51 protein-coding genes and 1 pseudogene (2 of these 52 only partly in view) are annotated in these 57,671 nt (G+C 70.0%); 23 read left to right on the top strand and 29 right to left on the bottom strand.

The window, feature by feature from the left end; all coding sequences use genetic code 11:
- The 5 genes from EES41_RS19750 to EES41_RS19770 form a co-directional block, all read right to left on the bottom strand.
- Positions 1–656, bottom strand: the 5' portion of a protein-coding gene (locus EES41_RS19750) for a sensor histidine kinase (RefSeq protein ID WP_123079709.1). Its footprint begins 637 nt before the window's first position; 656 of the gene's 1,293 nt are visible here — the first part of the coding sequence; its start codon is at positions 654–656; its stop codon lies off the left edge, out of view.
- A gap of 136 nt (positions 657–792) precedes the next feature.
- Positions 793–1,464 carry a response regulator transcription factor gene (locus EES41_RS19755; protein WP_123079710.1) on the bottom strand — a complete coding sequence of 224 codons (672 nt, stop codon included), beginning with the start codon at positions 1,462–1,464 and terminating at the stop codon, positions 793–795.
- Positions 1,461–2,792, bottom strand: a complete 1,332-nt coding sequence (locus tag EES41_RS19760) for a sensor histidine kinase (protein WP_254211507.1) — start codon at positions 2,790–2,792, stop codon at positions 1,461–1,463. The genes EES41_RS19755 and EES41_RS19760 overlap by 4 nt, the downstream gene beginning before the upstream one ends.
- A gap of 28 nt (positions 2,793–2,820) precedes the next feature.
- Positions 2,821–4,026 (bottom strand): acyltransferase, encoded by a 1,206-nt coding sequence (locus EES41_RS19765; protein ID WP_123079712.1) that lies wholly within the window; start codon positions 4,024–4,026, stop codon positions 2,821–2,823.
- Positions 4,019–4,972, bottom strand: coding sequence for an alpha/beta hydrolase (locus tag EES41_RS19770; RefSeq protein WP_123079713.1), 954 nt, complete (start codon positions 4,970–4,972; stop codon positions 4,019–4,021). Before EES41_RS19770 ends, EES41_RS19765 begins: the two co-directional genes overlap by 8 nt.
- Before the next feature lie 180 nt (positions 4,973–5,152).
- Here EES41_RS19770 and EES41_RS19775 point away from each other — a divergent pair, with 180 nt between their 5' ends.
- Positions 5,153–5,650, top strand: a complete 498-nt coding sequence (locus EES41_RS19775) for an HIT family protein (RefSeq protein WP_123082578.1) — start codon at positions 5,153–5,155, stop codon at positions 5,648–5,650.
- Positions 5,651–5,658: 8 nt separating this feature from the next.
- Here the strand turns inward: EES41_RS19775 and EES41_RS19780 are convergent, their stop codons facing one another.
- The 3 genes from EES41_RS19780 to EES41_RS19790 form a co-directional block, all read right to left on the bottom strand.
- Positions 5,659–6,057, bottom strand: coding sequence for a nuclear transport factor 2 family protein (locus tag EES41_RS19780; protein ID WP_073797879.1), 399 nt, complete (start codon positions 6,055–6,057; stop codon positions 5,659–5,661).
- Positions 6,058–6,666: 609 nt separating this feature from the next.
- Positions 6,667–7,137 (bottom strand): MarR family winged helix-turn-helix transcriptional regulator, encoded by a 471-nt coding sequence (locus tag EES41_RS19785; RefSeq protein WP_123079714.1) that lies wholly within the window; start codon positions 7,135–7,137, stop codon positions 6,667–6,669.
- Entirely contained in the window at positions 7,130–7,765 is a 636-nt protein-coding gene (locus EES41_RS19790) for a DJ-1/PfpI family protein (protein WP_123079715.1), read from the bottom strand. The genes EES41_RS19785 and EES41_RS19790 overlap by 8 nt, the downstream gene beginning before the upstream one ends.
- Positions 7,766–7,963: 198 nt before the next feature.
- Between EES41_RS19790 and EES41_RS19795 the strand changes: the two genes are divergently transcribed.
- The 3 genes from EES41_RS19795 to EES41_RS19805 all read left to right on the top strand — a co-directional run bounded on the left by EES41_RS19795 (position 7,964) and on the right by EES41_RS19805 (position 10,906).
- Positions 7,964–9,316, top strand: coding sequence for an aspartate aminotransferase family protein (locus EES41_RS19795; RefSeq protein WP_073797881.1), 1,353 nt, complete (start codon positions 7,964–7,966; stop codon positions 9,314–9,316).
- Positions 9,317–9,413: 97 nt separating this feature from the next.
- Complete coding sequence (locus tag EES41_RS19800; RefSeq protein WP_123079716.1) at positions 9,414–10,082, top strand: GntR family transcriptional regulator; 669 nt, start codon at positions 9,414–9,416, stop codon at positions 10,080–10,082.
- A gap of 173 nt (positions 10,083–10,255) precedes the next feature.
- A complete protein-coding gene (locus EES41_RS19805; RefSeq protein WP_073774224.1) occupies positions 10,256–10,906 on the top strand; it encodes a hypothetical protein in 651 nt (216 codons plus the stop codon).
- 60 nt (positions 10,907–10,966) lie between these two features.
- Here EES41_RS19805 and EES41_RS19810 read toward each other — a convergent pair whose 3' ends face one another.
- Complete coding sequence (locus EES41_RS19810) at positions 10,967–11,713, bottom strand: SLATT domain-containing protein (RefSeq protein WP_174261705.1); 747 nt, start codon at positions 11,711–11,713, stop codon at positions 10,967–10,969.
- 271 nt (positions 11,714–11,984) lie between these two features.
- On the opposite strand from EES41_RS19810, the gene EES41_RS19815 reads away from it, so the two are divergent.
- The 7 genes from EES41_RS19815 to EES41_RS19845 all read left to right on the top strand — a co-directional run bounded on the left by EES41_RS19815 (position 11,985) and on the right by EES41_RS19845 (position 18,319).
- Positions 11,985–12,329, top strand: coding sequence for a YbaB/EbfC family nucleoid-associated protein (locus EES41_RS19815; protein WP_008742462.1), 345 nt, complete (start codon positions 11,985–11,987; stop codon positions 12,327–12,329).
- A 94-nt stretch (positions 12,330–12,423) separates the two neighbouring features.
- Entirely contained in the window at positions 12,424–13,023 is a 600-nt protein-coding gene (gene recR / locus EES41_RS19820; protein ID WP_123079718.1) for a recombination mediator RecR, read from the top strand.
- A complete protein-coding gene (locus EES41_RS19825; RefSeq protein ID WP_123079719.1) occupies positions 13,016–13,684 on the top strand; it encodes a DUF5063 domain-containing protein in 669 nt (222 codons plus the stop codon). The genes recR and EES41_RS19825 overlap by 8 nt, the downstream gene beginning before the upstream one ends.
- Before the next feature lie 124 nt (positions 13,685–13,808).
- The gene (locus EES41_RS19830) at positions 13,809–15,083 is read left to right on the top strand and encodes an aspartate kinase (protein WP_123079720.1); all 1,275 of its coding nucleotides are present in this window, start codon (positions 13,809–13,811) and stop codon (positions 15,081–15,083) included.
- Entirely contained in the window at positions 15,080–16,153 is a 1,074-nt protein-coding gene (locus EES41_RS19835; protein WP_123079721.1) for an aspartate-semialdehyde dehydrogenase, read from the top strand. The genes EES41_RS19830 and EES41_RS19835 overlap by 4 nt, the downstream gene beginning before the upstream one ends.
- Positions 16,154–16,460: 307 nt before the next feature.
- The gene (locus tag EES41_RS19840; protein ID WP_123082579.1) at positions 16,461–17,177 is read left to right on the top strand and encodes a SigE family RNA polymerase sigma factor; all 717 of its coding nucleotides are present in this window, start codon (positions 16,461–16,463) and stop codon (positions 17,175–17,177) included.
- Positions 17,174–18,319, top strand: a complete 1,146-nt coding sequence (locus EES41_RS19845; RefSeq protein WP_123079722.1) for a hypothetical protein — start codon at positions 17,174–17,176, stop codon at positions 18,317–18,319. Before EES41_RS19840 ends, EES41_RS19845 begins: the two co-directional genes overlap by 4 nt.
- Before the next feature lie 36 nt (positions 18,320–18,355).
- Here the strand turns inward: EES41_RS19845 and EES41_RS19850 are convergent, their stop codons facing one another.
- The 5 genes from EES41_RS19850 to EES41_RS19870 form a co-directional block, all read right to left on the bottom strand.
- Positions 18,356–19,150: an SURF1 family protein gene (locus EES41_RS19850; protein WP_123079723.1), complete on the bottom strand. Its 795-nt coding sequence runs from the start codon at positions 19,148–19,150 to the stop codon at positions 18,356–18,358.
- Between the two features lie 77 nt (positions 19,151–19,227).
- On the bottom strand, positions 19,228–21,033 hold the full coding sequence (locus EES41_RS19855) for a prolyl oligopeptidase family serine peptidase (RefSeq protein ID WP_123079724.1): 1,806 nt from the start codon (positions 21,031–21,033) through the stop codon (positions 19,228–19,230).
- Positions 21,034–21,147: 114 nt separating this feature from the next.
- On the bottom strand, positions 21,148–22,284 hold the full coding sequence (locus EES41_RS19860) for an acyltransferase (RefSeq protein ID WP_123079725.1): 1,137 nt from the start codon (positions 22,282–22,284) through the stop codon (positions 21,148–21,150).
- Positions 22,284–24,197: a PIG-L family deacetylase gene (locus EES41_RS19865; protein ID WP_254211508.1), complete on the bottom strand. Its 1,914-nt coding sequence runs from the start codon at positions 24,195–24,197 to the stop codon at positions 22,284–22,286. Before EES41_RS19865 ends, EES41_RS19860 begins: the two co-directional genes overlap by 1 nt.
- A gap of 165 nt (positions 24,198–24,362) precedes the next feature.
- Positions 24,363–26,051 (bottom strand): stealth family protein, encoded by a 1,689-nt coding sequence (locus EES41_RS19870; protein ID WP_174261828.1) that lies wholly within the window; start codon positions 26,049–26,051, stop codon positions 24,363–24,365.
- Positions 26,052–26,608: 557 nt separating this feature from the next.
- On the opposite strand from EES41_RS19870, the gene EES41_RS42165 reads away from it, so the two are divergent.
- The 5 genes from EES41_RS42165 to EES41_RS19895 all read left to right on the top strand — a co-directional run bounded on the left by EES41_RS42165 (position 26,609) and on the right by EES41_RS19895 (position 33,198).
- Positions 26,609–27,760, top strand: a complete 1,152-nt coding sequence (locus EES41_RS42165) for a hypothetical protein (protein ID WP_174261706.1) — start codon at positions 26,609–26,611, stop codon at positions 27,758–27,760.
- A 92-nt stretch (positions 27,761–27,852) separates the two neighbouring features.
- Positions 27,853–30,714: a stealth conserved region 3 domain-containing protein gene (locus EES41_RS19880; RefSeq protein ID WP_164495890.1), complete on the top strand. Its 2,862-nt coding sequence runs from the start codon at positions 27,853–27,855 to the stop codon at positions 30,712–30,714.
- A gap of 37 nt (positions 30,715–30,751) precedes the next feature.
- Positions 30,752–32,053: a cytosine deaminase gene (gene codA / locus EES41_RS19885; protein ID WP_284681855.1), complete on the top strand. Its 1,302-nt coding sequence runs from the start codon at positions 30,752–30,754 to the stop codon at positions 32,051–32,053.
- Between the two features lie 33 nt (positions 32,054–32,086).
- A complete protein-coding gene (locus EES41_RS19890; protein WP_123079729.1) occupies positions 32,087–32,665 on the top strand; it encodes a DUF5956 family protein in 579 nt (192 codons plus the stop codon).
- 104 nt (positions 32,666–32,769) lie between these two features.
- A complete protein-coding gene (locus EES41_RS19895; RefSeq protein WP_123079730.1) occupies positions 32,770–33,198 on the top strand; it encodes a hypothetical protein in 429 nt (142 codons plus the stop codon).
- 397 nt (positions 33,199–33,595) lie between these two features.
- Here EES41_RS19895 and EES41_RS19900 read toward each other — a convergent pair whose 3' ends face one another.
- Complete coding sequence (locus EES41_RS19900; RefSeq protein ID WP_123079731.1) at positions 33,596–34,276, bottom strand: hypothetical protein; 681 nt, start codon at positions 34,274–34,276, stop codon at positions 33,596–33,598.
- On the bottom strand, positions 34,273–34,833 hold the full coding sequence (locus EES41_RS19905; RefSeq protein ID WP_123079732.1) for a hypothetical protein: 561 nt from the start codon (positions 34,831–34,833) through the stop codon (positions 34,273–34,275). The genes EES41_RS19900 and EES41_RS19905 overlap by 4 nt, the downstream gene beginning before the upstream one ends.
- 400 nt (positions 34,834–35,233) lie before the next feature.
- On the opposite strand from EES41_RS19905, the gene EES41_RS19910 reads away from it, so the two are divergent.
- The 4 genes from EES41_RS19910 to EES41_RS19925 all read left to right on the top strand — a co-directional run bounded on the left by EES41_RS19910 (position 35,234) and on the right by EES41_RS19925 (position 42,557).
- Positions 35,234–36,709 (top strand): ATP-binding protein, encoded by a 1,476-nt coding sequence (locus EES41_RS19910; RefSeq protein ID WP_123079733.1) that lies wholly within the window; start codon positions 35,234–35,236, stop codon positions 36,707–36,709.
- 70 nt (positions 36,710–36,779) lie between these two features.
- Positions 36,780–39,551 (top strand): Z1 domain-containing protein, encoded by a 2,772-nt coding sequence (locus tag EES41_RS19915; RefSeq protein ID WP_123079734.1) that lies wholly within the window; start codon positions 36,780–36,782, stop codon positions 39,549–39,551.
- Positions 39,548–40,558, top strand: a complete 1,011-nt coding sequence (locus EES41_RS19920; RefSeq protein WP_123079735.1) for a PD-(D/E)XK motif protein — start codon at positions 39,548–39,550, stop codon at positions 40,556–40,558. The genes EES41_RS19915 and EES41_RS19920 overlap by 4 nt, the downstream gene beginning before the upstream one ends.
- The gene (locus tag EES41_RS19925) at positions 40,551–42,557 is read left to right on the top strand and encodes an AIPR family protein (RefSeq protein WP_123079736.1); all 2,007 of its coding nucleotides are present in this window, start codon (positions 40,551–40,553) and stop codon (positions 42,555–42,557) included. Before EES41_RS19920 ends, EES41_RS19925 begins: the two co-directional genes overlap by 8 nt.
- Positions 42,558–42,726: 169 nt before the next feature.
- Here the strand turns inward: EES41_RS19925 and dcm are convergent, their stop codons facing one another.
- From dcm to EES41_RS19940, 3 genes and pseudogenes are all read right to left on the bottom strand, one after another.
- Positions 42,727–44,676 (bottom strand): DNA (cytosine-5-)-methyltransferase, encoded by a 1,950-nt coding sequence (gene dcm, locus EES41_RS19930; protein ID WP_254211509.1) that lies wholly within the window; start codon positions 44,674–44,676, stop codon positions 42,727–42,729.
- A gap of 496 nt (positions 44,677–45,172) precedes the next feature.
- Positions 45,173–45,376, bottom strand: a pseudogene (locus tag EES41_RS43065) (creatininase family protein); the annotation flags it as partial.
- An 86-nt stretch (positions 45,377–45,462) separates the two neighbouring features.
- Positions 45,463–46,092 carry a hypothetical protein gene (locus tag EES41_RS19940; protein WP_123079739.1) on the bottom strand — a complete coding sequence of 210 codons (630 nt, stop codon included), beginning with the start codon at positions 46,090–46,092 and terminating at the stop codon, positions 45,463–45,465.
- 516 nt (positions 46,093–46,608) lie between these two features.
- Here EES41_RS19940 and aspS point away from each other — a divergent pair.
- The gene (gene aspS, locus EES41_RS19945; RefSeq protein WP_123079740.1) at positions 46,609–47,925 is read left to right on the top strand and encodes an aspartate--tRNA(Asn) ligase; all 1,317 of its coding nucleotides are present in this window, start codon (positions 46,609–46,611) and stop codon (positions 47,923–47,925) included.
- A 59-nt stretch (positions 47,926–47,984) separates the two neighbouring features.
- Here the strand turns inward: aspS and EES41_RS19950 are convergent, their stop codons facing one another.
- From EES41_RS19950 to EES41_RS19975, 7 genes are all read right to left on the bottom strand, one after another.
- Complete coding sequence (locus tag EES41_RS19950; RefSeq protein WP_164495644.1) at positions 47,985–48,767, bottom strand: hypothetical protein; 783 nt, start codon at positions 48,765–48,767, stop codon at positions 47,985–47,987.
- Between the two features lie 14 nt (positions 48,768–48,781).
- Complete coding sequence (locus EES41_RS43070) at positions 48,782–49,090, bottom strand: hypothetical protein (RefSeq protein ID WP_254211510.1); 309 nt, start codon at positions 49,088–49,090, stop codon at positions 48,782–48,784.
- Positions 49,091–49,187: 97 nt separating this feature from the next.
- Positions 49,188–49,661: a radical SAM protein gene (locus tag EES41_RS43075; protein WP_254211511.1), complete on the bottom strand. Its 474-nt coding sequence runs from the start codon at positions 49,659–49,661 to the stop codon at positions 49,188–49,190.
- Entirely contained in the window at positions 49,658–50,959 is a 1,302-nt protein-coding gene (locus EES41_RS19960) for a radical SAM protein (protein ID WP_254211512.1), read from the bottom strand. Before EES41_RS19960 ends, EES41_RS43075 begins: the two co-directional genes overlap by 4 nt.
- Before the next feature lie 4 nt (positions 50,960–50,963).
- Positions 50,964–51,323, bottom strand: a complete 360-nt coding sequence (locus tag EES41_RS19965; RefSeq protein ID WP_123079742.1) for a hypothetical protein — start codon at positions 51,321–51,323, stop codon at positions 50,964–50,966.
- A 168-nt stretch (positions 51,324–51,491) separates the two neighbouring features.
- Positions 51,492–51,764, bottom strand: coding sequence for a hypothetical protein (locus EES41_RS19970; protein WP_123079743.1), 273 nt, complete (start codon positions 51,762–51,764; stop codon positions 51,492–51,494).
- Positions 51,761–51,976 carry a hypothetical protein gene (locus EES41_RS19975; RefSeq protein WP_123079744.1) on the bottom strand — a complete coding sequence of 72 codons (216 nt, stop codon included), beginning with the start codon at positions 51,974–51,976 and terminating at the stop codon, positions 51,761–51,763. Before EES41_RS19975 ends, EES41_RS19970 begins: the two co-directional genes overlap by 4 nt.
- A 540-nt stretch (positions 51,977–52,516) precedes the next feature.
- Between EES41_RS19975 and EES41_RS19980 the strand changes: the two genes are divergently transcribed.
- The gene (locus tag EES41_RS19980) at positions 52,517–53,536 is read left to right on the top strand and encodes a DNA-binding protein (RefSeq protein WP_254211513.1); all 1,020 of its coding nucleotides are present in this window, start codon (positions 52,517–52,519) and stop codon (positions 53,534–53,536) included.
- A gap of 15 nt (positions 53,537–53,551) precedes the next feature.
- Here the strand turns inward: EES41_RS19980 and EES41_RS19985 are convergent, their stop codons facing one another.
- Positions 53,552–54,562 carry an NAD-dependent epimerase/dehydratase family protein gene (locus tag EES41_RS19985; protein WP_216827310.1) on the bottom strand — a complete coding sequence of 337 codons (1,011 nt, stop codon included), beginning with the start codon at positions 54,560–54,562 and terminating at the stop codon, positions 53,552–53,554.
- 170 nt (positions 54,563–54,732) lie between these two features.
- Here EES41_RS19985 and serS point away from each other — a divergent pair, with 170 nt between their 5' ends.
- Entirely contained in the window at positions 54,733–56,025 is a 1,293-nt protein-coding gene (gene serS / locus EES41_RS19995; RefSeq protein WP_123079746.1) for a serine--tRNA ligase, read from the top strand.
- Between the two features lie 433 nt (positions 56,026–56,458).
- On the opposite strand, the gene EES41_RS20000 is transcribed toward serS, so the two are convergent.
- Together EES41_RS20000 and EES41_RS20005 are read right to left on the bottom strand one after the other, a co-directional pair.
- On the bottom strand, positions 56,459–57,250 hold the full coding sequence (locus EES41_RS20000) for a DUF2637 domain-containing protein (protein ID WP_123079747.1): 792 nt from the start codon (positions 57,248–57,250) through the stop codon (positions 56,459–56,461).
- A 92-nt stretch (positions 57,251–57,342) separates the two neighbouring features.
- Positions 57,343–57,671, bottom strand: partial view of an ATP-binding protein gene (locus EES41_RS20005; RefSeq protein WP_254211514.1) — the end only. 370 nt of this gene lie beyond the right edge of the window; 329 of the gene's 699 nt are visible here — the last part of the coding sequence; its start codon lies off the right edge, out of view; its stop codon occupies positions 57,343–57,345.

The following is a 57,671-nucleotide window of genomic DNA, read 5'->3' on the forward strand; positions in this document are numbered from 1 at the left end:
GTCGTGCGCTCCTCCAGCAGCGTCCGCCGGTCGCGCTCGACGGCCGTCACCTCCTGCTGCGCGGAGACCTCCGCCTTCGCGTGCCGCCGGATCTGGATGCTGCTCGCGATGGCCACGGCGATCGCCGAGACCACGAACATCGGCCCGAAGCTGGAGTTGTACCGGCTGCCGATCAGCAGCGAGAAGGAGACGCCGAACACCGTGGTGAGCGACCACATCCACCCCGCCACCCGAGGCCCGGTCCGCAGCGTCACCAGGATCAGGACCGCGATGTACGAGAAGAAGGCGCCCGGAGTCCACGGCCAGGTCAGCGACGGGCCGGCCAGCACGCCCAGCAGCAGCGTCATCGCCACCGCCGCCCACCACGCGGCGATCGGCCGGACCAGGGTCATCAGGACCGGAACGGCCGCCACCAGCCCCGTCAGGATCCGGCCCAGATCACCGAGGAAGGTGTACTGAGTGGTCGCCGTCGCCATGAAGGCGATGGCGGCCATCGCGACCACCACGGCATGCGGGGCCCATCCCGCCTTCCGGCGTATCCCCTTGGGGAGCAGCCGCAGGAGCGGCCCCCGGGCCACCGTCTGCGGCAGCGGACGGAAGGCGAAGGCGCCGTCGATGAGGTCACGGCGCAGGGTCTTCAGCAACCCCGAAGCCATTCTGAATTCCGGTGTCCGGGCTGTCCCCCCGGTGGTCGTCTCGCTCACATACAGAACCGTAGGTCGGCCGCCCCGTCGTCCGCGTCGCCGCTGATGGTGATTTCCGCGGATCCCCCTCAAGTACTACGAGGTCCGCTCAGTACCCCGTCGGACGGACCAGACCCGTCTCGTACGCGAACACCGCCGCCTGGGTGCGGTCCCGCAGGCCCAGCTTCACCAGGATCCGGCCCACATGCGTCTTCACCGTCTGCTCGGCCACGATCAGATGCCCCGCGATCTCCGCGTTGGACAGGCCCTGGGCGATCAGCGACAGCACCTCCGTCTCCCGCTCGGTCAGCTCCCCGAGCTTCGCCTTCGACGGCCCCCGCGGCGCCCCCATCCGGGAGAACTCGGTGATGAGCCGCTTGGTGATGTTCGGCGACAGCAGTGCCTCGCCGGCCGCCACCACCCGCACCGCCTCCGCGAGCTGGTCGGCCGACGCGTCCTTGAGCAGGAACCCGGAGGCCCCGGCGCGCAGCGCCTCGTAGACGTACTCGTCGAGGTCGAAGGTGGTGAGCACCAGCACCTTCACGGCGCCGGCCGGGTCGCCGGTGATGACGGCGGTCGCCTCGATGCCGCCCATGCCGGGCATGCGGATGTCCATCAGGACCACGTCCGGGGCGAGCTCGGCGACCTTCGCCACCGCGTCGGCCCCGTCCACGGCCTGGCCGACCACCTCGATGTCGGGCTGGGCGTTGAGGAGCACGGTGAAGCCCTGCCGGACCATCATCTGGTCGTCGGCGATCATCACCTTGATCGGGGTGCTCATGCGTCCTTCTTCAGGTCGGGGGAGGAGCCGGGGGCGCCGTCCAGGGGATCCGTCCGGGGGTCCATCGGGAGGACGGCGGACACCTCGTAACCACCGTCGGGGCGCGGGCCGGCGGCCAGCTCGCCCCCCAGCATGCCCGCCCGCTCGCGCATCCCGAGCAGCCCGTGCCCCGCACCCTGCGAGGGCGGGACCGGCCGGGTCGGAGCGCTGTTGGCGACGCACAGGTGCAGATCGCGCGGCCCGTACGCCACGCCGACCTCCGCCCGCGAGCCGGGCGCGTGGCGCAGGCAGTTGCTCAGCGCCTCCTGCACGATCCGGTACGCGGTGAGTTCGACGCCCGGAGTCAGCGGCCGCCGGATGCCGGCGATCGTCGTGGTGACATCCAGCCCGGCGCCGCGCACGTTGTCGACGAGGCCGTCCAGCTCGGCGAGGGTGGGCTGCGGGTGGTGGGGGTTCGCCGGATCGTCGGGCTGCTCGGAGCGCAGCACGCCGAGGACGCGGCGCAGTTCGGTCAGGGCCTCCAGGGCGTTCTCCCGGATGCCCGTCAGGTTCTCCTTGAGTTCCTCGGACGGGTTCTCCACCAGGTGCGGGGCGACCTGCGCCTGAATGGAGATCACCGACATGTGGTGGGCGACCACGTCGTGCAGTTCGCGGGCGATGCGGCTGCGTTCCTCCAGCAGGGTCCGCCGGGCCCGCTCCTCCTCGGTGAGGGTTTCCTGCTCGACGAGTTTGCCGCGGGCCAGCCGGGTGGCCCGCAGGGCGTAGCCGAGGATCCCCACGAACCCCAGGACGAGGGCCGCCGCGCCGATCATCGTCTGGCTCTGCGGCGGTCTGAGGACGGCCTCGGCCAGCCCGGAGAGGAGCAGCGTGATCCCGATGACCCAGACGGTCACCCGGGGCGGCACCCGCAGGGCGACCATCAGGATCAGCGGCGCGAACGTGAACGGCCCGGCGGGCGTCCAGGGCCAGGACTGCCCCTGACCGACGTGCCCGTGGACGGCCCAGGCGATGAGGGCGGCGGTGACGAGACCGAGCCACCAGGCGGCGATCGGCCGGAACATGCTGAGCAGGACGGACGCGGAGGTCAGCAGCGACAGCCCGAGCACGCCCGCACCGAGAACCCCGTAATGGTCGTTCAGCTGCATCCCCGTCAGAACCCCGCAGGGGATGGCCGCGTAGCCGAGGACCACATGCGGCAGCCAGGCCAGCCAGCGCGGCCGGGACATCCTCGGCAGCGGATCGCGCCTCAGGGTGAACAGCTCCCGGGGCACCACCCGCCGGGCGGTGCGTTCTTCGACGGGGGCGGGCGGCTCGCTCTGCTGTTTCACGCCGTCCAGGCTAAGGCGGGCCCCAGCACTAGACATGGTTGATCTCCTTGACGGAGGCCGCCCGGGGGCGGGGAACGGCGAGAGCGGCGGCGGCGCGGGCCGGATTCGGGCGCCGGGCGCCCTGCTCGTACGTACGGAACGCGGCCCAGCAGACCGCCAGCGCGGCGGCGAACACCGGCAGCCACAGCAGCCGGGCTGCTGCCCACCCGAGGGAATCGGGCACGGTGTGCAGACCGGGCAGGTCGAAGGGCGCCAGCAGCCCCAGCGCGGTGACGGCCATCATGGCGGTCTGGTGCCACAGGAAGATCGTCATGGCGGACAGGTTCACCAGGGCCACCTTCGCCCAGGCCCTCGGCCGGCGCATGGCCCGGGCCAGCGGCTCGCGCACCAGCAGGGCCAGCCCGCACTGGGCGAGACCGAACGCCACCGCGGCCAGCGTCGGCGGGTTCAGGTTCGATATCGCGGCCCCGGGGACCCCCACCATGGACGCCGGGTACCCGCCCCACAGGACCAGCGCGGCCGTCGCGGCCGCGCCCCCGCCGAGCAGCAGCGCGGCCGGGGTGCGCCGGGCGAACGCCCCGCGCGACCAGGCGGCCCCCAGCGTGTAGGGGACGAGCCAGCCCGCGGCCACATTGACCCAGCCGAGCCACTCGGGCCCGCCGCCGAAGCCGAACCGCCACGCGTCGACCCCGGCCACCACCGCCAGCGGCACCACCGCGGGCAGGCGCGACACCAGCGGGGTGGCCGCGGTCAGCGCCGCGAACACCAGCAGGAACCACAGCGGGGACAGCACCAGCTTCAGCAGCGTCAGCACCGTGTTCAGCTCGACCCCGCCGAGCAGCATCGCGCCCGACGTGACGGCCCACAGCGCGAGCACCGCCGCGACCGGACGGAACAGCCGGCTCAGCCGCTGCCCCACCCAGGCCCCGTACGGGACCCCGCGCTCCCGCGCCGACGCGAGGCTCCGCGCCCCGACATGGCCGCCGACGAGGAAGAACACGGCCAGGGTCTGGAACACCCACGACAGGGGCGCCAGCACGCTCATGTGCGCCAGCGGACTGGTGCTGCTCAGACCGCCGTTGGCGGTGGTCAGCGCGGTGACCAGCCAGTGGCCCAGCACCACCCCGAGGATCGCCAGGGCCCGCAGCGCGTCCACCGAGCGGTCCCGCCCGGCCGGGGTGGCGGCCTCCACCCGGCCGGCCAGGGCGGACCAGCGGGCACGGAGCTCACGCATGGGAGGCCTCCTGGGCGGTGCCGAGGACGATCCGGGCCAGGCTGTCGAGGGACGTGGTGTCCGGCTTGAGGTAGTCGCTGTGCCCGGCGCTCCCGGCGGCGAACACACGGGCGCCGAAGGCGGGATCCACGGGATCGGTGCCGAAGCCGACCCCGGCGACCCGGACGTGAGGGACGCCACCGATCCAGTCACCGCTGCCCCGCCCCGCCCATATGCGGGCGCCGGTCGGCAGCTCGCCGGCGGCGCCGGACCCGGTCCCCGGGCTCCCGAACAGGACCATGTCGGTGACCTCGGGCCCCGTCGCCGTCCGGGCGCAGACCACCGAACCGTAGGAGTGGCACAGCAGCGAGATCCGGGCCCCGGGCGGGGTGAAGTCCCCCAACCCGTCCAGGAAGGGCGCCAGTGCGGAGGCCGCCTCATCGGCGCGGCCGGTCGTCAGGACCGTGGCGCTGACCGTGCCGGGGGTGTCGTACCCGAGCCAGGCGACCACGGCGGAGCGGGCGTGCTCGGCCTGGAGGCGCTGCTGAAGTGCGACGGCCCCGGCACGGAACCTCTGGTAGGTGTCCAGGGTGGTGTCCGACCCCGGCACCAGGACGGTGACCCGGTCGGCGGACTCCAGATCGCCGAACACCTCGACGGCGCGGCCCTTCCCCCGGCCGTCGAAGGAGAGGAAACGCGGCGCCTGCGACGCCCCTGGCGTGCCCTGCGCCATCTCCCGCAGCTTCGCCGCCCGGCCCGTACGCCCCGCGTCCCGCGCCATTCGCTCCGCCTCGCCGAGGCCCGCGAGGTTCTCGGCGTACCGGACCTGGGGCGCGGTGTGCGCGGCGAAGGAAACGGGCTGGGGAGCCGGAGCGGTGGGGGAAGAGGCGGCGGCGGACAGAGGGAACGCGACGGCCGCGGCGACGAGACCGGCCAGAAGGGTGCGGTGCAAGCGGGCACGGGTCATGGTGTGTTGTTCCTTCGGTCCAGAGGGGCGTCCTTCTCTGGTACCGAATTTATGAATCCGGCCCCCTCGTCGGCGTCACGCTGCGGAGCCGCCTTTGGCCGTAGCTCTCAGGTATCACAAGGGCTACCTGAGAGTCAGAACACCTGCGCCCGGGGCGCGTTCGGCTAGGGTCCCCGGATGATCGACACCGACTGGCGCCGCGACCGCATCGGCAGCGCGCACCGGGGCGAGAACCCCACCGTCATGCGCCGCCTCGACGCGGGATTCGCCGTGATCGGCGACCGGCAGTTCCTGCCGGGGTACTCGGTCCTCCTGACCGACGACCCCGCCGTCACCCGGCTCTCGGACCTGCCCCGGCCGCGCAGGCTCGCGTACCTCACCGATACGGAACGGCTCGCCGAGGCCGTCGAGCGCGCCTGCGCGCGCCTCGACCCGGCCTTCCGGCGGGTCAACATCGAGATCCTGGGCAACACCGACCCCTACCTCCACGCCCACGTATGGCCCCGCTACGACTGGGAGCCCGCGGACCTCGTCCGGCTGCCGGTGTGGCTGTACGGGGAGGAGTACTGGCGCGGCGAGCGGCACGCGCTGGCCCCCCGCCACGACGCGCTGCGCGCCGCCATCGGGGAGGAGCTCGACCTGCTCGCCGATCAGGAAGCAGCCGGCCCGGCGACGTGAGCACGCGGTCAGTCCGCCACCAGGGGTTCGACGTGGCCCGCGCGCCAGCGGGGGGCCGGATCCTGGCCGGGGCTGGTCCAGTACTCCCTGGCCGCGACGATCTCTCCGTCGCGCACCGTCCAGAGGGAGACGGCCCGGTAGACGACGTGGTCCTGAGGTATCTCGACCTCGGTGACGACGAGGTCGCCGTCCGCGAGGATGCGGAGCAGCTCGACGGGTTGTCGTTCGTCCGTGTACGCGTAACAGTCGTCGCTGTTCACGGCGATGAAGTTGGCGCGGCCGACGATGCGTTCGCCGCTCACGGGCCATTCGATGACGGCGTCCTCGGCGATGAGCTTGGCCACGCCGTCCCAGTCGTGTGCCTCGATCCGCTCCCACAGTTGTGCCACTACGTTCAACGGCTCCATGTGCGGCAGTGTGCGATGGGGCCGCTCGACGCAACAAGCTTTGCTTGCAGGCTTATTGACTTCGACACAAACGGGCTGGGGGGCCGTGGGGGGAGGGGGCCGCGGCGGGTCTGCTTGCCGGTCATGACGGCGTAGACCGAGCCGCAGGCGGCGACGGCGACGACCAGGGCCACGAGGAGGAGGAACACGGTCGTGGCGGTCGGGGGCCGGTTGCGGGGCGGTGGTTCCATGCGGGTGTCCTCCACGGCGGAGTGCGGTGGGCGGGGCTCCGGTGGGGGAAGACGGCGGGGGTGGGACGAAGGTTGCCTGTGGCTCCGCCGGGTGGCTGGATCTGACCGGGCCCTGCCGGGCCCTGCCGGGCCCTGCCGGGGGCGTGGCCGGGTGTGCCGGTGCGGGGCCGGTGTCGGGGGCGGGCCCCCGGGGCCCCGCGCCTCAAACGCCGGCGGGGCTGAAGGGGCGGCGGGGCCGGGAGGGGCCGCGGGGGTGGGTGTGCCCGTGCGGCGCCGTTGCGGGGGCCGGCCCCCGGGCCCCCGCGCCTCAAACGCCGGCGGGGCTGAGTGGGGCGGCGGGCTGAGTGGGGCGGAGGGGCTGGGTGGGGTGGGACGCGCCTCAAGTGCCTGTCTGTGCGTTCAGGGTGTCCAGGGCTGCCGTGAGGCGGGATAGGGCTTCGGCGGTTTGGGCGAAGGCCTCTTCGCCCAGTTCGGCCGCCAGGCGGGTGGCCAGGGTGGCGTGGCCCGGGGTGATGCGGGCGATCGCGGCGCGGCCCTCCGCCGTCGGGCGCAGGAGCTTGGCGCGCCGGTGCGCCGGGTTCGGCACGTACTCGGCGAGTCCCTGCGCCGCCAGCAGGTCGGCGATGCGCTGGACGCTCTGCCGGGTGATGCCCATGGCCCGGGCGATGCCCGCCACCGGCAGCGGCTCCGTGAGGACCGCCCCCAGGACCTGCCAGCGGGCCGCCGTCAGGCCCGCAGGTTTGGCCAGTTCCTCGGACACGGCGAGGAACTGGCCGTTCAGCCGGAACACCCCGAGGGCCGTCCGGCTCAGCAGGTCCTGCTTCTCGCGCAGGGTCAGCGGCTCAGGCATCGCCGGATTCCGCCGCCGCCATCAGGACCGGGTACGCGCTCGCGTCCGAGTCGTGGAAGAGCCGGAACCAGGCGTCCAGGACCTCCGGCCCGTAGACGCCCAGGCGGGCGAAGACCTCCCGGGCGAACGCGACCGGTTCCGTCGGGCCCGCCGTGATCAGGTCGCCGTCGGTGACCGCGTCGGCCTCGACGTACCGCTCCGCGCCCCCGTAGCCGGGCTGCCCGGCGAGGTAGAAGGAGGCGCCGCTGGTGTGCGCGCGGCCGTCCAGCAGGCCCGCCCTGGCCAGGCCGGCCGTCGCCCCGCAGATCGCGGCGACCGGCACCCCGGCCGCCAGGAACTCCCCGGCCTTCGCCGCGAACGGCGCCAGGTCCTCGCCGGTGTCCCAGAGCGACGCGCCCGTCAGGATCAGCAGGGAGGAGTCCCCGGGGCGCAGGTCCGCCAGGGCCAGGTCGGGCAGGACGCGGACGCCGCCCATGGTGGTGACCGGCGCTCCGGCGGCGGAGCCGACCGTACGGACCGTGTGGCCGCGCTGGGTGAGGTGCGCGGTGGTGTGGCCGGTCTCCCAGTCCGCGTACGTGTCGTAGACCGCGAGGTGGACGGGTTTGCGCGGGGTCGGGGTCTCGCTCATGGTGCTCGCCTCCGGAGTCGCTCTCGCTCTGCCGCTGCCGTTCTTATGACAGAAGGCTGTCATTTCGGCAGGATGCTGTCAATGGTTGGATACCGGCAATACGGCGCCGCGCGGGCGGACAGAGTGCCGAGGGTGGTCCCCGACCCGCATACAGTCCGCCGATATCCCTCCCCACCTGCGCACTTCTAGCGTGACGGCATGACCCCTCATGTCACTGGCGCGACCGTCAAGGCCGCAGACCGCGCTCACGTGTTCCACTCCTGGTCCGCCCAGGCCCTGATCGACCCGCTCGCCGTGGCCGGGGCCGAGGGCTCGTACTTCTGGGACTACGACGGGAACCGCTTCCTCGACTTCTCCTCCCAGCTGGTGAACACCAACATCGGGCACCAGCACCCCAAGGTCGTCGCCGCCATCCAGGAGCAGGCCGCCAAGCTCTGCACCCTGGCCCCCGGCTTCGCCGTGGAGGCCCGTTCCGAGGCCGCCCGGCTGATCGCCGAGCGGACCCCCGGCGACCTGGACAAGATCTTCTTCACCAACGGCGGCGCCGAGGCCGTCGAGAACGCCGTACGGATGGCCCGGCTGCACACCGGCCGCCAGAAGGTGCTGTCCACCTACCGCTCGTACCACGGCGCCACCGCCGCCGCGATCAACCTGACCGGCGACCCGCGCCGCTGGCCCTCGGACACGGCCGCCGCCGGCGTCGTGCACTTCTGGGGCCCGTTCCTCTACCGCTCGCCGTTCCACGCGACCACCGAGGCCGAGGAGTGCGCCCGCGCCCTCACCCACCTCGCCGACACCATCGCCTTCGAGGGCCCGCAGACCATCGCCGCGATCATCCTGGAGAGCGTGCCGGGCACCGCCGGGATCATGACCCCGCCGGCCGGGTACCTCGCGGGGGTGCGCGAGCTGTGCGACCGCCACGGGATCGTCTTCGTCCTCGACGAGGTCATGGCCGGCTTCGGGCGCACCGGCAAGTGGTTCGCGGCCGAGCACTGGGACGTCACCCCCGACCTGATCACCTTCGCCAAGGGCGTGAACAGCGGTTACGTGCCGCTCGGCGGCGTAGCCATCTCGGCCGAGATCGCCGAGACCTTCGCCACCCGCCCCTACCCGGGCGGACTGACGTACTCCGGGCACCCCCTGGCCTGCGCCGCCGCCGTGGCGACGATCAACGTCATGGAGGAGGAGGGCGTCGTCGAGAACGCCGCCCGCATCGGCGAGGACGTGATCGGCCCGGCGCTCGCCGAGATCGCCGAGCGGCACCCCTCGGTCGGCGAGGTACGGGGTCTGGGCGTGTTCTGGGCTCTGGAGCTCGTACGGGACAAGGAGACGCGCGAGCCGCTCGTCCCGTACAACGCGGCGGGCGCCGACAACGCGCCGATGGCCGAGTTCGCGGCGGCCTGCAAGAAGTCCGGGCTGTGGCCGTTCGTCAACATGAACCGGACCCACGTCGTCCCGCCCTGCACCGTCACCGAGGCGGAGGCGAAGGAAGGGCTGGCGCTCCTCGACGAGGCGCTGACGGTCGCGGACCGGCACGCGGTCGCCGGATAGCGGGCGGTACATCCGTATAACGACCGCGAATCGATCGGTTTCAGCCTCGCTGCCTGGCCTTAAGGTGTCCGAAGCTCTACAGAGGAGACGGACCCCTATGCCAGGCAGCGGCGCTGTCACCCGCAACACGCTTCGCCAGCAGATCGCGGACGCGCTGCGCGACGAGGTGCTCGCGGGACGCCTGCCGCCGGGGACCGAGTTCACGGTCAAGCAGATCGCCGAGCAGTACGAGGTCTCCGCCACCCCGGTGCGCGAGGCGCTCGTGGACCTCGCGGCGCAGGGGCTGCTGGAGTCCGTCCAGCACCGCGGGTTCCGGGTCCGGATCTACTCCGTGGCCGATTTCGTGGGCATGATCGAAGCCCGCACGCTGATCGTCGACGGGATCTTCCGCCGGCTCGTCGAGCGCGGGACCGCGCCGGGGGCGGCCGAGATGCTGGTGTCGGTACGGCGCCGGGCGGAGGAGGCGCGGCGGGCCGCGCACAGCGGTTCCCTCGAAGTGCTGATCGGCTACGACCTGCGGTTCTGGCGGGAGCTGAGCGGGCTGGTCGGGAACGCGTACATCTCCGATTTCCTGCACCGGATCCGGGTGCAGACCTGGGTCTTCGCGGTCCCGCACCTCCAGCGGCAGCCGGAGCTGATGCGGGAGGCCCTGTGGAACGGGCACCGCGAGCTGGTGGAGGCGGTGACCCGGGCGGACCCGGACGAGGTGCGGCGGCTTGTGCACGCGTACAACCAGCACGGGCTGGAGTGGGCGGCCGGGCTCTGAGCCGGACGCCGGGGCGGCGGGCCCGGGAAGCCCCTCGGGGCGGCCCTGGGGCGGGCTCTGAAGCGGGCTCTGAAGCGGGCTTCGAGGTGCGTCCAGTTCTGCGCACCCCTTCGCGGAGGGTGTTCGGCGCACTACGCTGGCACGATCGGCGGCAACGACTGATCGGAGGCCGCGTGGCCTGTGACCTGTGGCTGGTCCCCCTTGTCGATGTGCTGTGCCACAGCCCCGACAACCCCTTCGCGGAAGAGATCGCCTCGTACGACAAGGCGCTGGGTGAGGCCGGGCTCCCGTCGGTGCCCGTGTTCGCGTACATGCCGGGGCTGTCCGGGGACGTCGCCCCGGTGGCCGGATTCGACTACGACGCCCTGCACTTCCTGCGGCGGGCGTACCTGCTGCAGATCTGCGGGCTGCCGGTGACTCCGGTGGACGAGCTGGGCGGCGACTACGAGCAGCTGCTGGAGATGTTCGAGCCGACGGCGCAGCAGTCGCACCTGGTGTGGCACTACGACCACGCCGGGGCGTACGTGCCGGTGGACTTCCCGGCGCCGCTGGCCAACGAGGAGCTGCTGGCGGGGGGCGGGCCGCTGGGGTCGGCGCAGGGGCTGCTGCGGGAGCTCGGGTTCGTCGCGCCGGCGATCGGGATCGACCCGCTGAACCCGCCGCCGGCGCCTGCGCCGCCGGGGCGGCCGACCTCGCTGGAGGAGCCGGCGGGGCCGATGCCGTACGACGACAGTCCGTTCGCGCGGGAGCGGCACGTGTGGCTGGGGCTGCACGCGGCGGCGACCCGCAGCCTGGGACAGGGATCGATGATCATCTTCAGCTAGCCGGGGCCCCGCCGGGCGCCGGCCCGGCCTCCCCGGGGGCTCAGCCCGGGGACGCCGGGGTCAGCGGGGTTGTTCCGGGGGGCGCTGGCGGGGCATGTTCGGGCGGGTGCCCGGGGGCAGGGGGAAGCGGGCCGGGGGGACGCCGGAGTCCGCGCGGCCGGCGGCGGCGCCCAGGGACTGCATCACCAGCGGCGCGGGGCCGGAGGAGAACTCCACCATCCACTGCGCGGTCTCGGAGCGGACGAGTTCCGTCACGTCCTCCGAGAAGCGCCGCAGCACGGTGAGGCAGCGTTCCGCCGCCTCGCCGGCCGTGCCCTCCGTCGGGCCCAGCACTTCCCGTACGTTCTCCGAGGCCCAGTCGAACTGGAGCGTCTGCAGACGGCGCTGGACCGCCTGCGCGGTGGCGACGTCCCGCATCCAGCCCGACGTCAGCCCGAAGAACCGGTCGCAGGCCAGGCAGGCCGCGCCCAGCAGCAGGCACAGGTAGCCGTACGAGGCCGCCCCCGTGGCGGACCCGGTGAGTTCCAGCAGCGGCATCGCGGCGCCCAGGACGGCGCCCCCCGCCGCCCCCGCCCGCAGGATCCGCGCGCCGCGGCGCTTCCACGCCCGGTCGGACAGGTACCACTCCGCCGTGCGCAGCGCATCGGCCTCTACTCGCCGGTAGAGCTCGTCGAGCCGCTCCGCGGGCTCGCCCCAGTCTCCCAGGGGGAACGGCTTGCCGGTCAGATCGCCCGCCGCCATCGGCCCGCTGCCCTCCTCCCGGGGATCCCGGGGTGGCCCCTCGGGCTGCATCTCCGGCTGGCTCACCCGGCACTCCCTCTGCCCGCGCTGACGTGTGGTGGTGCGCGTGTGCGCAATGGTGCGCATGCTCTTCCTACCTTCGAATGACGGGCCATGGGCGACGAATCCCCGGTTTTCCGCTCGCAAGGAGGTCTTCAGCAGGTACGCGCACGCCCCGACCTTCACTCGAAAGAGTTGGTCCTCACGGCGTAGGGCGCGCTGCCCGGGGAGCACGTAGGCTCAGATTGACCAAGCATTGCGCGGTCCCGACGTCCCGACGGTATTGGAGTGATTACCTGTGATTCCCGGTGGTGGCCAGCCCAACATGCAGCAGCTGCTCCAGCAGGCCCAGAAGATGCAGCAAGACCTCGCGGCGGCCCAGGAGGCCCTGGCGCTGGCCGAGGTCGAGGGGCAGTCCGGCGGCGGTCTCGTCAAGGCGACGGTCACGGGTTCGGGCGAGCTGCGGGCACTGGTGATCGACCCGAAGGCCGTGGATCCCACCGACACCGAGACGCTGGCCGACCTGGTGGTCGCGGCGGTGCAGGCCGCCAACGAGAACGCCCAGGCGCTCCAGCAGGAGAAGCTGGGCCCCCTGGCCTCCGGACTGGGCGGCGGCAGCGGCATTCCCGGCCTTCCGTTCTAGGCCGTCCGTTCCGGGCCGTCCGTTCCGGGCTGTCCGTTCGGGGCCGTCCGGTCAGGCCGTTCCCCACACACCCCATAGCGAAAGAGGCAGTCCGTTGTACGAAGGCGTGGTCCAGGACCTGATCGACGAACTGGGCAGGCTGCCCGGCGTCGGGCCCAAGAGCGCGCAGCGGATCGCCTTCCACATCCTGCAGGCCGAGCCCACCGACGTCCGCCGCCTCGCGCACGCGCTGCTTGAGGTGAAGGACAAGGTCCGGTTCTGCGCGGTGTGCGGGAACGTGGCGCAGGAGGAGCGGTGCGCCATCTGCCGCGATCCGCGCCGCGACACGACGGTCATCTGTGTCGTGGAGGAGCCGAAGGACGTCGTCGCGATCGAGCGGACCCGCGAGTTCCGGGGCAAGTACCACGTCCTCGGCGGCGCGATCAGCCCGATCGAGGGCGTCGGTCCGGACGACCTGCGCATCCGGGAGCTGCTGGCGCGGCTCGCGGACGGCATGGTCACCGAGCTGATCCTCGCGACCGACCCGAACCTGGAGGGCGAGGCGACCGCCACCTACCTCGCCCGCATGATCAAGCCCATGGGCCTGAAGGTCACCCGCCTGGCCAGCGGCCTCCCCGTCGGGGGAGATCTGGAGTACGCGGACGAGGTCACGCTCGGGCGGGCCTTTGAAGGAAGGCGACTTCTCGATGTCTGACGCAACGCTGCACGCTTTGGGCCAGGATCCGGACGACTTCGCCGTCCAGATCGCGGACCAGATCGAGTCCTTCATCGTCGCGGTCACCGAGGTGGCCAAGGGCGAGGACCCGGACAGCGCGGTGCCCTTCCTCCTCCTGGAGGTGTCCCAGCTGCTGCTGGCGGGAGGCCGGCTGGGCGCGTACCAGGACGTCCTGCCCGACGAGCGGTACGAGCCCGACCTCGGCCCCGAGCCGGATGTGGACGAGCTGCGCGAGCGGTTGGCCTACATGCTGGAACCGGTCGACGTGTACTCCGAGGTCTTCGACCCGTACGAGCCGCGCAAGTCGCCCGTCGCGCACCGGATCTCCGACGACATCGCGGACGTGGTGACCGACCTGCGGCACGGGCTGGCGCACTACCGCGCGGGGCGGACGACCGAGGCGCTGTGGTGGTGGCAGTTCTCCTACTTCTCCAACTGGGGCTCGACGGCCTCGGCGACCCTGCGGGCCCTGCAGTCGCTCGTGGCGCACGTGCGCCTGGACCAGCCGCTGGAGGCCCTGGACGGGCTGGACACGGACGAGGACCTGGCCGAGGAGGACCTCGCGGAGCAGGCCGGACGGGTGATGGCCGAGGAGATCGCCGGTCCGCTGGGGCTGCCCGGGGGCGGCGCGCGGCGGTAAAACGCCCGAAATATGCGGAACCTGTCCTTTGATCTTTTCGTCTCATGATGTGGTACGAGGCGGTCGGATCCCGGTCGCTCGTTACACTGCACCAGCAATGAGACGGACTGAGCGAGGAGCGCACGTGGGCCTTGTCGTGCAGAAGTACGGAGGCTCCTCCGTAGCCGATGCCGAAGGCATCAAGCGCGTCGCCAAGCGGATCGTGGATGCCAAGAAGAACGGCCACCAGGTGGTCGTCGTGGTTTCCGCGATGGGCGACACGACGGACGAGCTGATCGATCTCGCCGAGCAGGTATCCCCGATGCCTGCCGGGCGCGAATTCGACATGCTGCTGACCGCCGGAGAGCGGATCGCCATGGCCCTGCTGGCCATGGCGATCAAAAACCTGGGCCACGAGGCCCAGTCGTTCACCGGTAGCCAGGCAGGCGTCATCACCGACTCGGTCCACAACAAAGCGCGCATCATCGATGTCACGCCGGGCCGTATCCGCACCGCGCTGGACGGGGGCAACATCGCCATCGTCGCCGGTTTCCAGGGCGTGTCGGCGGACAGCAAGGACATCACCACCCTCGGCCGCGGCGGCTCGGACACCACCGCCGTCGCGCTCGCCGCGGCGCTGGACGCCGAGGTCTGCGAGATCTACACCGACGTCGACGGCGTCTTCACCGCGGACCCCCGCGTCGTGAAGAAGGCCCGGAAGATGGACTGGATCTCCTCCGAGGACATGCTGGAGCTCGCGGCCTCCGGCTCCAAGGTGCTGCTGCACCGCTGCGTCGAGTACGCCCGCCGCTACAACATCCCGATCCACGTGCGCTCGTCCTTCTCCGGACTGCCGGGCACCTGGGTCAGCAACGAGAATCCGCAAGGGGACGCGCAGGTGGAGCACGCCATCATCTCCGGAGTCGCGCACGACGTCTCCGAAGCCAAGATCACGGTCGTCGGCGTTCCGGACAAGCCGGGCGAGGCCGCGGCGATCTTCCGCGCCATCGCGGACGCCGAGATCAACATCGACATGATCGTGCAGAACGTGTCGGCCGCCTCCACGGGCCTGACCGACATCTCCTTCACCCTCCCCAAGACCGAGGGCCACAAGGCCATCGAGGCGCTGGAGAAGGCCAAGGGCAAGATCGGCTTCGAGTCGCTGCGCTACGACGACCAGATCGGCAAGATCTCCCTCGTCGGCGCCGGCATGAAGACGAACCCGGGCGTCACCGCCTCGTTCTTCCAGGCGCTGTCCGACGCGGGCGTCAACATCGAGCTGATCTCGACCTCCGAGATCCGCATCTCGGTCGTGACCCGCCAGGACGACGTCAACGAGGCCGTCCGCGCCGTGCACACGGCCTTCGGCCTCGACTCCGACAGCGACGAGGCCGTCGTCTACGGAGGCACCGGACGATGACCGCGGACCGGTCCTCCGGCCCGGCGCTCGCCGTGGTCGGGGCGACCGGGGCAGTCGGTTCCGTACTGCTCCCGATCCTGTCCCAGCGCGCCGACATCTGGGGCGACATACGCCTGATCGCCTCCGCGCGCTCGGCCGGCCGTGTGCTGGCCGTGCGCGGGGAGGAGGCCGAGGTCCTCGCCCTCACCGAGGACGCCTTCGAGGGCTTCGGTCCGGGCGACGTGGTGATCTTCCTGACCCCGCCCGAGGTCTCGGCCCAGTGGGCGCCCGTGGTCACCACGCGGGGCGCGGTGGCCGTCGACCAGTCGGCCGCCTTCCGCGAGGACCCCGAGGTACCGATGGTGGTGCCCGAGGTGAACGCCCACGCGGTACGGATCCGGCCGCGCGGGATCGTCGCCGGGCCCGACTGCGTGACCGCCGCGATGATCGCGGCCGTGGGCGCGCTGCACGCCGAATACGCGCTGGCCGACCTGGGCGTCTCCTCGTACCAGGCCGCGAGCGCGGCCGGGCGGGCCGGCTCGGCCGCGCTGCGGCGCCAGTTGTCGCTGGTCGCCGGGACCGACCTGGGGGAGAAGCCCGGGGACGTGCGCCGTGCCGTGGGCGAGGACACCGGGCCCTTCGCGGGCCCGCTCGCCCTCAACGTGCTGCCGTGGTCCGGGGAGCTGCGCGAGGGCGGCTGGTCCTCGCACGAGCTGGCCGTACGGGCGGAGACCCGGCGGATCCTGGACCTCCCGGACCTGCCGGTGGCGGTGACCTGCGTACAGGTACCGGTGCTGGCCGGGCATTCGCTGACGGTGCGGGCGCGGTTCGAGAACCGGGTGGACGCGGCGCACGCGCGCGAGATCCTGGAGGGGGCGCCCGGGGTGGTCCTCGTCGACGACCCGGCGGCGGGGGAGTTCCCGACTCCGGCGGACGCGGCCGGGACGGATCCGGCGTGGGTGGGCCGGGTGCGGGCCTCGCTCGACGACGATCACGCGCTGGAGTTCTTCGTCTGCGCCGACAATCTCCGTAAGGGCGCGGCCCTGAATGCCACTCAGATCTCGGAACTGATCGCAGGTGAATCTGCGTAATTCACTTTGTAGGATCGGTGTCGATCCCTTGATCAAGGTGATGGCCCGACTGCCGTCTCGAAAGACGGGGCAATCGGGAAGAGCGGGTACGCATGAGGGCAATCGGGATATTGCTGGATGTTCTGCCTCGCGCGTACAACCCTGACGGGGGGACGCGTGTCCAACGGGCGTGGCAGAGGCATTGCTCGACTTCGCCGTCGTACCGGCGCGCACCGGAATCGGTCCGTCGCGCCGGCGGTCCCGCGTACCCGGCGAGATCCCGGTGATCATGCCCGTCCCGCCCACCGGCGCGACTCCCGTCACCCCGTTGCCCGTTGCGTCACCGCCCGTGGCACCGACCCGGGGCGGCCGCGTGCCCTCACCCCGCGATAGCTCGGAAGGCGTCGGGGGCGACACCCCGGCGGAGACCTCCGGGACCGCGGGGAGCGCCGATGCCGCCGAGGCGGCGCAGACCGTCCCGACGGCGGAGACCGTCCCGACGGCGGAGAGCGCCGCGGGCGGCGAGGGCGCCGAGAAGGTCGTGGTGGCCGGTACCACCGTCGACCACCTCACGGAGACCTACCAGGCGCACTACCGCTCGCTCCTCGGGCTCGCCGCGCTGCTCCTCGACGACACCGCCTCCTGCGAGGACGTGGTCCAGGAGGCCTTCATCCGCGTCCACTCGGCCCGCAACCGGGTCCGGGACCGCGACAAGACGCTGGCGTACCTGCGCCAGACCGTCGTCAACCTCTCGCGCTCCGCACTGCGCCGCCGGATCCTCGGCCTCAAGCTGCTGTCGAAACCGATGCCGGACATGGCCAGCGCCGAGGAGGGCGCGTACGACCAGCTGGAGCGGGACGACCTCATCAAGGCGATGCGGGGACTCCAGCGGCGCCAGCGCGAGGTACTGGTGCTGCGGTACTTCGCGGACATGACGGAGTCCCAGGTCGCGGAGACGCTCGGCGTCTCGCTCGGCTCGGTGAAGGCGTACGGATCGCGGGGCATTGCCGCGCTGCGGGTGGCGATGGAGGCTGCGCAGTCATGAGGGACGACCACAAGAACGCGCCGGACCACGAGCTCGCCGAGAGCGCCGAGAGCGCCGAGAGCGCCGAGAGCGCCAAGACCGCCGAGATCGGTGCGGAAGCGGCGCTGCGGAGCCTGCTGAGTGGCGCCGTCCAGGACCTCCAGCCCTCCGAGGGCGCGCTGGAGCGGCTGCGGTACGCCGTCCCCGCCCGCCGGGCGCGCAAACGGCGGGTGCTCGTCGGAGCCGCCGCGGCCGTGCTGCTGGCCGGTACGGGGATCCCCACCGCGATCCGGCTGACGGCCGCCGAGGGCACCACCGCAGGGCACTCGGCCATCGCCGGGCACGGGGAGCAGCAGGGCGGCAAGCACGGCGCCGCCTCCGACCCGCACCAGAACGGATCGGGCGCCCTCGCCCAGAAGCCCCCGAAGGCCCCCGGCAAGAGCGGCGAGGGCCTGGGCGCCACGGGTGCGCAGCCCGGCCAGGCGCCCGGCGCCGCGACGGCGGGCGCGGAGTCCGGCCCGGCCACCCCGGGTACGGCGACGGGCAAGAACCCGCTGCCCCCGGCCACCACCACGGGGCTGCCCGGATGCGGAGCCGCCCAGCTCGGCGTGCACGTCAGCGCCCGCGCCCCGCAGGCCGACGGCAAGGTGTTCGGCAGCTTCAAGGTCACCAACGTGTCCGGCAAGGGCTGCGCGGTCACCGGCCCGGACACCGTGACGGCGACCCCCGCGCCCGGCGCCGCTACCGGCCAGGCCCCGGCGGTGAGCGTGGTGGGCCACCGGCCGGGCGACCCGGCGAGCGCGCTGCTGACCGATCCGTCGGCGGAGCCGCCGGTGCTGACGCTCCAGCCCAACGCGGCGTACGAGGTCCAGTTCGCCTGGGTGCCCTCGGGCGATCCCTGCCCGGCGGCGAGCCCGGAGGCGGGTGCCAAGCCGTCGGAGAAGCCGGCCGAGGCGGCGGGCGCCCAGGCGGCGGGCGGCGGCGATTCGGCCGCGGCCCCCGATCTGCGGGCCGGCGGCGGTCCGGCCCCGGAGGCGAGCGGGGTGGAGGTGTCGCACACGCCGGTGTCGGGTGCGCCGACCACGCAGACCACCATCCCCAGCGCCTGCGGCGGGACGGTCTACCGCACGGGCGCGATCCCCCTGGACGCACCGAAGCCGTAGGGCGGGGGACAGAGCGGGCCGGGGGCCGGGCCGGCGTCAGGCCTTGGCGGCAGCGGTGCCCGCCGGCTCGGTCTCCGGCAGGAGTCCCGCCTCGGTGTCCCGCAGGGTCTCCACCTCGCGCCGGTACAGCCGGAACCACATGAACAGCACGAACGCGGCGAAGACGAACCACTCGCCGGTGTAACCGAGGTTCTGGAAGGCCTTCAGGTCCAGCCCGGTGTTGGCCGGGGCCTGCGCGGGCACCGGAGTCAGCCCGTCCGCCGCCGTCTGCACCGTCAGCCACGCGTCGTACAGCTCACCCGGCACGATGTTGACCAGCGAGGCCGCAGCGATCACCCCGAGCTGACCGGCCGGCAGACCGCCGCCCGCGTGCACGCCCTTGGTGCCGGAGTTCTCCGAGGCCTGGAGCGCGCCCGTCACCTCCACCCGCCCGGTCGGCGCGGCCGGGGCCCTCGCCGCGTCCGCCGCGCCCGGCAGCCAGCCCCGGACCACGGGAACGGCCTTGCCGGAGTCGGTCTTCAGCAGCGTCAGGACGTAGAACCCGGCCTTCCCGTCGAGCGTCCGCTCCGGGACCAGCAGCTGCTCTCCGTACTCCCCACTGGCGGAGGCGAGCCGTCCGGAGGTGTTCCTGTCCACCGGGAGCAGCGAGTCCAGCGGCTTGGCCGTCCGGTCCGCGGGCCGTTCGGCGTTCGCGGTCGCCTCGCGGTGGCTGTCGACGCGGTCCTCGAACCGGCCGAGCTGCCAGGACCCCATGAACAGGCAGAAGGGAACGCCGAGCGCGACGAAGACGTTGATCCCCCACCAGCGCGGGGTCAGGAGAAACCGGTGCACCCCACCACCGTACGGGGGGTGCACCGGATCAGAGCTGCCGGGGTTGGGCGGGACCGGCTCCGGGTCCCGACCGCGGCTCAGTTCGGAAGGTGCTTCAGCGCGAACTCCAGCTCCATCCGGACCTGCTTGATCCGCTCCTCCACGACGAGCGAGCCGTGCCCGGCGTCGTACCGGTACACCTCGTGCACCGCGCCGCGCGCCGCCAGCCGGTCGACGTAGTTCTCGATCTGCCGGATCGGGCAGCGCGGGTCGTTCACCCCGGCCGCGATGTGCACCGGTGCCCGCACCGCGTCCACGTACGTCAGCGGCGAGGACGCCTCGAAGCGCTCCGGGACCTCCTCCGGCGTGCCGCCGAAGAGGGTGCGGTCCAGGGACTTCAGCGCCTCCATCTCGTCCTCGTAGGCGCTCACGTAGTCCGCGACCGGTACGGCGGCCAGCCCGACCGCCCAGTCCCCCGGCTGCGTGCCGATGCCCAGCAGCGCCAGGTACCCGCCCCACGAGCCGCCCGACAGCACCAGCCGCGCCGGGTCCGCCAGGCCGGAGGCCACCGCCCACGCGCGGACCGCGCCGATGTCCTCCAGCTCGATCAGGCCGACCCGGTGCTTGAGGGCGTCGGTCCACTCGCGCCCGTAGCCCGTGGAGCCCCGGTAGTTGACCCGGACGACCGCGAAGCCGTGGTCGAGCCAGGCCGCCGGGGTCGCCGCGAAGGCGTCGCTGTCGTGCCAGGTGGGGCCGCCGTGGATCTCGAAGATGGTCGGGAAGGGGCCGTCACCGTGCCCCACCGGCCGCTGCGCCAGCGCGTGGATCCGCCCGCCCGGGCCCTCCACCCACACGTCCTCCACCGGCACCGAGGCCGGCGGCCGGAATCCCGGCGGGTCCAGGACGACCCCGCCCGCGGTGGACCGTACGGCGGCGGGCTCGGCCGCCGAGGACCACTGGTACTCCACCGTCCCGTCCGGCCGCGCGGTCGCCCCCGAGACCGTCCCCGGCGGCGTGTCCACCCGTACGAGTTCCCGCGCGGCCAGGTCGTAGCGCCACAGCTCGCTGCGCGCCTCGAAGCTGTGCGCGATCAGCAGGGCCGAGCCGTCCGGGTACCACTCGGCGCTGACGTCGCCCGGCAGGTCGATCGCCAGGTCCTCCTGGGTGCCGGCGGTCACGTCCCACACCATCGGCTCCCAGCGGCCGCGCCGCTGGTGGCCGATGAGCAGCCGGGTGTCCCCGGCGACCGGGGCGAAGCCCAGCACCTCCAGACCGAGCTCCCGCGTGCCGCCCTCGGAGTCGTCGAGCTCCGCGACCGTGGCGCCGTCGAGGGTGACCACGCGCAGCGCGGAGTGCATGGCGTCGCCGTGCTCGGTGTGCTCGATGGCGATCAGGGTCCCGTCCCGGGACAGGTCGCCGACGCCGGCCGACTCGCGGTGCCGGTAGATCACCACGGGCTCCGCGCCGCCCGGCCGCACCACGTGGACGGTCGATCCGTCCTCGTCGGTGCTGCATCCCACGACCGCCGTGCCGTCGCGCCCGATGGCCAGCCCGGCCGGGTACGAGGGCTCCAGGCCCGGGGTGGCCGGCTCGTCGGGGCCGCCCGCGAAGGGCTGGCGCACCCAGGTGCCGAACTCGTCGCCGTCGGTGTCGGAGAACCACCAGATCCACTCGCCGTCGGGGGAGAGGGTGCCGTCGGTGGTGCCGTTGGGGCGGTCGGTGGCCTGCCGCTGACCGCCGGTGGCGCGGTCCCAGGCGTAGAGCTCGAAGGTGCCGGTCGCGTTGGAGACGAAGAGCGCGCGGTCGGGGGCGTCCTCCGCCCAGTCGGGCAGCCCGACGCGCGGTGCGCGGAACCGCTTCTCCCAGTCGGGCCAGTCGGGGGTCACATCGCTGTCGCTGGTCATGGCCCCATTCTCGCGGCACGGCGCGGCGGGCGCGGCACCCTCCGCACGACGAAGGGGCGGGACGGTTTCCCGTCCCGCCCCTTCGTCGTGCGCGCTGCGCCGCGCCCGGGTGCCTCAGCTCCGGGTGGCGGTCGGACCGGCTCCGGTGAGCCACTTCTTCATGGCCTTGGCGCTCGGCCGCTCGATGAAGCGGTGCACCAGCCAGGAGGCGATCAGCATGACCGCGAGGATGCCGCCGAGCAGCGGCCAGGCCGCCACGTCGGTGTGCAGGCGGCGGATGATCTCCCAGCCCAGTTCCTCGTGCAGCAGGTACAGCGGGAAGGTGAGCGCTCCGGCGGTGGTGAGCCACTTGCGGTTGAAGAAGCGCAGGCGGCCGAGGGCCACGCCGAGCACGAGCAGGTAGAACACCGTGATCACGGCGAGGCAGATGCCCCACGACAGCTGGTGCTTGACCGAGCCCTCGGCCGTCTTCATCAGGTTGGGCAGCTGGTTCTGGGCGAGCAGCCAGGACAGTCCGAGCAGCAGCCACAGCTCGGGCTTGGTGCCGAACCGGTGCATCAGGAACATCACCACGCCCGCGACGAAGAAGGGGGCCGCGTCCGGCATCGCCATCAGCTGGATGAGGTCGATGCCGGAGTGGGGGGCGAGCACCGACATCAGCAGCCACACCGCGCAGAAGACGACCACCCGGCGGTAGGTGACGCCGAGGGCGGCGACGATGCCGAACAGCAGGTAGAAGCGCAGCTCGGTCCAGAGCGTCCAGTAGACGGGGTCTATGTCGCCCGCGCCCATCGGCTCCTGGAGCATCGTCAGGTTCGCGAGGATCTTGGAGGGGGTGTACCCCGTCTGTGCCATCCCGTGGGCCCACAGCATCACGCCCGCGGTGAGCAGTACGGCGAACCAGTACGCGGGGTAGAGCCGGATCACCCGGGAGATCGCGAAGTCCTTGACCGAGCGGCCCCAGCAGGACATGCAGATCACGAAGCCGCTGATCAGGAAGAACAGCTGCACGCCCAGCCAGCCGTACGAGGCGATCGGGTGCGCCGTCGGGAAGATCACGGCGGTGGACTTGCCCCACACCGGCGTCGACCAGTTGTCGAAGGCGACGAAGTGGAAGGCGACGACGATCAGCGCGGCGACCAGCCGCAGCCCGTCGAGCGTGTAGAGACGCCCGCGCCGGGCGGGGCCGGGAGCAGGGTGGGGGGCCCCTGCCTGAGCGGGTATGACAGCGGGGACGGCTGGTGTGGTCATCAGTGGCTTGTCTGTGGGATGGCGCTCGTCACGAGGGTCGCGTCGGGCGCCAGGCGGGCGAGGACGGGGCGGTTCGCGGAGTCGGTGGCCAGGGCGGCCTGACCGACGGCGGCGCCCTTGATACTGGTCCAGCGGGGGGTGGCGCCGGTATCGAGGGTAGCCAGACTGGTGCCGCCGTCGTTGTTGCGGGCCGCCATGAGCACTCCCTCGCGGAGCGGGAGGAGGGTGAGCGGCCCGTAGCCGCGGCCCGCGAGGTCGAGTTTGGCATCGGTCCACGCGCCGCCGTCCACCGGGCGGCGGTGGAGCTGCGGGCAGCCGGTCTTCGGCTGGCGGAACGCCAGGAGCAGCGAGCCGTCGGGGCGGGCCAGCACGGTCGGCGGGTCCGCGGGGGTGGGCAGGCCGGAGGGGACCGGGGACAGTTCCTGGCCGGGCTGGTCGTGCGTCCAGTGGTGGACGGTGTCGTGTCCGGCGGCCAGGACGTGGACGCGGCCCTTGGCGTCGGTGGTGACCGCCAGGCCTTCCTGCACCTCGGCGCCGCCGAGGTCGCGCCAGCCGCTCCAGGCGCCGTCGCCGCCGCGGCGGCGGGTGGAGACGCCCTTGGACCAGTTGCGCGCGAAGAGGTGGGTGGCGCCGTCGCCGGCGATGGCCACCACGGGGGCGCCCACGCGGCGGCCGCGCTCCGGGTCCTTCTCGGGGTTGCCGAGCGAGCTCCAGGCGCCGAACGGGCCGCCGGCCTTCTGCTGCTCGGCCGTGACGAGCTCGCGCAGGTTCTCGTCGGCCTTCGCGCCCAGACCGGCGACGCGCTGGGCGTACAGCTGCCAGCGGCCGTCCGCGGTGAGGACGGCGGCCAGTCCGGGCAGCAGTCCGTCGCCGCCGAGCAGTGCGGGCTTGCCCCACTTGCCGCTGCCGGGTGCGGACTCCTGCCACATGGCGGCCTGGCCGGCGAGCACACCGAACGCGGTGAGCCGGCCGCCGGGGGCCTGCTGGATCCGGGGCGCGGCGGTGGGCTGGCGCTGGGAGGTGCGCTGGAGCCAGCCGGGGCCGTACGAGCGGTCCTGGCCGACGTCGTAGTCGCCGCATCCGGCGACGAAGTCGCAGCGGTCCGGGGAGCCGCCGTAGGCGTTGAGGACGTCGGCCTTGGCGCGCTGGATCTGCGGCGGCAGATTGTGCGGCCAGCGCTCGTTGTAGTACCCGCGGTAGCTCATGACGGAGTACGAGCCACCGCCGCCGGGCCCCTGGTAGCGCTCCAGGGCGGCGTACGCGAACAGGGCCGCGGCGGTGTGGTCCGGGTGGTCGGAGTAGCCGGGCTGGTCGTGGTGCGGCCGGTTCTTCGAGTCGTGGATCTGCAGGTCGGGGTCGGGGTCCAGGGTGCGGACGAGCGTCGGCTTGTGCTCGTTCAGCAGCGCGGCGAGCGCGGCGATCAGGCTCTCGCGGGTCACCTCGTGCATGGACTGGGCCGGGGACCCGGTGGTGGCCAGGGTGCTGGTCGACATGGACGGGTCCGCCCACAGGGCGGGCAGGCTGTTGCCCGGGCGGTTGCCGCCCGCGTGCTGGCGGACGCCGACGAACACCAGCTGGATGCCGGGGTGCCCCACCAGCGTGTCGACCTCGATGACCGTGCCGTCGGGCAGGGGCTTGGCCTCCAGCTTCCACGGCGACTGGTCCTGGCCGGTCGCCATCAGCGCGTACGCCTGGCGCAGGCCCTGCCGACGGGCCCCCGCGTAGCCCGGGATGTCGGGCTTGGGGGGCTGCTTGTCACCGGGGACCTTGTTGACGCCCGAGCTCTCGCCGCAGTTGACGTAGACGCTGACCACCCGGTCGTTGTCGGCGATCGACTGCTGGAGCTCCGGGTTCATGAAGTACAGGTCGTCGTCCGGATGGGCCACGATCTGCATGATCCGAGCGCCGCTCATACCGTCCTTCCCCGCGGGTAGGGAAGCCCGGTCCTGGGGCGGAGCCTTCGGGGCGGGCTTCTTCTTGCCGTCTGAGTCGGTCGTGCAACCCGCCGCGGCAATGGCGACGAGACCGGCGACAACAGTGCGCCGGGTCGGACGTACGGTCACGGAGCTCTCTCGTGGTCACGCAGGCCGCTCGTACCGGCTCGGCACTGGAAAATAGGACTCCAGGAAGGGGTGCAGAAGCCGGGTGCTGCAGTCGAAATCCTCTTCCGTGGAGAGAGTGTCGTTCAGGCAGAACACGTCTCTGTCACGTGAGAGGAGCAAACGGTCCAATCGGTTGCCTGCGTTGGGCAGGGAGACGTCGATGTAGACGTATTCGAGATCTCCGGCCAGCGCCCGCCCGGTGTGGAACGCGTAGTAGTGGTACAGCGAGGAGGGGATCGCGATGTCCTCCGGGCTGCGGAAACGCTGCGCGGCGGTGGCCCGGTGCTGCTCCGCGAACTCGTCCTCGATCTCGCTGAGGACGGCGCGGTTCAGCGCGTGCGGGACGTGCCGCATCTTCTGCACCGGGGTGGTGCCGAAGCGCTCCTGGATCAGGGCCCGGTTGTTCTTGCCCGCGATGGAGACGGGCACGTCGTCGCTGGACGGCGGGCCGAGCGGCACCAGGGCGGGGGAGGGGAAGAACTGGGTCAGGCCGTTGGCCAGGAAGAAGTCGCCCGGCGCCATCTCACGGCCGAGGAACACGTCGTCGTTGAAGTAGAGGAAGTGCTCGGCGAGGCCGTCGATGTGGTGGAGCTGGCTCTCGATGGCGTGCGAGTTGAAGGTGGGCAGCGCGGCCGGGTCGGTGAAGATCTCGCGGTGGCTGACCACCTTGATCCCGGGCTGCTCGGTGTCCAGCCACTCGGGGGTCTGGTCGTCGGTGACCAGGTAGATCGTGCGGACCCAGGGCGCGTAGGTGGCCAGCGAACGCAGGGAGTAGCGCAGTTCGTCGTGGTTGGCGTAGCGCGCCGCGTTCGCGGCCTCGGCGTGGTAGTCGGCGCCGGTGAACTCGGACCGGCGGCGCAGCCACGCGGGGTCGGAGCCGTCCACCCAGGTGTAGACGACGTCGACGGGGAAGGGGATGTCGCCGGGGACCTTGGTGGTGAACTCCGCGCGGGTGCGCACCGTCATGGCGGTGCTGGTACGGGTGCCCCAGGGCGCCGTGAACGTGGTCGCCGGGACCTCCACGGAGGGGGCCTCGACCGGCACGGACTCGGTGATGAAGTTGCGGCGCGGGGCGACCAGACGGTCGTCCTCGCGGGCCCAGAACTCGATGTCGCAGCCGTTCTCGGGGCCCAGGACCACGCTCTGGCCCGGGTCGGTCCGGTACCAGAACAGGCGCAGGGTGCGGGCGCGCGAGAACCGGCGCCAGTTGGCGGGCTGGTAGGCGGGGACGATCCGCTTGCTCTCCGGGCCGCGCGGGCCGAAGTAGGCGGGCAGCGTCCGGCTCAGCTCCTGGAGGGCGGCCAGGGCGCGGGCGCGGTCGGAGTCGGCGACGGCCACGGTGGTGGCCTGGCGCTCCTGGTTGCGCACACAGAAGTAGTCGACACCCGCGGAGTCGAGGGCCGCGGTGACCGCGCCGAGGCCGGCGCGGCGGGTGGTCTCGGGCGACAGGCCGTCATCGACGAAGGCGATGCGCGGCCGTCCGCCCACGGTTATGACGAGGGCGCCGGAACCGGCGACGAGGGAGCGGCGCAGGGTGGCCAGGCTCGCGCCGCGCACCTTGCCCGGCATCTGGCCGACGCCGCCGGAGCCGATGGACTGCTTGATGCGGCGGCGGGTCTCGGGGGAGTAGCGGGCGGCGACCACGCGGCGCAGACGGGTCGGCATCACCTTGCGGTAGACACCGACGAGCGCGGAGCCCTCGGCGTTGGGCCGCCCGCTGCCTGCGGTGGGTGCCGGCGGCACCTGCGCGGCGGCCGGCTCCTGCTTCAGCGACGGTACGGTCACGATGTGCTGCGCCTCATCCCTGCTCCTCGATAACGGATCCGTCGCCTATCATGCCGGGCCAAAGGAAGCCCATGCACGGGGTGAGCGTCAAGAAAACCCCCTGCGAACGTCCCCGTCACAAACGTGCTCCGAGAGCAGTGCGCAGCGGGATTTCTCCCCATTCTAGGTGGTGGGTCCCGGGCCTCGGGAATGGATCGGGCCGCGGCGACGGGCGTGAGGGGCGCACGCGTGTGTGCATTGACACAGCAACGCGCCCCCCGCACCATGCGGCCAGCATGCCGACCCCGGGGATCCGGTTACTCTGCTTGGGTGCACTTCCAGATCACGCCTTCCGGGAACCCGCTGAGCCCGCAGAACCCGCGAACCGAGCTCGGCCACGTGCCGACGGCGGGCGGCCGGGGGGTCCGGCGGTGACCGCGCCCCGCCACGCACTGAGCGTGATCAAGAAATCCGCGGGCATCGCGCTGCGCCGCAGCCCGGCGATGAAGGTCGGCGCCTCGGTGCGCCGCCGCGCCGCCGCCGGCCTGGCCAGCGGGCGCAGCACCCTCGTCGACTCCGTCCTGATGCCCGCCGCACAGGGCTCCGCGGCGCGCGTCCAGTACGCCGCCGTGCTCGACGGCCACACCCTGAACCTGCGCGCCCTGCTCCCGGCGGGCGTCCCCGTCGCGGGCCCCGACGCCTCCGGCGCTGACGTCTCCGGCCCCGACGCCTCCGGCCCCGACGCCTCCGCTCCCGACGCCTCCGGCCCCGACGCCTCCGCTCCCGACGCCTCCGCTCCCGACGCCTCCGGCCCCGACGGCGACGCCCCCGCGCGGGCGCACGTCCTGTTCATCAGCGGCGGCACCCGAATACGAGCCGCGGCCCGGCTGCACCGCGAGCGCGACGGCCAGACGTCCGTCCAGGCGACCGTGCTGCTCGGCGAGGACATCGGCGGAGTACCGGTCACCCTCGGCCGCTGGACCCTGGGCCTGGAGCTCGACTCCGGCTCCCCGGCGCCCGTCCGCCTCCAGCTCATCGGCGACGGCGCGCCCGCCTACGGCGGCCCGACGCGCCCGCTGGACACCTGTGTCCGCACCGGCCGCCGCCACCGCCTCGGCCTCACCCCGGCCGGCCGGCTCCGGCTGACCATCGCACCGGCCGTGGCCCGGGCGGAGGTACTGCGCGTCAACCGCGCCTTCACCGGTACCAGCGTCCTGTTCGCCGTCTACGGCCCGGACACGGCCCGCGACGGCGCCACGCCGCCGATCGTGGAACTGGTCGAGCAGCAGCGCCGGACGGTGCTGCGCCACACCGCCGAACCGCTGCCCGCGGACGCGACCGCCTGGCGCGTGACCCTGCCGCTGGGCCGGCTGCTGGACACCTCCGCCCGCCAGACCTGGTCGCTGCGGGTCGTGCCCGGACCGCGCGGCGGCAAGCCGCTGGAGATCGGCCGCCACGGCCACGACCTGCGGTCCCCCCGCAAGGTGCTCACTCCGCCCAAGTTCACGGTCCGGGCGCAGGACGGCACGTTCGTCGAGGTCAAGCCGCAGTACACCCGCCGCGGCGCCCTCCAGCTCGTCTGTACGCCGAGGAAGTCCGGTACCCCCTGAGGGACCGGACGCGTCCCCCGCCACCGTCCAGCCGAACCGTCCAGCCGACCGAGGCCACCGCACCCGGACCGCCGCACCCATCGAAGGCCGCTGTGAAAATCACCTTTCTGCTGACTTCTGCCGACACGATCGGCGGGACCGAGATCGCCACCATGACGCTCGCCGAGCTGCTGTCCCAGCAGCACGAGGTGAGCATCCTCAGCGTCTTCCGGACGCAGAACGAGGCGTTCTTCACGAGCGAATCCGTCAGCGTCCGCAACCTCGTGGACAAGCGGGGCGCCCAGCGCCCGGTGGACGGCGACCCCGACCTGAACGCCGCGTACCGCCGCCTCGCGGCCACGCCCAGCGAGCTGGTGCGCCCCGAGTGGGAAGCCGCCTTCAACCGGCTCACCGACCTCGAACTCACCGAGGCGCTGCGCACCATCGACACGGACGTGCTGATCTCCACCACGCCGCCGCTGATGGCCTACATGGCGCAGCTGGCCCCGGACCACGTCCTCACCGTGCACCTGGACCACCGCGTCTCGGAGCTGCGCGGCACCTCCGGTGAGCCGCTGCGCCTGTTCACCTCGCACATCGACGGGCTGGTGTCGCTCACCGAGCGCACCCAGGACTGGTTCGCCGACACCCTCGGCGACTGCGCCCCCCGCCTCGCCACCATCGGCAACGCCCTCCCGGACGGCTTCCGTCCGCGCTCCACCCTGGAGACCCGGACCGTGGTCCTGGGCGCCCGGCTCGCGGCGGAGAAGCAGATCGAGGACGCCATCCGCGCCTTCGCCACCGTCGCCGCCGACCGGCCGCGCTGGAACCTGCGCATCCTCGGCGACGGTCCCCGGATGCGCGCCCTGAAGGGCATCGCCGGCCAGCACGGCGTCGCCGACCAGGTGCAGCTCGTGGGCAGCACCCCCAACATGTCCGAGGAGTGGGCGAAGGCGTCCGTCGCCGTACTCACCTCGCGCGTCGAGGCGTTCGGCCTGGTGATCGTCGAGGCGCAGGCCGCCGGCGTGCCCGTCATCGCCTACGACTGCCCCAACGGCCCCGCCGAGATCCTCACCGACGGCCACGACGGCCTGCTCGTTCCCCTCGGCGACGAAGGCGAGCTGGCCGCCGCCCTCGCCAAGCTGATGGACGACGACGAGCTGCGCCACCGGATGGGCGCCGCCGCGCAGAAGACCTCCGAGCGGTTCACCGACGGCAAGGTGGCCCAGCAGTGGAACCGGCTCCTGGACGAGCTGGCCGCGTACCGCGCCGACGGGAACCGTGACGCCGACAAGGCCCGTCGCCGGTTCCTCCAGGCCGCGGCCGACGCCCAGGGCGGGATCGTCGGCGCCGCCGTGCCGCTCGTCGTCGACCGTCCGCAGTCCTCCGTGGCCGCCAAGGCCCAGGAAGTGCGGATCGAGGCGGCCCGCTCGGACGTCAAGCGGGCCGGCGGGCAGATCTGCCTGGTCCGCGAGGACACCACGCCGTTCGAGGTGATGCGCGACAACCTCGACCTCGCGGTCGACGTACTGGAGTCGCTCGCGATCCCGTACGCGCTCACCGAGACCCCCCAGCTGCGCCACACCCTCGCCGTGGACGGCTCGCGCCGCGAGGCGTTCGTGAAGGACTTCGCCGAGCGCTACCGCGACGAGCCGGTGTACGTGGCCGTGCTCAACGAGCGCGGCGCCGTGCTGCGCACCGTCCTGGCGGCCGTGCTCACCCCGGCGATGCTCCCCGAGTCGTGCGGCACCGTACGCGTCTTCCGCCCGGTCCTCACCGGCCGCGGTCAGCTGCGCGTCAGCGGCGTCTACGGGTGCGACGTCGCGTTCTGGCGCGACACCGAGGACGACGAGAACACCGTGACCATCCCGGGCGGCACCCGCTACGGCGCGACCCTGCCGCGCGCGGTGCTGGCGGATGCCGCCAAGACCACTCTCGGCGGCCGGGAGTACGACACCCTCGACGCCTACACCAAGACGTTCGTGGACCAGGTCGACTTCCCCATCGACGTCGTCTACACCTGGGTCGACAACACCGACCCCGTCTGGCTGAAGCGCAACACCGAGGTGCAGGAGGAGCACGGCCGACTCGCGGCCGCGTCCGCCGGCAGCTCCGCCCGCTTCCGCAACCGCGACGAGCTCCGCTATTCGCTGCGCTCGCTGGACCTGCACGCCCCGTGGGTCCGCAACATCTACCTCGTCACCGACGACCAGACCCCCGACTGGCTCGACACCGACCACCCGCGCGTGCGCGTGGTCAGCCACCGCGAGGTCTTCGGAGACACGGGCAAGCTGCCCTCGTACAACTCGCACGCCATCGAGAGCCGGCTGCACCGCATCGAGGGCCTGTCCGAGCACGTCCTGTACTTCAACGACGACGTCTTCCTCGGCCGGCCCATGAAGGCCGAGTCCTTCTTCCTCGGCAGCGGCACCGCCAAGTGCTTCATGTCGCCCACCTCGGTCCCGGCCGGCGACCCCTCGCTGGACAGCGACCTGGTGTTCTCCGCCGCGAAGAACAACCGCGCCCTGATCGAGCGGGAGTTCGGCAAGACGGTCGCCAACACCTTCCTGCACACCCCGCACCCGCTGCGCCGCAGCACGCTGGAGGAGATCGAGAAGCGGTTCCCGGAGGAGGTCGCCCTCACGGCGTCGGCGCAGTTCCGCGCCCGCACCGACCTCGCGATCCCCTCGTCCCTGCACCACTGGTACGGGATCCTCACCGGGCGCAGCGTCCCCAGCGCGATCAGCTCGGCGTTCGTCAACGTCGGTCTGCGCGACCACCACGTACGGCTGCACCGGCTGCTGGCCGCGCGCTCGCACGACGTGTTCTGCATCAACGACTACCACGACGGGGACGTGCCGGAGGAGGAGCAGGCCGACGCCATCGCCGTCTTCCTGGCCAGCTACTTCCCGGTGGCCTCGCAGTACGAGAAGGGTTCGGTGCGCAACCGCCGCCACGGGAGCGCGTCCGGCTGACGCGCCCGCGCGTTCCCGCGGCCGTAGGGTGCCCCGTATGCGGATGATCGTCCGGGGCGCCCGGGTGCAGGGGACCGAAGGCCGGGTCGACGTGGAGGTCGGCGAGGACGGCCGGATCGCGCGGGTGGTGCCGTGCGACGACCAGAAGGAGCCGCCCGCCACCGGGGTGCTGATCGAGGCGCACGGCGGGCTGCTGTCGCCCCCGTTCGTCGAGCCGCACATCCACCTGGACACGGCCCTGACGGCCGGCGATCCGCGCCCGAACGCCTCCGGCACGCTCTGGGAGGGCATCGCCCGCTGGAGCGAGCGCAAGCGGACCCTGACCCGCGAGGACGTGGTCGCGCGGGCCACCGAGGTGCTGCGCTGGCAGGCGGCGCAGGGCGTGCTGCACGTCCGCACCCACTGCGACACCACGGACCCGTCGCTGACCGCGCTCGACGCGCTGGCGGAGGTCCGCGACCGGGTGCGGGACGTCATGACGCTGCAGATCGTCGCGTTCCCGCAGGAGGGCATCGTCTCCTTCCCCGACGGCGAGGCGCTGCTGCGCGAGGCCGTCCGGCGCGGCGCGGACGTCGTCGGGGCGATCCCGCACTTCGAGGACACCCGCGAGGACGGGGTCGCGTCCCTCGGGACCGCGTTCGCGCTGGCCGAGGAGTACGGGCTGCGCGTGGACGCCCACTGCGACGAGATCGACGACGACCAGTCCCGCTTCGTGGAGGTGCTGGCCACGCTCGCCCTGCGCTCGGGGCTGCGCGAGCGGGCCACCGCCTCGCACACGACGGCGATGGGTTCCTACGGCGGCGCGTACAGCTTCAAACTCCAGCGCCTGCTGGCCCGTTCGGGGATCAACCTGGTCTCCAACCCGTTCGCCAACCTCAACCTCCAGGGCCGCTTCGACGCGTACCCCAAGCGGCGCGGCCTCACCCAGGTCAAGGAGATGCTGGCGGCGGGCGTCAACGTGGCCTTCGGGCACGACGACGTGATGGACCCGTGGAACGCGCTCGGCACCGCGAACCCGCTCCAGACCGCCCTCGTCGGCCTGTACGCCGCCCAGCTCACCGGGGCGGACGAGATCCCGGTGGCCTTCTCGATGGTGACGGACCGCGCGGCGCGCGTGCTGGGCCTCGGCCCGTCCGAGTACGGCATCGCCGAGGGCGCCCCCGCCTCCTTCGTCCTGCTGCCGGCCGACACCCCCGCCGACGCGATCCGCCGCCAGGTCCGCCCGCGCTACGTCGTCTCGCGCGGCAGCGTCCTCGCCGAAACCCCGCCGGCCCCGACCCGGCTGAACTGGCCGGGGGAAACGACCCCGTCGGAGGTGGACTTCAGGTTCGGCGGCTGAGCACCGGCGCGGACCCGGGGGTAGCCTGCGGTCATGTCGAGGGACTCGCGTGACGCGACGGGCCCGTGGGACGCGACGGGCTCGTGGGATGTGACGGGCTCGTGGGACGAGGACGGGCCCCCGCACTCGCTCGCCCTGCGCCGGACCGGCCGCAGCGAGCAGGAGCCCGACCGGCTGCCGGAGGTCCGGGAGCTGGAGGCGCTCGGCTGGGAGCCCGCCCCGGAGGACCTGGCCTGGGTGTTCCTGCCCTACGTCTGGCCCCCGGCCGACCGCACCTGGATCCCGGACCGCTCCACCCACTGGGCCGTCGACACCCGCCTCGACGGCCACGGCCACGTCACCGGCGTGGAAGCCACCCCGCTCGCCGAGGCCGAGCTCCACGACCTCGACCGCGAGAACGAGGAGCTGCTGGACGCCCTCGGCCTGCCGCACCGCCCGCCCGGCCGCCTCTGGCTGCTCCGCCCGATCGGCCCCTACCCGGCCGTCGGGGCGGTCCTCGACCACCTGCGGGCTGTGGCGCGGGAACGCGGAGTCGAATTCCGGGCCTCGCCCGAGCTGCTGAGCCTGACCCGCGCCGAACTCGCGACCCTGACCGGCTCCGGACCCCCGTAGCCCTCCGGAATGCCGAGCGGGTGCCGCCGTGCCACGCTGATACGGGGGACAGCCCCGGTCACCCGCTCCACCGACCGGCGGCCCCGACACCCAAGGAGGCCGGCATGGCCACAGACGCCGCCCGATCCCGAGCGACCCACGCGCCTGTATCCGGTAGCACCACCTTCGCGGCAGCCCTGATGATCTTCGGTGGCGCGATGGCGATCTTCGAGGGCATCTCCGCCATCGCCAAGGACGACGTGTTCCTCGCGACCCGCCACTACGTCTTCGAGTTCAACCTGACGGGCTGGGGCTGGGTCCACCTCATCCTGGGCATCGTCCTCGTCCTCACCGGCTGCGCCGTCATCACGGGAGCCGTGTGGGCGCGCTACCTCGGCGTCTTCATCGCCAGCCTCGGCGCGATCGCCAACTTCCTGTGGATCCCGTACTACCCGCTCTGGGCGCTGGTACTGGTCGTCATCAACATCTTCATCGTCTGGGCCCTCTGCCACGGCATGCACCAAGAGATCGAACCCACCCACCGCCCCGCCTGACGGACACAGGACCGACGCCCCGCCCACCCCGGCGGGGCGTCGCCCCCTTGGCCGCACCGAAGGCCGCTCACTACTCCCGCCCTCCCGGACCTCTCCCCAACGAGCCCCGGAAACCACTCAGGGGCCTGATCCACTGAGTGGATCAGGCCCCTGACCTGGTCTTACGAAGTCGGGGTGGCGGGATTTGAACCCACGACCTCTTCGTCCCGAATGAGGTCCGGCCGGTCCTGCCACCTCGGACAAGGGCATTTGCGCAGGTCACGCTAGCAGTGTCGACAGCTACGGCGCGGTCTCGGCGGGTCTCGGGGGGTCAATCGGCTCCCCGCTGGCTCCCAGCAGCCGATGCAGGCCGACCCGTGATCGCTGGCCTGACCGCGGCAGCGCCCGACTGCCGGCTTCAGATCACCGTCGAAGGTGAATGCTTACTCAGATAGCTCTTGAAGGTCTTCCTGATCTCCGCCTGGACGTAGCCCGCCTGCGGCGAATTGGGCACCACATCCCGCTCGAAGCCCCTCTTCCGGGCGTCGAGGTACCGCACGATGCTCGACGATCCGGTGTTGGAGATGAAGAGCTCGTTCTGGGTGCGGATGTCAGCGCGCAGTCCCTCGAAGTTCCGCGCGAGCCCGATACCGAGGTTGGAGACGTAGTACTTGCACTCGACGATGAGCACGGACTGACTGCCTCGAGGTGCGATGCCCTGTGCACGGCTCAGGGCGGCTTCCTCAGCTGGCAGCACCAGGACGTCGCACTCGTGCAGGACACCCGAAGCACCCGTCACATAGACACCGAGATGGACTTCGAGGGCGGGTGCGCCGTCGAACTCGATCACGGCGTGGGTAAAGGGTTGGCTGGTGCCATACAGATGGCCAGGGCCCGTTCGGAACACGAGACTGCTGGCCTTGGCCCCGTAGACGTCTTCGTAGGTGACGGTGGCGCCATGCCGACTCGCCGTGGCGACGATTAGCGAGAAGATGAACCCCTCGTAGACGTCGTTCGGCTTGGATGCGGCGTCGTACGAGACCGTTCCCGCCGCCAGAAGGTTCTTGATCTCACCGATAAGGTGATTGACGGTGCTCAACTGCGCACCTCCCCGGTCACTTCATCCAGCAGACGACTGAGGTGTTCACGCCGCTCGATGGGGATCCGGTCTGCCCGGATCTCCGTCCGGCTGCGGCGAGACCGGGAGCTCTCGTCAGGTTCGAACGAGAGCTCCTCGGCGACACTGCGTCTGCCGGCGTCGCCCTCGGGCTCGGTCTGAAGCAACTTCAACGTCTCCAGTTCGATCTCAGGCAGCTCCACGAGCACCCGCCTCACAGCATCGAGGAGGAGCTGGACGCGCTCCTGATCTGTCATGGCACGCGTGGCAATGACCAGCGTCCCCCGCTTGCGTGATGCCTCGAACTCGACGAACCCAAGCATGCTTCGGTCCACGACCTCATATCGGGCCGCTGCCACGGCTGGGCTGGCGTCACGAGGGTCATCACCGCGGCGCTGAGCGCGCCGGCGAAGGATCTTTTCCTCCGGCACACCTGCTGCGATCGCGGCGTCGACATCGTCGAGCACCCAAGCCAAAGCAGTGCCTTGCAGGGCTTCGCGGAGCTCCTGCTCGGTATGGCGAAGTTCGAACTGGTTCATGTCCCCCCCTTGAAAGTGGCGGTCTGATGCATGCAGGTCATGTGAGTGTCCGGCCCCCACCGACAAGGTAGACGGGCGCTCGCAGACCGGCAGAGGGCGGGCTAGCCACATCAAGAATCCGCACGGCGTCTCGGACCATGGCCGTACGCGCCGACGTAGGTATTGCCGACAGGATGGCAGGCCGGATGGTGGAGGTGACGAAGATCAGCAAACACCAGGACCTTCGCCCCGTAGCTCCATTACCATCCACTCTGATGGGGGCTCGGTTCGGATCCTGCAGTAGAACTAGGCGTGGACATCCCGGGTACCGCGCATGTCCGCTTACTCGGTTCCGCTCGATCTCGGGGACGCCCGCGTCACTGATGGGCGTCCGGAACGGGGAGCAGGGCTGGTACTGGGCATGACCTACGACATTGCAGCCCCAGAACCGGCCGGCATGGTCGCCTCGCTCAGCTCCCTCGGCTATTCGCTACCCGCAGCGATAGCGGATCTCGTGGACAACAGCATCTCCGCAAAGGCGTCCAACATCGACGTCGAATTCACCTGGGCCGGGCGGGACTCCTGGATCGCTGTCGTCGACGACGGCGAGGGGATGAATGCGGCCCAGCTCGTGACTGCCATGACCGTGGCCGCGCGTGGACCCGCAGCACAACGCAGCGCAACGGACTTGGGTCGGTTCGGGGTCGGCCTCAAGTCTGCTTCGTTCTCCCAGGCCCGGCAACTCACCGTTGCCACCGCCACCTCCGGGGAGTGGCATGTACGCACCTGGGACCTCGACGTCATCGAGAAGTTCGGCGAGTGGAGGTTGCTGCACGGTGCGGACGAGGCGACCTCTGAGCTGCTCGACAGGATCCGCGGTACGGCTGCCCACGGCACGGTCGTGTTGTGGCGGAGGCTCAACGGCTACCGGGTCGACAGCGTGACTGAGGACGACGAGCGCATCCAGAAGCAGTTCTACGCCGAGGCTGTGCGAGCAGAGTCGCACCTCGGCATGGTGTTCGCTCGGTTCCTCACTGGCAGCCGACGACGCACCATTCGTGTGTCCGGCACGCCCGTCGAAGCCTGGGACCCCTTCCTATCCCGCCACCCATCTGTCCAGCCCCTTCCAGTCGAGGAACTCCCTCTGGGCACCGGTTCTGTGCGCGTGGAGGCGTTTGTTCTTCCCAGCGCGCAGAGGCTCTCCCAGGCTGAGTACGAGAAGGCTGCTGGCCCCCGCGGCTGGCTCGATCAGCAGGGGTTTTATGTGTACCGCCGGGACCGTCTGATCTTGGCTGGCGACTGGCTAGGGCAGCGTGGTGTACGCCGCGAGGAGAAGTACAACCTGGCGCGGATCTCTGTGGATATTCCCGCTGATACGGATGCTGAGTGGGGTGTGGATGTTCGAAAATCCAGCGTCGTACCCCCCGTTGGCCTGCGTCCTCATCTCCGCCGTATCGCCCTACAGGCCAGAAGGCGAGCTGCCGATGTGCTCCGCTACCGCGGCCAGATCGCCGCGCGCACCCATGGTGATCCGCTTCTGTATGCCTGGAACGTCCGTCGAACCGACGACCAAGTCACGTGCAGAATCAACCGTGGGCACCCCCTCGTGAAGGCTGCCCTGCGTCCCAGCGGTGCCAGTCCAGATGACATACGCGCCCTCGTCCGCCTGCTTGAAGAGACCGTTCCGGTCACCGCGCTCCGGGTGATGCACGAGACGGACACAAGTGACGACCCTGAACCCTTCGGTGGGCGCGGACCCGCCGACGCCGGGGCAATGGAGGTCGCTCAACGGATCTACGAGGCGTTGGTCTCCGATGGTCGGTCGCCGGCCGCGGCTCGCGAGAGGTTGCGGACCATGCCCCCCTTCGACCAACTGCAGGGCTTCTGGAGCAGATAGCCCCCGTTGTCAGTCGTAGGCCCTACCTTGCTCGAAGCCGTCTGCGCCCTGGCCCACTTGGAGGTCCCACATGAGTGTCGTACCCGATGAGCCCATGGCTCAGGCCACGCGCCTGGTTCTGGGGTTCCTGCCACAGGACCGTCAGCCGAAGCCAGAGGAGGTTCAGAATGCGGTCAACGCCATCTTCGGGTTGCTGGCCACACAGGGCCGATCTCTTGACCGGGACCAATTGGCCAAGGAGATCGAGGCCATGACTGCCGTCTTCCAGGAGCGGTCGTCGGGGCTCACGGACCCCAAGGGCCACGAGCCCTGGCTGCCCGAGGCCAAGAACGATCGGGCATGGGACTTCTGGGAACGCTACCGCCGCTACCTCGAAGACGTAGTGAAGCTACCGCCCTTGGTCGTCCGGAGACTGGACCAGAGCTCCGACGACGTGCTGAGCCAGCTGGAAGATCCGCGCCGTCCCGGTTCATGGAGTCGGAAGGGCCTCGTGATCGGACAAGTACAGTCGGGCAAGACGGGCCAGTACATCGGGCTGGCTGCGAAGGCGGCGGACGCCGGCTACCGGCTCATCGTGGTTCTCGCAGGTATCCACGACGATCTTCGCAGCCAGACTCAGCTACGGATCGACGAAGGTCTCCTAGGTTTCGACACCCAGCACTACAAGCGGTCCAATGAAGTCGGCAAGTCGCGCCTCATCGGCGCGGGACGTATGCCACTCGCGAAGAAGCTCGACATCGCGTCGCCGACTAACAGCACCGCAAAGGGGGACTTCGATCGTAAGACGGCTGCCCACACCAACTTCCCCCTTGGCAGCTTCCCTGTGGTGCTCGTCGTCAAGAAGCACTGGAAGCTCCTTGAGTACGTGCGCAACTGGGTGATTGACGTACACGGGACCGAGGACGAGAACGGCAGGAAGGTGGTGAAGGACCTTCCCTTGTTGGTGATCGACGATGAGGCCGACAATGCCTCGATCGACACGACCCGTGACGATGATGCGAACCCGACGAAAACGAACGCGGCGATCCGCGAACTCTTCAACACCTTCGACCAGGCCGCGTACGTCGGGTATACGGCCACCCCGTTCGCAAACATCTACATCAATCCGGAGGCGGACCACGATCTTGTCGGCGAGGACTTGTTTCCGGCAAGCTTCATCCGTAGCCTTCCGTCGCCCTCCAATTATCTCGGTCCCGAACGGGTCTTCGGACTCCGTGTCGATGACGACGACGAGGCGGACACCCCGCCACTGCCGCTCGTGCGCCATGTGAAGGACGCGGAGGTCTGGCTTCCCGCCAAGCACAAGTCCGGTGCCACCCCCGCTGACGACCTCCCGCAATCCCTGCGTGAGGCGATTTCCTCCTTCGTCCTTGCCTGTGCTGCCCGGAGAGCCCGAGGGCAGACGAAGGTACACAACTCGATGCTTGTGCATGTCACCCGTTTCACGGCAGTGCAGGACCTTGTAAGGGCCCAGGTCGACGACCACCTGCGCCTCCTCGTCGACGCGCTCCGGGACAGGTACGGCAGGGGACCTGCGCTCCGTGCAGAGCTTCGGGCACTCTGGGAGAAGGACTTCGTCCCCACGACAGGCCAGTTTCCAACCGACGAGGCTGTACCTCTCACATGGGAACAGGTTTCCGGCGAGCTCCTGGACGCCATCAGGAAGATCCAGGTCAAGGCCGTGAACGGCACATCCAAGGACGCGCTCGACTACTACGAGAGCCGCCGAAACGGCCTTTCGGTGATCGCTGTTGGAGGGCAGAAGCTCTCCCGGGGTCTCACCCTCGAAGGCCTGACGGTCAGCTATTACCTGCGATGGTCTAAGTCCTACGACGCGCTCCTCCAGATGGGCCGGTGGTTCGGGTACCGGCCCAAGCACGAGGACTTGTGCCGCCTATACACGACTCCCGCGCTCCAGGATGCCTACGTAGAGGTAACGGCTGCCACAGATGAACTACGCAGGGAAGTCGAAGAGATGGCCGCGCGTGGCCTCACCCCGACAGAGTTCGGGCTGAAGGTGCGGTCGTCGTCCCTGGGGCTGACAGTGACCGCACCCAACAAGATGCGCAAAGGGAAGAAGATTCTTCTCAGCTACTCCGGCGAAGGACCGGAGACCGTGATCTTCAAGCTTGCGGAGAGGGCTGTCACGCACAACTTCAAGCTCCTTGAGGGGCTCGTCCAACGACTTGATGACGCCGTCGAGCCTGTTGTGACGCCGCGAGGTGGCAACGTGTTGTGGAACGGGGTACCCCCTGAGCTGGTCTCCGAGTTCCTCTCTGACTACGAGACCGACTCCATGGCGCAGCGGGTCCGCCCCAGACTCATCTCGAAGTACATCGAGCAGTGCGCAAAAGTAGGTGAGCTGACCGATTGGACGGTGTGTCTGGTCGGTAGTACGACGTCGAAGTTCCCTCAGAACATCGCCAGCTACACCGTAGGCTCGGTGACCCGCAGTCCCCTCAAGGAGGACTTCGAGGCGGAGGGTAGGTACACAATTCGACGGGTCATCAGCCCTCCAGACGAATTGCTCGGCCTCGATGCCGGCCAAGAGGCAAGGGCGCGGGAGGCCGCCCGTAAGGCTGCGGAGAGCAGCGAGAAGCCGACTCCTCCCAAGAACCCGTCGGGCACGTACATCCGGCGGCAACGTCGGCCTCACCAGGCCCTTTTGTTGATCTACCCCATCAAGCCAGACGCCTCAGACAGCATCTCGTTGACGGCCCCGCTCGTGGGCTTCCAAGTGAGCTTCCCCCACTCCAGGTACCAGTCCAAGACCGAGTACGTCGCCAACTCTGTCTGGCTGCAGGAAGACATCTACGCGATCGGTGAGGAGGACGAGGCGTGACCGTAACGGAGGACGAGTGGCGCGAACTGGAGAGCCCTCAGGATGTCCCTGGACGGTCGAGCCTTCGCCTGCACCCGGATTCACCGCTTGACGTGTTCCTGTCCGTCTCCCATCCAGGCCGCCAGCGCATGCTGGTACTCAGGACCGATGCCCGCGCAGCAGATCACATAGTCCGCTCCGTTGGTCGGCTGCCAAGGGCAGCAGGCCTGGAGATGAACTTGCACGCGGTATCTCGGGTCGAGTACGAGCTACAGGTGGTCCTGACCGCAAACGAACTCCGTGAGGTGTTCAATCCGCTCGTGACGGATGTCGCTGACACGGTCAGAGAGGCGCCCGCGGCTGCTGCCGCACTCACTGCGGCCGTGGAGAGGTTCGAGCGGTGGCAGGACCTCCTGCGTGCTGTGGGCAGGGACGGGCTCGGCCCCGAGGCCCGGCGGGGACTTGTTGGCGAGCTCCTTGTACTGCGAGATCACATCTTGCCTCTTGTCTCCCCAGCCGAGGCTGTCGAAGCATGGACAGGTCCGGACGGAGCCAATCAGGACTTCCAGCTGCCCCAGGTGGCTGTCGAGGCGAAGGCGAGTACGGCCAAGCGCCCCCGCAGTATCCGTATCGCCAGCGAGCGACAGTTGGACGGCACCGGTACGCCCTCACTGCTCTTGGCCTTGGCGTTACTCGACGAGCGGCGAGGCGGTTCAGGCGAGAGCCTGAACTGGTTGGTGGATCAAGTGCGTGAGCGGCTAAGCAGCACTGCCGTGCGCGCCCGATTCGACGGCCGCCTCATGCAGGCCGGCTACCTTCCCGGACAGCAGGACCTATACGACGAGCCTAGGTACACCCTCCGAGACTTGCGCTTCTGGCACGTGCGGGAAGATTTCCCGAGAATCGTCGAGGCAGATCTTCCCGAAGGCGTGGGTGACTGTACGTACCACGTCAACACCTCGGGGCTTGATCAGCACCGTGCCACGGCCACCGAAGTATCTGAACTGATCGGGGGATCCCGTGCCTGAACTCGTCCTCTCCGAGTACTCCCGTGACCTCATCGCGGACGTCCAGGCGACCGCCGATGCCGAGGGGACCAACCCCGCGGAGGCGTTCACCCGCCGCGTGTTCGAGGACTTGGAGCAGGCCGGGATTGCCTCCAACACGTTCTTTGCGTACCACTCAGCGCGCGGGCATCTGGTGCACGGGTACGGCATCGGGGAGTCTGGCGAGTGCCTCGACCTCTTTGTCACGGACTTCCACCTGGATCCGTCCGGGGCCAAGCTCACAAAGGGGCAGGTCGAAGCTGGCTTCAAGCGGCTCCTAACGTTTGTCCGCCGGTGCCGGGACGGGCTGCGTCAGCACATCGACGAGGCCTTCGACGTCTACGACATGTGCGCGGCGGTGGAGAAGGCCCTCACCGAGGTCCGGAGGATCCGGGTCTTCTTGCTCAGCAACCGTGTCTGCACTGGCACCACGGTCCCGCCCACTGACTTCGACGGGCTCCCCGTGGCATACGAGGTGTGGGATCTTGCACGACTCCACCGCCATGCAACGTCTGGCAGCATCAGTGAGCCGATCGTGGTCTCGTTTGACCCCCCGCTGCCCTGCGTCTCGGCTCCGAGTAGCGAGCCGGATCATTCAGTGACCATGGCCGTGATCCCCGGCCAACGGCTGGCCGAGTTGTATGGGGAGTACGGCACCCGCCTCCTTGAGTTGAACGTCCGTTCGTTTCTGCAGGCGCGGGGATCGGTGAACCGTGGGATTAGGGAGACCCTGCTGAATGCGCCTGGCCGGTTCCTGGCGTACAACAACGGCATCACGGCGACGGCGTCGCAGGTCGACTTCGTGCGTGGCCCGGACGGGGCACCGACGGGGATATCGCAGGTACACGGACTCCAGGTGGTTAATGGTGGCCAGACAACGGCCTCCCTGCACTATGCGTCGAGCCGAGACAAGGCGGACCTGTCACACGTGACCGTGCAGATGAAACTGACGCAGGTGTCGCCGGAACGGCTCGCGGAGATCGTCCCGATGATCTCCGAGTACTCCAACACACAGAATCGTGTGACGTTGGTCGACTTCAGTTCGAACCACGAGTATCACGTGACCGTCCAGCGGATCACCCGTTCCCTGTGGGCTCCGGCGACGGACGGGAGCGGCCAGGAGACGCACTGGTTCTACGAGCGGGCGCGTGGACAGTACACCGACGAGGTGGCCAAGGCGCGTACGCCCGCGCGGCAGCGAACCTTCAAGAAACTGAACCCGCCGAAGAACAAGTTCACCAAGGCAGACCTTGCAAAGTACGTCAACTCCTGGAACTGGCTGCCGTTTCAGGTAAGCCAGGGATCGCAGAAGAACTTCGCCGCGTTCATGGTCCGAGTGGACGAAGCGCCCCCTCGTGTCGACGTCCAGTACTGCCAACGTGTGATCGCGATGGCTGTTCTGTTCAAGGCCGTCGACCGCATCGCGGCGACCCATCAAGCGGGCAGCTACAAGAGCATGATCACGTCCTACACCATGGCACGCCTGTCCCTCGGGACGAGCCAGCGCATCGACCTTGACTCGATCTGGCGCGAACAACAGATCTCATCGGCGCTTGAGGCAGCGATCGATGACCTGTGCCCCCGAGTCATGAACATCCTGATGGACCCGCTTGAAGGTAATCACGCAGGCGAGTGGGCCAAGAAGGCTGCATGCTGGGACGCAGTCTCCCGAGTGCCCTGGGTAGTTCCCTACGACTTGGCGCAGGAACTGCGAGAGCACCCGCTGAACGAGGGTGCGCTGGCCGGCGGTAGCGAGTCCTCTGCGGGAGCGAGCGAGGAGGTGGCCAGCATTCCCGCCGACGAGTGGTACGCGATTGAGCAGTGGGCCAAGGAAACGCACACCCTCGAACCGTGGCAGCGTCAGCTCGCTCAGTACGTCGGTAGGCGCCTCGAACTCGACCAAGAGGTACCCGCGGTGCAAGCTTCGCAGGCACTGCACGTCCGCAACGAGGCACTCATCTTGGGATTCAGCATGCCGTAGAGGCCGGCCTGGCTGCCCGCTACGTCCCCATGCGCGGCCATCCGTTCATGCCACCCTCGTTTGTCGTCCCGGTGACTAAGGGTTGAACTGGCCACCGGGAAGCGAATCCGAACTGCCTCACGCAGGCGAGGCTTGGCTCCCCGCAGGCACGGGTCAGTGGCTCACGTTCTTAAGAGGGCTGCGATGCCCGACCGTGCGTCCCACTGAGTGCGTCTGTGAACAGATCTTCAGACGCACTGTCTCGCCCCGCGCAGTACTTGCTCAAGGGACACTCCTCGCAAAGCGGCTGGCGCGCCCGACACAGGGTGTTCCCGATCAGGCGTAGTGCCGCCATGCGCAGGGGGGCATTCTCGCCCGCTCCGACCAACTTCACCAGGTTTACCCGGCCGTCGCTGAGTCGATTCGTACGGTGCGAGTCGGTGTCGTTCAGCCGAGCGGCAACACGCAGCGCGCCCTGCCCAACCCAGAGGAGATCCTCGTCGACCAGCAGCCGATAGAGGCTCGCCTCGCCCGGCTTCATCTTCAGGCGCCCGGGCAATTCCTCCCACTTCTGCTCGTCCCACGCACTCGGCTTGCCTGCCACCACAGCAAGCCTGTCGATGCGCGAGCGAGCAGCCTGCGTGGGGGCGGCTTCCACGAGCGCCTGCAGGGCACTCCGGGTCAGGGTCGTTCGGTCCTTGATTACCTCGACTATCTCGAGTAGCTGATCGGGCTGAATCCTGGTCCCGGACAGTATGGCCACGACAGCCGCATGCAGGGGAGTCAGCTTGGGGAGCTGGTACCAATCATCCCCAGCACGCCGCTGCTCTGCCCAAGTGGTCAGATCCTGACGGACCGTTCGCCAATGAGGCTGGAGCCCACCCGACTCCTTTTGGTCCTCCACCGACGGCAACAGCGCCTGAGCCGCAGCCTCGCCGAGCAGGGGCGGTACTGCGTTGCCGATCTGTCGAAAAGCATCACTGCGAGTGCCGGCGAAGCGGAAACGGTCGGGGAAGGTCTGCACCCGCGCTGCTTCCCGGACGGTCAAAGTCCGGTTCTGCTCGGGGTGGATGTACCAGTAGCCGTCCTTGGCGATGTGAGCCGTGATCGATCGGCTGAGGTCGCCCCAGTCGAGCTTCTTGTACTTGTCAGTGAAGTGGTTGGCCTTATATCGCTGCAGATCCGGGTCGATGTCGGAGTACAGAGTCTTCGAGTCCATCCCATCGAAGATCTCCCAGTCGTCCTTCCGGACCCTGCGAGTCATGTGATCCCAGATCACGTCCTGTTGGGCCCTCTTGCGCATGTCCTTCGCAAACGCGGACTGCTTCTCCGGCTTGCTGTAAGACAGCCTGCGCTGTCCGACCCGCTCCGTCGCAACGACCGTCAGTTCAGGCAGGTCGCCGATGGCGTCCCGCAGTGTGGTGCGGTTCTTCTCCTCCACCTCCTGCCGCCACTCGAACCGGTCCACATCCTTCCTAGCCAGAAGGATCAGCCGCTTCCGGTGCTGGGGGACCCCGTAGCGCCAGGCATCCACGAGGCGCACCTGGGTGGCATAACCGAGTTCCTCCAACTGCTCCTCGATCGTGCGCACCACGAAGAAGTCGTCGCCCAAGCCCATGTCTGGAACGTTCTCCATGAGGACTGCACGCGGCTCGAGCCTCTTTACGACGTCGAGATATGCGCTCCACAGTTCCTTGCGGCGGTCGTGCGGATCGCGCCCATGGTGGTCAACGAGGCTGCGGATCTTGCTGCGTCCGGCCCTGCTGAACGGCTGGCAGGGAGGCCCTCCCGCAACCAGATCGATCTTGCCCTTGGCGGGCTCCAGGAGCTTCTCGAGCCGGTCGCGTTCGTCAGGGCTACCCAAGTCCATGTGCAGACTCATGCCGGGGAAATTCGCGGCATGAGTCTCCAGCGCCCGCTCGTCGAAGTCGACTGCTGCCGCAACCGTCCAGCCGGCCCGCTGGAGCCCTAGGCTCAGACCGCCCGCTCCAGAGAAGAGGTCGACCGCGAGTCGACGCCCTGCACCGAAGCCGTCAAGCCACTTGGCGAAGTGTTCGGGCTTGCAGCTGTTCCTGTTGCGCTTGAGCTTCAGATAGTCGCTTCGCTCAAGAGGTACGCCGTAGTGCTTCTCCTCCTGCACAGTAGGCACCTCCACGCCAGCGAGAACAACGAGCACCAGGAGATCACAGCTGCGCTGGTGGAGGCAAGGATTCCACCGTGCTGACCACCGGAGATGTCCGGTAGCTGGTCGCGATGTTCCACCCGGGAGTCCCTGCAGATCTGCTGGACTCCCACCCCTCGACCCTCGAATCGGTGTGCTGGTGCGATACCCAAGAATCCTAAGGGACGCCAGCGACAACAATCTCAGCGGGCACCTAGCTGCCACCGCACTTACCCAACGACACGCACGAGCAGAAGACACGTTCGACTCGTTGGCAGCTGCGCCTAGTTCCGGACACTTGCTGCGGCAGGTGTAGGAGTCCTGTCTCGACCCATCTGGCGGGCAGAGGGGTGATCCTGTGCGGCAAGAACTGTGACCACGGTCTCAGCTCACTTGCCCAGCGCATCGACGAGATGGGCCGCGAATCCCAACCGCAAGCCCTCTGGCCTTTCCCTTCTGGGGAGTGAGGAGTGCCGTGGCTGCAAGACATCGTGATCGGCGGGAGCAGGCGCACTGAGTAGGCGTCGGTGATCTCCTTGCCGATCCCGCAGGCGACTGCCGTGTCGATGATCAGTGGGAGGTGGGGGTCGTCCTGCTCGAAGGATCCGATAGGGAGAACCGCGACACGAGGTTCCTGCTCTTCGGATGTATGTCCTCGTGGCGGTCGCCAAAGGTTCACAGCACTTTCTTGGGCCGGCCAGCGGGCGGCCCTCTCGGTGCGGGCCAACGATCCGCGAGCTGGTCGTCGCGGGCGCGAGAATCCGATCAGTAGTCGTCGATTCGTTCGAGCTGCTCGGCAAGGCCATCGACCCACTTAGGCTCGGGAAGCGCGTCAAAAGCATCTCGCTGTTCCAGGATCAACTGCCCAAGTACGTGCATGGCGCTCACCGACCCGGCGTATAGGTACCAGCGGCCCCACTGCTGTCCGATTCCGCAGCCCGCACGTTCTGCAAGTTCGGCGAGCAGGCTCGCTCGCTGAACGTCAGGCACTACGCCCACCATCGGGTACTCGGCATGGTGGTGACTGTCGAGACCGCTGGAGCAGGAATAGAAGGTGGCTCCCCGAGCCGCGCTGAGGGCCAAGCTCAGGCCGGCTACGCCGACATCGTTCCCGTAGAACGTTGCCATGAGCTCGGCGAACTCCACTCCGTCCTCATCGTCGATTGCGTCAAGGACTTCTTTGATGCCATCCGGCGCGCTCGACAGGGCTGCCTGCGCCAGGATCTCTGCCTCGGCACTGAGGCACTCCGCGACGTCTTGCCAACTGGGCAGGCCGAGGCTCTCGTACCCGTGGTGGTCAGTGAAGCCACTGGCTACCTGCTCGGCGGTCAAGTCTGTCCGCAGGTCGGCCACGTCATAGTCGTGGCGAATCTCGACGTCGAACGCAGGAATCATGCCTGTCATCATTCCGGGAAATCGGGAGCAGAGGGGCTGCTATCAAGACATCGGCCGATCTGCGAAACCGGACCGGACAGCTTCGTGGGCCTGATCGTAGGTGCCGCACATTTTAGTGGTGGGCCGCGACGAGCAGCGGCGACAAGGGAAGGATCGGCCTATCTGGCCTCGCAGGGGCGTCATCTGGCCACGTGTACGCCACCCCCGTGATTCCGTTGCGGGGGGCCCGCGGGATCCCTATTCTCGTGACCAACGCGTCGACGGAGACGAGTAGCCACGGATCACGCGAGCAGAGAGAGCCGCCGGCAGCTGTGAAGGCGGACTCGCACCCGTGGTGAAGACCCTCCCGAGCGCGGGGAGGAAAGGCCCTCAGGCCCAATGCCCCGCCGGTTTGCCCCCGTCATCGGGCTGAATGAGGCCGCCGCTTTCTGGCGGTGGCAAAGGCGTGGTGGCACCGCGAGTACCCTTCTCGCCCACGCTTCCAAGGGATCATGACGACGCCCCTGGAGGGCTGCGATGATCCACACGACTAGCCGCGTACTGGCTTCTGACCTACGCGCGCACCTCGACCAGACCGTCACCGTCTCCGGCTGGGTGAACGCGCTACGGCTGCAGCGCAAGATGCAGTTCGTCATCCTGCGGGACCACTCCGGCATGGCGCAGGTGACCCACAAGCGCGACGGCGGCCCACTTGAAGCCGTCATCGAATCGCTCACTCCCGAGTCCGCCGTCCGGATCACCGGCCGCGTCGTCGAGGCAGCCCAGGTCAACCTGGGTGGCCTGGAGATCGTCCCCGAGACGATCGAGGTGCTGAACCGGGCGGAGACACCGCTGCCGATCGACGAGCACACCGGCCCCGAGCACCGGCTCGACTGGCGGTTCCTCGACGTACGCAAGAGGGCCACCGCGCAGATGGTGTTTGCCGCGCAGACGACCCTGGAGCAGGGGCTGCGCGAGTACGCCATGCAGAACGGCTGCACGGAGATGCACACGCCGAAGCTGATGGGCACCGCCTCGGAGTCCGGCGCGGAGGTGTTCAAGCTCGGGTACTTCGACCGCCCGGCGTACCTCGCGCAGTCGCCCCAGTTCTACAAGCAGATGGCCGTGGCCGCCGGTATCGACAGGGTCTTCGAGATCGGTCCCGTCTTCCGGGCCGAGCCGTCGTATACCTCCCGGCATGCGACCGAGTTCACCGGCGTGGACGTCGAGCTGTCGTGGATCGACGACGTCGAGGACGTGATGGGGTTCGAGGAGCGGATGCTCGCTCACGCCATCGCGAAGGTCGCAGAGGTTCACGGTGAGGCGATCCAGAAGGTCTTCGGTATCGAGGTCGTGGTGCCGGAGGCTCCGTTCCCCAGGATCACGATGGCCGAGGCACAGGAGATCCTGCGGGCCGGCGGCTGGGACCCCGAAGGCGTCAAGGAGGACCTGGACCCGGAAGGTGAGCGGACCATCGCCGCCCACATGAAGGAGCTCACGGGCCACGAGTTCGTGTTCATCACGCACTACCCGGCGAGCATCCGGCCCTTCTACCACATGCGTCCGGCGGACCGGCCGGACCTCACGCTCAGCTTTGACCTGCTCTGGAAGGGCCTGGAGATCACCACCGGGGCCCAGCGTGAGCACCGCTCCGATGTGCTGCTCAAGCAGGCGGAGGAGAAGAGCATGGACACGGAGCCGATGCAGGACTACATGAACATCTTCCGGTTCGGGTGCCCGCCGCACGGCGGCCTCGGCGCCGGCCTGGGCCGGATCCTGATGGTCATGCTCGGCCTGGACTCGATCCGCGAGGCCGCGTTCCTGTTCCGCGGCCCGAACCGACTGACCCCCTGAGCCAGGGGTAGACGTACCGCTGCCCCACCGCCTGTCTGGCGGTGGGGCAGCTGGCTCGCTCAGTACCGGGTGTGGCCGAGGTCGAGGGTCCACGCCTCGGCGGGGTTCTTGTCCCAGTGGTCGCGTAGCGCCAGCTCGCGGTCGGCGTATCGGCCGCGGCGGGACAGGCCGCCGTGGGAGAGGGTGACGCTGAGCGCGAGCGGCGATTCGGTGGTGACCCAGTGCGGGGTCAGGGCGTGGCTCCACAGCTGGTCGCCGGGCTGCATCGTCACCGACTGCCGCTGCGCCTCGTCGTGCGGTGGGGGATCTTCGGCGGTGGTCTCACCGAGGACCGCAGCTTCGGGGGACAGGTGCTTGTCGGGGTTGTGGTAGCTGTGAAAGGTCTTGACCCCTTGGACCTGCCACACCAGACCGTGCGAGTTGTCGTTGTGGTAGGTCGAGGCCGCGCCTTCGGTGGACAGGAACAGGATGGGCGCGCACCGCTGCCACGTGAATCCCTGCGACGACAGATGGGTGCGCCAGGGCACCATGACCTCGTCCTGGAAGCCGGCCAGGATCTCGCCGTAGAACCGGGCGAGGTTGAAGTGCACCAGGCGGAACGGCCACGTGGCGATCTCCTCGACCGGGGCCGTCCGGAACGCGGCCGTGCGCTCCATGCGCACCTTCCAGTCGTCCCCGCCGAGGACCGTGAACCGGACCTCCTCGTCCCGGCGGACGTGGTCGAGGATGTCGATCGCAGGTACGAACAGGTAGTCGAACGGGACCTGCATGCGGAAGTTCGGCGGCTGCCTCCAGTGGCTGTTGAAGTCGTTGGGATCGGTGACGGAGACCGACGGTTGCACGTGGACCCCCAAGGTCAGGCCGCCGCGCAGTCGCGGGATGCGGGGCGGCAGATGGCGGCGCAGTCGGGTCCGACGCGGTCCGTGGCCGGCGCGTCGAGGAAGGCTCGGATCTCGGTACGTGGGGCGTGGACGCTGACCTCGGATGCTCCGTAGGGGCAGTGCCGTACCTCGCCGTCGGCCGACATGTAGAGGGTGGCCGACCGGCAGGGGTGGCTCCCCTCCTTGGACAGCTGTAGCTGCCGCAGGTCGTCGAGGTAGGACCGGTATCCGTTGGACAGCCGGAAGTACTGGTCGAGTGCCGCCGTGTCGCGCGCCCTCTGCACCAGGGAATCCTGGATGGATCGGCCGTCCCGACGCAGGGCGCTTTCGGAGAGGAGAACGGGGCTGAGCTGAACGTCGATCCCCGTTCCCGCTACGAGGTCAGCGAGCTGCTCGGCTTCCTCGTCGGCCACGTCCCAGTAGGTGAGGTGAAGGACTTTCGAGGGAGTTTCGACGGCGTTGAGCGTCGCGACGGCCGAGGCCGCACTCCGGGTTGGTGCGGCCGAGTGTCATCGCGCCCTGCGAGTCTGCGGAGACGGTCACGTTGGTCAGAAGGTGGTCGACCTCCGCGAGCGCGGTGACCTCAGCCTCCGAGCGGGCCGAGGTCACTATGGACACCGTCATGCCGAACTGGAGAGCCAGGCGGACGAGCTGCCGGAGGTCCGGGTGGTGGGTCGGCTCACCGCCCGTGAGGCACACGCCCTCGACCCCGGTCTCCTTCAGTCGCGACAAGGCACGCGTGTACGTGGCGGTGGTGAGGAAGCCGCGGGCGCGGTCGGCCCGGAAGCAGAAGCTGCACGCGACCTCGCAGTGCCCCGCCGTCGAGACCAGCGCCGTACGGACCGGGGTGCTCATTGCACCCCCGTGTTGTCCCACACCGCGATGGCCACGGTGCTGGTGTAGAAGGCGCACATCTGCGGGTCCGGGGTGCTGCCACCGATGAGCGCCTGCTCGTTGCGCGACGGGCCGCCGCAGATGGCCAGCGCCGGGCAGTCGCCGCACGCGGGGATCGGCGCGACCTTCTTCGTCGCCCTTGTGAGGCGGCTGGGGTCCGACCGCAGCTCGTCGAGCGTGTGGAGGAACTCGGGCTCGGTGAAGTTGATGTCGCACACGCTGACCCGGTTGCCGGGCAGGAGGGCGGCGTTGAGGCTGCGGTCGCCCTGCATGTGGTCGAACAGCATCGGCCGGCGGGTATCGAGGGCCTGGAAGGCCCGGTCGAGGACGGAGAAGAGCATCCCGTCCTTCCCGAGCGCGGTCAGGCGGGCTTCGTAGAGCTCCCGGGCCAGGTCCGCGCCGTTCACCCGCCACTGGCCGCCGGTGGGGATGGGCGTGTTGACGTAGATGAACTTGAGGCCGAGGTCGTCGATGATCCACTGCACGCTCTCGGCCAGGCGCCCGATGTTCGATGCCGTGGGGGTGAGGTTGCAGCCGACGTGCAGGCCCTTCGCCTCGACCAGGCGCCGGACGTTGCGGCGGATCCGGTCGTCCGCGGGCTGGCCGCCGAGGAGCAGCCGGTTCGCCGAGTTGATCCCCGGAGGGCCGTCGATGGAGATGCCCACGCCGTACTCCCGCTGCACGAAGTGGTCGAGGGCCTCGTCCGTCAGGCGGGCGCCGTTGGTGACGACTGTGCGTCGGACCCGCTCGACGCCGTAGCGGGCGGCGAGGGTGCCGGCGAGTTCGTCGCCGTACTGCATGAGGTCGAAGCGGATGGTCGGCTCGCCGCCGAACCACTGGATCGAGACCTCCTCCTGCCCCGCGTTCTGCTCGAACAGGAACTCAAGGCCGGCGGCGAGCTCCTGCTCCGTCATGTCCGGCTTGCCGCTGTTGGTGTCGACGAAGCAGTACGTGCAGGCCATGTTGCAGCGGTCGGTGAGCACTACCCGGAGGCCGCTGATCCTGCGCGGTGTCGGGTCGATACCCAGGGTGTGGAGGCGGTGGTGGAGTGCTTCACGGCGGTCGGCCGTAGGGCCGTCCTGGGTGAAGCCGAGCCCGGCGAGGGCTAAGTGCGTCGCGGTCGGGGGGACTCCGGCGAGGTCAGAGACCTCGCCGGAGTCGAGAAGCACACTCTCCAGCGTGACCGGGTCGAGGAGGACAGCCTCGCCGTCCCGGTCGTACTGGAAGTATTTCCCCCACAGCAGCTGGGGAGTGGCCACTGGGTCAGGCCGCCGTTTCCTCTTCGACGATGCCCAGCTCGGCCATGACGGCGCGGACCTTGTCCTCGGCGTCCGCCTGGAGCCGGGCGGAGGCCGCGGGGGAGCCGCCGTCGGAGAGGACGATGACGCCGGGGAGCGTCGGGTTCGGCGCGATGACCGTGAGGCCGGCGGGCTCGGTGCTGATGACCATGACCGCGCCCTCCAGGCTGACCCAGTCGGTGCGGTCCTTCAGGGCCTCCAGGATGCGGCCCTGCTTGTCGCGGAAGGAAGCACGCTCACCCATCCACACGCCCGCCTTGGACTTGGAGTCCACGACGTCCGCGTAGATGAGGTGGTTCTGCTTCTCTTTCCTGGGCTTCGGCATAGCTGATCTCCTTGGTGGAAGGGTGACTGCCCGGTACGGGCAGCTTGGATCCGCTCTGGTGCCGCCGGTCTGGTGCTGTACGGCACCAGAGCGGTTTCGTGCACGGCGCCCTGGGCGCCGTTTCCCACCGGTGCCGACCGCTTGATCAGCACCGGGCGGGGAGTCTGTTCAGCCCTTCGTGCGGCTGGTCTGTGCCGAGTAAGCGATCGGCTGGAGGATCTGGAGGGTGTCCGGATCGGCGGTCCATTCCCGACCCGAATGGTCCAGCGGGCGCATGTGCGCCACCTTCCTCACCGGTCTGCTGGTGAGTCTCGATACGTAGATCAGGACCGCGCCCACGGTTCCGCGACGTCCGCTGGCGGGGTGTTCGACGTCTTGGCCGAGGAACCGGTGCCCGGTGTCCTCCGTGACCCAGACGTTCGCCTCCCCAGTCGTGCTCATTGGGCACCCCCGAGGCCGAGGAAGGCGTCGAACTGGGCGGAGCTCCAGGTGGAGGGATCGCCGTTCCTGCTACGGAACCCCTCGGCCGCCCGGGGCAGACCGCGGCGCTCCGGCGGGGTGCCGGCGTCCGGATCCACGTACGGGGCCACGACGGCCTCGTAGCGAGTGCTGGTCGCGTCGGGGGTTCGTCGGGGAAGCCGGGGGCCGCTCACGTTTCACTCCTTTCGCCGGGGGTCTTCGAGGTGGCGTAAGAGTCCTCTTGGTGCGGGTGTCACGGCCATGACGCAGTCGATGTCATCTGGTGCTCGCCAGGGTGACCGGGGTGTCATGGAGATGGCACCGCGATGTCATCTGCACGGATTCCATTGCGCAGTAGGGATGTTGAGCAGTAGGCACGAAGTGGAGCGGGGCGCGACGTGGCCCTTCTCCTGACCCTGAGGGAGCTACCGATGGACGATCCGGCGACGTTGCTGCGCGTGTTAGTCCAGCAACGGCATTGGCGTTACAGGGACTTCGTCACGGCATTCGAGCGCGCGGCCGTACAGGCCGGAGTGCAGGGCATGTCGGTGTCGGAGGCACAGTTCCGGAGGTGGACGTCGGGCCGGATCAAAACCATGCCGGGACCGGACACATGCCGGGCACTGGAGCAGCTCTTCGGCGTGGACGCTGCGGCACTGTTCGGGCCACCGCCCACGCTGTCGACCTCGGCATCGGTGACTCCCACTGCGTACGACCTCGAAAGTGAAATCGCCATGACCGCACGTGACGCCGCTGATGAGGCGGGGGCTGCCGCCTCGCAGTCCGTATCCGACACGACCATCGACCAGCTCCGTGACGACGCCCTGTCCCTCGCCCGCTCGTACGACGCCGCGAGCGCCTTCGAGGTATTCCGGCGCGCCAGGGTCCTCCGCTCGGAGGCGGAGCACCAACGTGGACTCACCAAGGTGCCTGTGCAGCAGCAGGACCCGCTGATCGTGGCGGGACAGGCGTGCGCGCTGCTGTCGACCGCCGCGTTCGACCTCGGTGCCCTCGACGACTCGGCACGCCTCGCCCGGTCGGCTGCCCTGTATGGAGAGATGGCCCGCTTCGATCCGCTACGGGCCTATGCCACTGGGTCCTTGGCGATCTGCGCGTACTTCACGGGCCGTCCCTCGGAGGCCGTACAGCACGCGCGGACCGCGCTGGCCTACGCCGGTCTGGGCGACACGGCCAGGCGGCGGCTGCTGTCCATCGAAGCCCGCGCCCACGGACACCTCGGGGACCGGGAACGGGCCACCCGCGCGCTCGTCGCGTCCACGCGGCAGGACAGCGGCGAGCGGGACGCCCTGCACGACGACGTCGGAGGTGAGTTCGCCTTCAACGAGGAGCGCCTGCTGATGTCCAACGGCACCACCGCCCTGCTCGTCGGCGACGGGGCGGGGGCGGAGGTGACGGCCCAGCGAGCACTGGACCTGGTCGCGTCCCGGCCGCCGGCCCGGCAGTCGGTACCAGTACGAGGCAAGGCCGCGGCCGACCTCGCAGCGGCGCAGCTGCTCCGGGGCGACCTGGACGCGGCGGCTGCGACGCTGGAGACGGTGTGGGCGGTTCCGGCAGAACAGCGTGTGGCGGGGTTGCTGGAGCGCACCGGCGGCTTGCGGCGGGCTCTGACAGCCCCCGCGTTCAGGGAGACACGGGTGGCTGTCACGCTCGGCGAACAGATCGAGGAATTCGGGCGTCTCTCTGCACCGAGGCAGCTGGGTACGGGGAGCGGGCTCCTCGCCATCGAGCCCTGACCCTGCCCCCTGTTCCTACGGGTGGCCGAGGTCGGCGAGGATCAGGGCTTCCTTGGCAGGGTCCACACCGTGCTCGGCCCACCTCGGATGTTCGACCGGTCGACCGTCTGCCCGCATCCACGCCCAGGTGTCGGCAATGGTGTCGGCGAGCGGACGACAGCGGAGCCCGGCCGCCGCGGCACGAGAGGCGTCGACGGACCACACCCCGCGGTGGGTGCGCCACAGCGGAAGCTCCGTCCACTGCTTCACACCGTGCGTGGTGAGCGTCGCCGCGTCGGCCCACACCGGGCTGCCGGTGCTACCGGTGACGGCCAGGCACTCGTTGATGAAGTCGGCCCAGCTGATTCCCTCGGGGTGGGCGATGTTGAACGCCTGGCCGGGGCCACCGGTACCAGCGGCCTGATCGACGGCGAAGGCGGCGACGTCCCGGACGTCCACAGGCTGAATCATCTGGGCGGCCGGGGCGGGGACAACGATCGGGCCGCCGCGCTGGGCACGGGTGAGCCACCATGGGAGGCGGCCGACGTACTCGCCAGGCCCCAAGATCACTCCAGGCCGCAGGAACACGACGTCGTCCCCGAAGGCGGCGCGCACCGCAGCCTCCCCGCCTGCCTTCTGGAACCCGTACTTCGTCGGGCTGCCATCGGCGCCGGTGTACCCGAACGACTCATCGGCGTCCGGCGGGCACTCCAACAGCGAGGAGTCCTCGGTGAGCGGGTCGTGGGGCCAGCCCTGATAGACGGACACCGTGGATACGTGCACCCACCGGGCGGCGGCCGGGCGCAGGATGTCGGCGGCGAGGAGCACATCACGGGGTGGGAACTCGCTGCTGGACGTGTCGATCACGGCATCCCACGGCCCGTGTGAGGCGAGCCGCTTCAGGTCGTCGGGAGTCGTCCGGTCACCCCGGACTGTGCCGACGCCCTCAACCGCACCGGATCGGCCCCGGTTGAACGTCGTTACGTCCCACCCGCGCCGAAGTACGTCGTCAACGATCGCTCGACCAAGGAACCAGGTGCCACCCATCACCAAAATCCGCATGAGGGCGACCCTGCCACGAACGGCAATGCGACACCATCCCGCCTCTGATCTTGAGCGGCTGAGCCTGGCGATATTTCGGATTGGCGAGGGCCCGGCCGTTGCTACCGTCGATTCGGTATCCCCATCCCGCTCGCTGGATAAAAAGGATCTTCCTCATGCATGACGCCCGCGCCCTGATTGAAATGGGTGCCGAAGCAGTTCGTCGGCTCGCTCGTCGCGGTTACTCCCTGGACCTGTCCCGGCTGGAAGACCTCCAGTCCCGGCGCAACCAGAGCATCCGCTCAGCCGACGAGCTGCGGGCGGAAGCCAAGCGGGTGGCGAGCGAGGTCCAGCAGACGGCGAAGCAGGGCGGCGACATCGCCAAGCTGAAGGAGCGTGCCCGCGAGCTGAAGGACCAGATCCGGGACATCGAGACCGAGCAGGAGCAGGTCCAGCAGGAGCTGAGCGAGCTCCTCCTGACCATCCCGAACCTCCCCGACGACGCAGCCCCGGACGGCGACTCGGAGGAGTTCGCGGTCGAGGTCCGGCGTGTCGGCACCCCGCCGGCCTTCTCCTTCGAGCCGAAGGACCACGTCGACCTCGGCGAGGGCACCGGCATCCTCGACTTCGCCCGCGCCACGAAGCTGTCGGGCCCCCGCTTCGCGGTCTCCCGCGGCGCCGGCGCCGCGCTGGAGCGCGCCCTCGCGACGCTCTTCCTCGACATCCACACCCGTCGCCACGGGTACGTCGAGCACGCGGTCCCCTACCTGGTCACCCGCAAGACGATGACCGGCACCGGGCAGCTGCCGAAGTTCGAGGAGGATCTGTTCAAGACCGGCGTCGCCGACCGTGAGCTGTTCCTCATCCCGACGGCCGAGGTACCGCTGACCAACCTCTACGCCGACGAGATCATCCCGCCGGCCGACCTGCCGCTGGCCCTGACCGCGCACACGCCGTGCTTCCGGTCCGAGGCGGGCTCGTACGGTCGTGACACCCGCGGTCTGATCCGCCAGCACCAGTTCGCCAAGGTCGAGATCGTCCAGATGGTCGACCCGGCGGACGCGGACGCCATGCTGGAGACGATGGTCGGTCACGCCGAGGCGTGCCTGAAGGAGCTCGGCCTCGCCTACCGCGTCGTCAAGCTGGCCGCAGGCGACACGGGCTTCTCCGCCCAGCTCACGTACGACATCGAGGTCTGGATCCCGAGCCAGAACACGTACCGCGAGATCTCCTCGATCTCGAACTTCGGCACCTTCCAGGCCCGCCGCGCGAACATCCGCACCCGAGGCGAGGACGGCAAGCCCAAGCTCGTCGCCACCCTCAACGGCTCCGGCCTCCCCATCGGCCGCACCGTCGCTGCGCTCCTCGAACAGTGCCAGCAGCAGGACGGCTCCCTCGTCCTTCCCGAATCTCTCTTCCCGTACCTCGGCTTCCGCCGTATCTCGGCGGACGGAACACCGGAGGCATAACGTTCGGCCCGCTGCCCTCGGTTGCTGCTTCCCGGAACAGTGCCCCCCGGCGCCGGTCCGGGCCCGCCACCCCCCGGGCGGGTTCTGGCCAAGGCACCTTCCCCAACGGGGAAGAGTGTCTTGGCCGATAACTTGCTGTGCTGGTGTCGGTGAGTGGCTACTGACCGCTGCCGTGACGGCTGCGTTCTTCGCCTTTGCGTCGTGCATGTGCTGGCCGGATGCGTGGCTGATGGGCTCGTGCGCGGTGGTGGTCCGCATGGGAGGGGAGCCTGTGGTCCGCGGCAGGGTCGGGTCCGGACCGCCGAACATCGTCTGAAGACGGCGTAGGGCATGCTCCGGGCAGCAGGAGTCCCGACCGGTAATCCGTTGACTGACATACGGTCCCCGCCCTGGTCCGGGCCAGGGCAGGGCTGTGACCTGCGGAGACTTTGGGTCACTCGGGATGCGTGGGCGGACCGTTGGTGGCGGCGTGGTCCGCGCGCAAGGTGGTCATGAGCTGGGTGAGGCGTAAGCCGCTGATGCCGAGGTCGGCGTCCCGGATGATCGAGCGGACCCAGTCACGGGTCGGCTTTCTGTGAGCTTCCATGACAGGGCGGACCAGGTCCAGCAATTCGTCCAGCTCGGCCTCGGGTGGACGCCCGATCCGGGTTCGGCGCGGTTCGTCGGGCTGGGCGTTCGGCTCCGCTGGTGGACCGGCTGGAGCCTGCTCCTCGGTAGCCGGATCTAGATCCGTGGCCTGGTCGGCGTCCTGTTCTGCCGGGGGCTCGACGGGGGAGTCGGGCGAGGTCCCGGATAGGCGGGTGATGAGGATGTGGAGGTGCACCGCGCCGGCGAGGGCGAGCGGGGCGAGGGTGGAGAGGATGCCGACGGTGACGTCGCCCAGGCGCAGGCCGCCGCCCGGTGGAGTGAGCTGGTTGAGTCGGATGGCGTGGAGGGCGTTGGCCCAGATGCTGGCCGCCGTGGCGGTGGCGAAGAGCGTCCATACGTACAGGCGGGCGCGGTAGGGCGCGGTGCGCAGTACGAGGAGGGCGCGGACGCCGTAGGCGATGAAGCCGTCGATCACCAGCGGGAAGAGGTAGGTCAGGAACCCGCGGACGTGGATGGCGACGGCCATCTGCTGGAGCGCGTCGTAGGAGAGTGCGCAGCCTGCGGCGCCGAGGGTGAGGATCGCGGCCCGGTCCCACGCCGTGGTGCGGGGGAGGGGCGCGTACGCGTGTGAGGTCAAGCGGGGTCTCCAGAGGGCCTCCACCGCGCACTGGGCGCGGGCGGTGGAGGGTGGTGTGAAGGGGGCGGAGGTGTTGGAGTCGCCGACGCTGCTCAGGAGGCGCGCGGGGCGGAGCGGCGGCGGTCGGTGCCGCTGAGGACGACCCGGTCGGTCATCTCGGCCAGGCGGGAGGCGACGCGGTCGCCGACGGCGTCGCGCAGGGCCTGGGTGGGGAGGTTGGTGGTGATGAGCGTGGGGAGCATCTCGGTGTAGCGGCGGTTGATCAGCCGGTACGTCAGTTCCTCGGTCCACTCCGACTGTTTGGCCGCGCCGAGGTCGTCCAGGATCAGCAGCGGGCACCGCCCCAGGTCCTGGATCTCCCGTTCGGAGTCGTGCCCAGTGCGGGGCCGGAGCTGGGCGTGCAGGTCGGCGGAGGTCACCG

This window comes from Streptomyces sp. ADI95-16, assembly GCF_003721495.1.
GTDB lineage: Bacteria > Actinomycetota > Actinomycetes > Streptomycetales > Streptomycetaceae > Streptomyces > Streptomyces goshikiensis.

Coding starts and splice junctions, on each gene's coding strand:
- EES41_RS19755 (WP_123079710.1), bottom strand. CDS start 1,464: ATGAGCACCCCGATCAAGGTGATGATCGCCGACGACCAGATGATGGTC.
- EES41_RS19765 (WP_123079712.1), bottom strand. CDS start 4,026: ATGCGTGAGCTCCGTGCCCGCTGGTCCGCCCTGGCCGGCCGGGTGGAG.
- EES41_RS19770 (WP_123079713.1), bottom strand. CDS start 4,972: ATGACCCGTGCCCGCTTGCACCGCACCCTTCTGGCCGGTCTCGTCGCC.
- EES41_RS19780 (WP_073797879.1), bottom strand. CDS start 6,057: ATGGAGCCGTTGAACGTAGTGGCACAACTGTGGGAGCGGATCGAGGCA.
- EES41_RS19785 (WP_123079714.1), bottom strand. CDS start 7,137: ATGCCTGAGCCGCTGACCCTGCGCGAGAAGCAGGACCTGCTGAGCCGG.
- EES41_RS19790 (WP_123079715.1), bottom strand. CDS start 7,765: ATGAGCGAGACCCCGACCCCGCGCAAACCCGTCCACCTCGCGGTCTAC.
- EES41_RS19795 (WP_073797881.1), top strand. CDS start 7,964: ATGACCCCTCATGTCACTGGCGCGACCGTCAAGGCCGCAGACCGCGCT.
- EES41_RS19800 (WP_123079716.1), top strand. CDS start 9,414: ATGCCAGGCAGCGGCGCTGTCACCCGCAACACGCTTCGCCAGCAGATC.
- EES41_RS19825 (WP_123079719.1), top strand. CDS start 13,016: ATGTCTGACGCAACGCTGCACGCTTTGGGCCAGGATCCGGACGACTTC.
- EES41_RS19835 (WP_123079721.1), top strand. CDS start 15,080: ATGACCGCGGACCGGTCCTCCGGCCCGGCGCTCGCCGTGGTCGGGGCG.
- EES41_RS19845 (WP_123079722.1), top strand. CDS start 17,174: ATGAGGGACGACCACAAGAACGCGCCGGACCACGAGCTCGCCGAGAGC.
- EES41_RS19855 (WP_123079724.1), bottom strand. CDS start 21,033: ATGACCAGCGACAGCGATGTGACCCCCGACTGGCCCGACTGGGAGAAG.
- EES41_RS19860 (WP_123079725.1), bottom strand. CDS start 22,284: ATGACCACACCAGCCGTCCCCGCTGTCATACCCGCTCAGGCAGGGGCC.
- EES41_RS19865 (WP_254211508.1), bottom strand. CDS start 24,197: ATGAGCGGCGCTCGGATCATGCAGATCGTGGCCCATCCGGACGACGAC.
- EES41_RS19870 (WP_174261828.1), bottom strand. CDS start 26,051: ATGCCGACCCGTCTGCGCCGCGTGGTCGCCGCCCGCTACTCCCCCGAG.
- codA (WP_284681855.1), top strand. CDS start 30,752: ATGCGGATGATCGTCCGGGGCGCCCGGGTGCAGGGGACCGAAGGCCGG.
- EES41_RS19890 (WP_123079729.1), top strand. CDS start 32,087: ATGTCGAGGGACTCGCGTGACGCGACGGGCCCGTGGGACGCGACGGGC.
- EES41_RS19895 (WP_123079730.1), top strand. CDS start 32,770: ATGGCCACAGACGCCGCCCGATCCCGAGCGACCCACGCGCCTGTATCC.
- EES41_RS19905 (WP_123079732.1), bottom strand. CDS start 34,833: ATGAACCAGTTCGAACTTCGCCATACCGAGCAGGAGCTCCGCGAAGCC.
- EES41_RS19910 (WP_123079733.1), top strand. CDS start 35,234: ATGACCTACGACATTGCAGCCCCAGAACCGGCCGGCATGGTCGCCTCG.
- EES41_RS19915 (WP_123079734.1), top strand. CDS start 36,780: ATGAGTGTCGTACCCGATGAGCCCATGGCTCAGGCCACGCGCCTGGTT.
- EES41_RS19940 (WP_123079739.1), bottom strand. CDS start 46,092: ATGATTCCTGCGTTCGACGTCGAGATTCGCCACGACTATGACGTGGCC.
- aspS (WP_123079740.1), top strand. CDS start 46,609: ATGATCCACACGACTAGCCGCGTACTGGCTTCTGACCTACGCGCGCAC.
- EES41_RS43075 (WP_254211511.1), bottom strand. CDS start 49,661: ATGAGCACCCCGGTCCGTACGGCGCTGGTCTCGACGGCGGGGCACTGC.
- EES41_RS19965 (WP_123079742.1), bottom strand. CDS start 51,323: ATGCCGAAGCCCAGGAAAGAGAAGCAGAACCACCTCATCTACGCGGAC.
- EES41_RS19970 (WP_123079743.1), bottom strand. CDS start 51,764: ATGAGCACGACTGGGGAGGCGAACGTCTGGGTCACGGAGGACACCGGG.
- EES41_RS19980 (WP_254211513.1), top strand. CDS start 52,517: ATGACCGCACGTGACGCCGCTGATGAGGCGGGGGCTGCCGCCTCGCAG.
- EES41_RS19985 (WP_216827310.1), bottom strand. CDS start 54,562: ATGGGTGGCACCTGGTTCCTTGGTCGAGCGATCGTTGACGACGTACTT.
- serS (WP_123079746.1), top strand. CDS start 54,733: ATGCATGACGCCCGCGCCCTGATTGAAATGGGTGCCGAAGCAGTTCGT.